A 57671-nucleotide genomic window follows, 5' to 3' on the forward strand; every position below is an offset into this window, starting at 1 on the left:
CAGTCAGGGCCAAACCAGGAGCAAGCGGTTTTCCTCCATTTTGCCAAGACAAAATGGAGTCGCCCGTGGGGCGAAACCCTAGCTCCCAGTCCACGTGCAAACGGATCTGCCCCCGATTCCAGCCACACCTACGAAGCCATCAGTCCCGACACCGCTGTGGCGTTGTGTCACACCGTCCCCTCCGGCTTTGTTGATCTGGATCAACAGTCTCAGAAAGTGCTGTAGGAAAATTTCCACGCACCCCGACGAGTTCTAAACATGCCCGGTCCATTCGATTTCCTCAAACACCCGCTGGCAAAAGAAATCGGCCTGATCCTGCTGATCAAGCTCGTCCTGCTGATGGGCATCCGCAGCGTCTGGTTCGACGCCCCGGTCGACGTCAAGGATGACGGGGTGCAAGCAGGCCTGCATGTATTGGGCGCCCCTCCCGTATCTGATGAGAAGAACCCAAAATGATTTCGGAATCAGTCGTCGATCTCTCCCGGCTGCAGTTCGCGATGACCGCGCTGTACCACTTTCTGTTCGTTCCTTTGACGCTGGGCATGACGTTTTTGCTGGCCATCATGGAATCGGTGTATGTCATGACCGGCAAACAGGTCTACAAGGACATGACCAAGTTCTGGGGCAAGCTGTTCGGCATCAACTTCGCCCTGGGCGTCACCACCGGCCTGACCATGGAGTTTCAGTTCGGCACCAACTGGGCCTATTACAGCCACTATGTCGGCGACATCTTCGGTGCGCCGTTGGCCATCGAAGGGCTCATGGCGTTCTTCCTGGAGTCGACCTTCATTGGCCTGTTCTTTTTCGGTTGGGACCGTCTCAGTCGGGTGCAGCACCTGGCCGTGACCTGGCTGGTAGCGATCGGGTCGAACATGTCGGCACTGTGGATTCTGATCGCCAACGGTTGGATGCAGAACCCGGTCGGCGCCGAGTTCAACTTCACCACCATGCGCATGGAACTGACGAGTTTCAGCGACCTGCTGTTCAACCCGGTGGCGCAGGTCAAGTTCGTGCACACCGTTGCATCGGGTTACGTGACTGGCTCGATCTTCGTGCTGGCGATTTCCAGTTGGTATTTGCTTAAAGGCCGCGACATCGGCTTTGCCCGTCGTTCGTTCGCCATCGCTTCGGCTTTCGGCATGGCCTCGATTCTGTCGGTGATCGTGCTGGGTGACGAGTCTGGGTACGAGATCGGTGACGTGCAGAAGACCAAGCTGGCGGCCATCGAAGCGGAGTGGGAAACCGAACCGGCCCCGGCGGCGTTCACGCTGTTTGGCCTGCCCAACCAGGAAACCCAGCGCACCGATTACGCGGTGAAGATTCCTTACGTGATGGGCATCATCGCCACGCGCTCGGTGGACAAGCAGGTGACCGGTATCAAGGATTTGGTCAGCGAGCACCAAGGGCGTATCCGCAACGGCATGGTCGCCTATGACCTGCTGGGCAAGCTGCGCGCGGGCGACAAGAGCGAGCAGACCCTCAACGCCTTTAATGATGTGAAGAAGGATTTGGGCTACGGCCTGTTGCTGAAGAAGTACACCGACAACGTGGTGGACGCCAACGAGCAGCAGATCAAACAGGCCGCGCTGGATTCGATTCCTCACGTGGCGTCGATTTTCTGGACCTTCCGCCTGATGGTGCTGAGCGGCGTGCTGATGCTGCTGCTGTTCGCCTGCGCCTTCTACGCCTCCGCGCGCAAGAACGAAGCCAGCAAACGCTGGTTGTTGAAGTGGGCACTGTTCAGTCTGCCCTTGCCATGGATCGCCACACAGACCGGCTGGTGGGTGGCCGAGCACGGTCGTCAGCCATGGTCCATCGGTGAAGTGCTGCCGGTCCATCTGTCCGCTTCGACGCTGTCCAGCGGCGACGTCATGGGCTCGATCCTGGCGCTGGTGGGTTTCTACACCTTGCTGTTGATCATTGAGATGTACCTGATGATCAAGTTCGCGCGCCTGGGCCCCAGCAGCCTGCACACCGGTCGCTATCACTTCGAACAACGCGAACACGGCCCGTCCGCCGTCCAACAACCGGCCCTGGCCTGAGGAACCCATGATGTTCGATTACGAGACGCTCAAACTCATCTGGTGGGTCCTGGTAGGGGTCCTGTTGATCGGTTTCGCCCTGACCGACGGTTTTGACCTGGGGGCGGCGATGCTGATGCCGTTCGTGGGCCGCAGCGACAATGAACGCCGCGTGGTGATCAACACCATCGCCCCGCACTGGGATGGCAATCAGGTGTGGCTGATCACCGCTGGCGGTGCGCTGTTCGCGGCCTGGCCGTTGGTTTATTCAGCCGCTTTCTCCGGGCTCTACTGGGCTTTGCTGCTGGTACTGTTTGCCCTGTTCGTGCGGCCGGTCGGTTTCGACTACCGCAGCAAACTGGAAAACACCCGCTGGCGGCAAAGCTGGGACTGGGGCCTGTTCGTCGGCGGCCTGGTGCCTTCGCTGGTGTTCGGGGTGGCGTTCGGCAACCTGTTGCTCGGCGTGCCGTTCCAGTTCGATGACACCCTGCGATCCAGCTACCACGGCAATTTCTTTCAATTGCTCAGCCCTTTTGGCGTGCTGGCAGGCGTCGTGAGCCTGAGCATGTTGGGCCTGCATGGCGGCAGTTGGCTGATGATGCGCACAGAGGGGGCGATCGCCCGTCGCTCGCGGCGTGCTACGCAGTGGCTGTCGCTGGTGTTCCTGGCGTCGTTCATCGGTGCCGGCGCCTGGTTGGTGTGGGGTGAGATTCAAGGGCTGTCGATCACCTCGACCGTCGAGGCAGGCGCGGCACTGAACCCGCTGGCCAAGACAGTCGAAGCCACCAACCCGGGCTGGATGGCCAACTACCATGCGCATCCACTGACCGTGATCGCGCCGCTGCTGGGGATTTTCGGCGGTCTGCTGGCACTGCTCGGTGCCAGCGCCGCGCAGGGCAGAACGGCGTTCCTCGGCAGCAGCCTGGCCATCGTCGGCGCGCTGTGCACCGCGGGCTTCGCGATGTTCCCATTCGTCATGCCCTCGAGCCTGGACCCGGCGTCGAGCCTCACGGTCTGGGACGCCGTTTCCAGCCACAAGACCCTGGTCATCATGACCCTGGCAGCGGCGATTTTCGTGCCGATCATCCTTTGCTACACCCTGTGGTGCTATGCCCGCATGTGGGGCAAGGTCACCACCGCGCACATCGACCAGAACCCCCACGGGCTGTATTGAGCCCGGGACTGAAAAGAGGACGACATCATGTGGTATTTCGCCTGGATACTTGGCGTATTGCTGGCTTGCAGTTTCGGCATCATCAATGCCCTGTGGTTGGAGTCCTCGGACGCCAGCGCCGTGGAGAATGGCCGTGATCGCTGAGGTGCCGAGCACCCCCTACAAGCGTTCGTTGAGCCGGGCACTGTCGCTGCTGATGGCGGTGCCCTTGAGCCTGGTGCTGCTGATTCATCCGGCGTCGATGCTGGACGCCAATGGGCACTATTCCCACCGTATGCTGATGCTGGTCATGTGGGGCGTCGCCGCGGGCTTCGTCCACGGCGTGGGGTTCGAGCCGTATGCAAGGGCCTGGCGGCTGATGTTCCATCCGTTGCTGGCCTGGGGCTTGATGGCGCTGGGTTTTGGCATGTGGGTGATGGCGCGGCAGTGACCCTGGTGCAGGCGTGAACCTCGCCTGCCGGGTGTCCTTGGAACCGCCGGCGAACGCCGCCGACCTTGTCTCGGCGGCGTTTTTGCGTACGCGGTTGTCCGGCGCATAAGTTTCATGTCGGGTGCATCCGATCCTGCCCCCCCTTGTGCGAACCGCACCGCGCCTATGCCTTCGGTGCTGGTCTGCAACACCTCCCACAAGCAGCGCGCCTACCGATCCGCTACTATCCCGGCCACTTCAGTTAGCGCTTCAGTCGAGCCCCGCGATGGACAGATTTCAGGAAATGCAGGTTTTCGTTGCCGTGTGTGAAGAGCGTAGCTTTGCGACGGCGGCCCGCCGCTTGAACATGTCTGCACCCAGCGTCACCCGGGCGGTCGCGGCGCTGGAGAAACGCATCGGTACCTCGTTGTTGTCACGCACCACACGCAGCGTGCACTTGAGTGAGGCCGGGCAGCGGTACTTGACCGATTGCCGACGTATCCTCAGTGAGCTGGAGGAAGCGGAAGATTCGGCGGGCGGCAGCATCGCTTCGCCGGTCGGGCAGTTGACGGTGACGGCCTCCGTACTTTTCGGGGAGCTCTTCGTCATGCCTCTGGTGGTGGGGTACTTGAAGGCGTATCCGGGCGTGAGCGTCAATGCCTTGTTGCTGGACCGGGTCACGCAGATGGTCGAAGAGGGCATCGACGTGGCGGTGCGCATTGGCCATTTGATGGACAGCAGCCAGCATGGCGTCAAGGTGGGTGAAGTTCGCCGTGTGCTGTGCGCATCGCCCGGATACCTGGCGATTCACGGGCGTCCTCGTCATCCCACGGAATTGAAGGAGCACCGGTTGATCGTCTCGTCCGCCAGTGTGCTGGTGCGCCGGTGGGAATTCGTGGAAGAAGGTCGGCCGTTGCACGTGGATCTGCAGTCCCGCTTGACGGTCTCCGCGAACCAGGCGGCGATCACGTCAGCCAGGATGGGATGGGGCATTACCCGCGTGTTGTCCTATCAAGTGGCCAGTCAGGTGGCGAACGGCGAGCTGGAGCTGATTCTGCAGGATTTCGAAGAGCCGCCGCTGCCCATTCATGTCTGTTATCAGGCTGAACGCAAAGTCTCGGCCAAAGTCCGCACCTTCGTCGATTACTGCGTGGAGCACATGCAACAAGACCCTGCCATTCAAGCAGCAGGACGAGGGCACCGCTGATGGACCGTCATCGGCAGATGACGATTTTCGGCTGCGTCGCCCGCGAGCGGGGATTGGCGGCCGCTGCGAGAGCGCTGGGTGTGTCAGAGGCCACGGTCGGCCGCTCGCTGGCGGCACTGGAAAGGCGCCTTGGGACCCTGTTGTTTGAACGCAACACCCGAGGGGTCCAACTGACGGCGGCGGGTCGCCAGTTCGCGCTCGATTGCAGTCGCCTGCTGCAAGCGGCAGACGAGGCCGACGCATCCGCCAGCGGTCTGCACAGTGAACCTCGCGGATCGTTGACGCTGGTGACGCCCTTGCTGTTCGGCGAGCGGCTTTTGATGCCCGTCGCGCTTGATTTCCTCGACGCCTGGCCGGGCATCGAACTGTCGGTTGCCTATCAGGAACGGTTTCCCAATCTGCACGAGGAGGGCGTCGATGTGGCAGTGCTGATCGGCGCCTTGCCCGACGCCTACATGGTCGCGCGCCGGGTAGGGCAAGTGCGGCAGATGTTGTGTGCAAGTCCGAGTTACCTTCGGGATCACCCCGCCCCCGTCAGTCCGGACCACTTGATCAATCATTCGATGGTGGTGTGCGGTCACGACCATCGCGGGCTGGAGGAGTACTTGCAGCGCAGCGGCTCACCGCGCCGTTTGGCACTTCGCCCTGGGTTGCGCTGCACGACGCAGCTAGCGACCCTCAAGGCAGCACTGGGTGGCCTCGGGCTGGTGTCTTGCTTGAGCCATGAGGTACAGGAGCACCTGAGAACGGGGTGTCTGCTCCCGGTGCTTGGGGCGTTCGAGCCCGAGCCGTTGCCCGTGCACCTGGTCTACCGAGAGGGCCGACGGGCCTCGGCCAAGGTGCGCAGCTTCGTCGATTTTGCCGTCAACCGTCTGCGAGAGCACCCGCTGCTGAACATCCCGGGTGCTGATCATCGATCGTGAAGAGGGCTTGCGGAATGACCGGCGCTCCCAGGCAAACAAGGCGGTCCGTCAGGGATGTTCGGAGCGGGCTATCAGCTAAGTCCGAATAGAGGTTATTCAGGTGAGTTTCGAGGTATCGAAAATAAGCCGGACCGAAGATTGGGCCAGTTCCTGCGCCTGAGCGCGGACAGTTTCGAGCTCGGACCTCGCTGTTTCGTCCTGAGTATCATTGGCGCGGGCTTCGATTAATAGCGCCATTTGGTAAAGCGCATCAATCAGGCCATGAAGATTACGGTGCAATTGATGCGTCACATTCTCAAAGTGTTCGTTATGCAGCGGATCAGGTGGGCGAGATGGAGACAAAGTGCTATCACTGTCGCGCGGCCGTACGCCGGTCAACACATAGTTGATATCGACGCCTGCACCCAAGATGCGCAAAAGATAATCGGCTTTGGGCGAACGCACGCCATTTTCATAATTCCCCTGTGCATTGGTTTCAACCCCACCGATGGCGCCCAGTGCACTCTGCGATAACTTCAGGCGAGTACGTTCCTCTCTGAGTCGTGAACCGATCCCTGTCATGTGTGCCTCCCGCTTTTGTTCTCTGTTTTTAGCAATCCGTACCACACGATGACGGCATCAGAAAAACTCCATTGAAATATGAAATTATCGCCGGCCACTGCAAGTTGAGTGCGGTAAGGCAAGACAATACCGAATATCCGAATGGTGTGCGAAGGGATCCAAACGGTTGGGTGAAAATATTATTAAACAACCGTATGACACTCAGGGAATTCCAACATTTTGTCGGAAAGCTTTACTCGAATGAGTGTTGTTTTTTGAGTGATTAAATGAGGCACCCTTATTCGGATGCCTTAGTTCAAGTAATGGTGAGGCTGAAGCCATTATGTCGGGCAGCGCAGATTGGGTTGACGGCTCCAGCCAGTGGCCGTTCTGGCAATTGCATCCGCCAGGGCCGAGACGGCTTTCTGGTGAGCCAGCACCAGGTTTTCCATCCCGCTGGCCGCAGGCTGGCGAATCACGCTGCTGCAGGTCAATGTCTGGCGAGGGGTGCCGGTGCTGCGCAGGCTGAGGTTCCAGACCACATCAATCAGTGCGTAATGATCCAGCACCGATTCGAACCGACGCACGTCGGTGCGGATGGTCAACACTGGCTGGTCGTTTTGCTTGGGCAGGCCCGCCAGATCCCGGCTGCCGAAGCGTCTTTCCAGTTCACCCGTCAATGCGTCATGGAATTCGTCGCCAAGCGGTGCCCCCCAGCGCTCGTTCTCCAGAATCGCCAGGCTGCCGTCTCCCTGGCGCACCACCAAGGGCGGTTGGTCCACTTGGACGGCCATCAGCACCGGTTGCATTTCGAGTTGAAACGGGGCCTGCGCGGCGCTGGGTTGGGACTGACCGGCGGGGGCGATCAAGGTGTAATAGTGCGTCGGTGTGGACGCGCAGGCGCTCAGGCCCAATGCGCAGGCCAGCGTCAGTAAGCGGGAACGCACAATCATGGCGCGGGCTCCGGGGCAATTTCACGGGAAGAAGACGAACCTTTGTACGAACCGGGTGCTGCGTCGCCGCTGCGGCCACGGATCAGCGATTCGGGGTGGCGGCTGAGGAAGTCGGCCAACACCCGCACCGAACGCGCAGTGCGTTGCACTTCTTCCATCGCCTGGCCCAGCTGTTGACGCGCGGGCGAATCATCCGAGAACGTCGCATTGGCGTTACCCAAGGTTTTCTGGGCTTGCTGCAGCGTGCCCGTGACCTGGGGGAGCACCTGGCCGTTGACGTTTTTCATGGTCTTCTGCAGTTCGACCAAGCTGCCATTGAGGTTCGTGGCCAGCTCGTCGATCGGTATCTTGCCCAGCTTGTCCACGAACGCTTGGAGTTGTTCCTGCAACTTGTCGAAACTGCCGGGCACCGTCGGGATCTCCAGCGGGCGGGCCTTGGCGTTGTAAGCCACTTTAGGGGCCTTGGGGTCGAAGTCCATGGCGATGTACAGCTGGCCGGTCAGCAGGTTGCCGGTGCGAACCTGCGCACGCAGCCCGCGCTCGACGAACCGCCCGAGAATGCGCGACGTCTGTTCTTCCTCGTCGCCGCCTCCAGCCTGTTCCTTGAGCTTGTCGTTGGCCGCACCCAGGCGCTGCGGGTAAATCACCGCGCCCACGACGCCGGGAAACGCACCGGTGGCGGGGTCGTAATCGAGGTCCACCGACACCACACGGCCAATGTTCACACCGAGGAAATCCACTGGCGCATTGACCACCAGGCCACGCAATGACTGGTTGAAGCGCATGCGGATGTATTTGGGCTCGCCGTCGGGCGGTGCCAGAGCGGTGGCCTGATCCTCGAACAGCTTGAATTCGGTATTGGCCTCGGCCGGCTTGGCGTCCGGGCTGTACTTAGGCTCCCGGAACGCGATGCCGCCGGAGAGAATCGAGGTAAGCGACTGGGTCGACACCTTGAGGCCTGCGGCGCCGAGGCTGACATCCACGCCGCTGGCGTTCCAGAAGCGCGAGTCAGTCAGCACGAACTGATCATTGGGCGCATTGACGAAGATTTCGATGTCGACCCCTTTGCCATCTTTCGCCAGCTCATAGGCCACTACCTGGCCGACCTGGATCCGGCGGAAATAGACGGGCGAGCCGATGTCCAGCGAGCCGAGGTCATCGTTGTGCAGGATGAAACGTTTGCCCTTGTCGCCGTAGGTGATCGGTGGCGGTGTTTCCAGGCCTTTGAAGTTTTTCTCGGTCTTCTCGGAACTGCCGGGGTCGGCACTGATGAACGCGCCAGACAACAGGGTGTCGACGCCGGAAACGCCATGGGCACCGATACGTGGGCGCACCACCCAGTATTGGGTGTCGGCACGGGTGAACGGGACCGCCGACTGATTGAGGTCGATCGTGGCCAGAACGTGAGTCCGGTCGTCGCTCAACTCGATGTCGGTGACCGTGCCAATGACCACGTTCTTGTACTTGACCTGGGTTTTCTTGGCTTCCAGACCCTCCGCGGTGAGAAAGCTCACCACGACTTTGGGGCCGACGTTGAGAAAATCGTGGATGACCATCGACAGGCCGATCACACCGGCCACGATCGGCACCAGCCAGACCAGTGAAATGCGTGCCTTGCGGGCCTTGATAGTCGGTCGTACCGGCTCGGAGACCGGCGGGGGTGGGGTGCTATCAGACATCTTCAACCTCTGCGTCCCAGATCAACCGGGGATCGAAACTCATGGCGGCGAACATCGTCATCACCACGACCAAACCAAAGAACAGAATGCCCAGCCGCGGCTCGATGGTGCTTAAGCCACGAAACTGTACGAGGGCTGCGACCAGGGCCACCACCAGCACGTCGAGCATGGACCAATAACCGATCAGCTCGATGAAGCGGTACAGCCGGGAGCGTTCGCGCATGGCCCGTTGGCTGCGCCGCTGGCACGTCACCAGCAGCATGCCGAGCACCAGGAACTTGACGCACGGCACCAGCACGCTGGCGATGAAAATCAGGATGGCGATGTCCCACGAGCCGCTTTCCGCGAACTCGATCACCCCGCTCATGATGGTGTTTTCACTGGCGCTGCCCAGCAGCGTGGTGAACATCACCGGCAGGGTATTGGCCGGAATGTAGAAAATCAGCCCGGCGATCAGGAAGGCCCAGGTTCGCGCGAGGCTGTTGGGCTTGCGCCGATGAACCGGTGAGTCGCAACGCGGGCAGTCATGGGCGTCTTCAGGGCAGACATAACTGCAGACATGGCACAGCGTGACCCGATGCTCGCGGGCGAAGGGAATACCGTTCATTCCGGCTCTACCCCCAGCTCGGTCCAGAGGCGGCGAATATCCTTGCCCGCGATCAGCACGATCAGCACCATCAGCATCGCCATGGCCCAAAGCCCTACGCCAGGGTGGACGTCCAGCATGCCGGCCAGTTTGATGATCGCCACCAGAATGCCCAGCAGACAGACTTCCAGCATGCTCCACGGCCGCAAATGTTCAAGGGTGCGCATGCAGGTCTTGAATCCCGGCGCGACCTGATTGCGGTGGGCGTGGACCAGTACCCAGAACAGCAAGGCGATCTGCAGCGCCGGGGCGAGAATGATGGCCAGCCCGGCAACCAGGGCGATCAAAGTGATCTGCCCCTGCGCCAGGGCCTGCACCGAGCCCCACAGCGTGACCTCGTTATGCAGCCCCTGCATGCTGATGCTGATCACGGGAAACACGTTGGCAAAGATGAACAGGATGCCCGCCGCCAGGCTCAGCGCCAGCAACTGCTCGATGGTCAAGCGATGGCCGCGATCGAGCAGGGCGGCGCAGCGCAGGCAATAAGCCGACTCGCTTTTGTGCAAGGGTTGGGCGGGGTACAGCGAGTCGCAATGCTCGCAGATGATCCACTGCTCGGGAGCGGTCTGCGGGCTCGGGCGATCGCTCATCGGCGCCGCGGTCGGGGATGTGGGCGTGTTCACGTTAGTCTGGCTTCAAAGGCGTGCGTGTCAGGACATTGACCACAATGCCAGCATGGCGTTCGGTGCCGGGCAGGGGGTCGTGAAAAACACCTGAATGAAAGCACGTTTGCGGTGGTGTCGGTGGCCGAGATGTTGCGGCATGTGTCGCCGAAAAAGGTGGCAAGTGTACCCTGTAATAACGGGTTAGGGCGTGCGAAAAAGCTGATAAGTCTCCGAAAAAAAGCGGCTCCTGCTGTGGGCGTAATCCAGCCCCGTCGGCGCCTCGCTTCCCCTGTTGGACAGTCTGCGCCCCAAGCGACTAGCATCGAGCCCTTTACCGGGTCGAAGGGGGGGCAGCAATGCCAACGCGACAAACGATCAGCTTGTGGATGGATCAACTCGATGAGCCCCCGTCACCCCGGCCCTCGCTGCAGCACGATCTGGATATCGATGTCGCGATCATCGGTGCGGGTTACACGGGACTCTGGACCGCCTATTACCTCAAGCAGCAGGCCCCCGAACTGAGCGTGGCGATCATCGAAGCGCAAACGGTGGGCTTCGGTGCTTCCGGTCGCAACGGTGGCTGGGTGATGGGTAACTTGCTCGGCGACGAGCGCCTGCTGTCCGGGTTGCCAGAGCCGGAACGGCGTGCCTCTTACCAGCTGTTGTTCGACATACCGGACGAAGTGAAGCGTGTCATCGACCGTGAAGGCATCGCGTGCGATTACCGCAAAGGCGGCGCGCTGTATTGCGCGGCACGCTATCCCGAGCAGGAAAAAAGCCTGCGCGCACACTTGCAAGCCCTTTACGCGGCGGGCTTGACTGAAGCCGATTACCGCTGGCTCGACCCTGCACAGTTGAGCGAGCAACTGCGCATTGCCCGGCCCTTCGGCGCCATCCATTTTTCCCACTTGGCGACGATTCAACCCGCCAGACTTGTGCAAGGCCTCGCCCGGGCGGTGGAGCGTCTGGGGGTGTCGATTCATGAGCGCACCCCGGCCACCGACTGGCGTTCAGGGCATGTCTCGACACCCAACGGGCAGATTCGCTGTCGCTGGGTGGTCCCGGCCGTGGAAGGGTACGCCGCCGCGATGCCCTCGCTGAGCCGTTATCAGTTACCGGTCCAGAGTCTGATGGTGGCCACCGAGCCTCTTTCGGCGCGGGTGTGGGACGATATCGGTCTCAGCGAGGGGCAGGCCTTTGGCGAAAGCAGCCGCCAGGTGACCTACGGCCAGCGATCAGCCGATGACCGGCTGATATTCGGCGCGCGCGGCGGGTATCGTTTCGGCGGTCGCCTGCGAGAGAACTTCGACCTTACCAACAGTGAGATCCAGTTGCGCCGTTACCTGTTCGGCGAACTTTTTCCGCAATTGAAAGAGGTGCGCATCACCCACTCATGGGGCGGCAACCTGGGCATGGCCCGACGCTTTCATCCGCACATGCTGTGCGATCCGGCCCAGGGGATTGCCTTGTCAGGCGGCTACGGCGGGGAGGGCGTCGGCGCGAGCAACCTGGGCGGGCGAACCTTGGCGGATTTGATCCTGCAGCGCGACACACCACTCGTTCGGCAGCCTTGGGTCATCCGCGAAGGTGGCCTGAATCGCTTGCAGGCGTGGGAGCCTGAACCGCTTCGCTGGCTGGGTTACAACGCGATCATTCGCAGTTTCGTCAGCGAAGACCAGACCCTGGCCAATCCTCATGCACCGCTTTGGCGGCGCAAGATGGCCAGCGGCATCGCCGACTTCATGGAGGGGTTCATGAAGTGATCGAGGGCTCGGCGGAACGAGATCGTGCTCGACCTGAGCCTGAGCCTGCGCTCAGGCCAAACGAGCGCAGCAACCGACCATCGTTCATGGCGTACCCTCTGGCAGCGCTCGCCGTTGGCAGTTCGCTCATCTGGAAGACCATCGAACGCTGCCCCGCCAGTTCAGTTCAACCGCCGCTGGCGCCCAGGCTGCGTAATGCGGCAGCGGCCTGTTCGTTGCCTTGTTCGGACACGATGCGCAAGGCCGTCTTGCCTTCGACATCGACGTGGTCGGGATCGGCGCCACGCTGAACCAGCGTGGGCAGGAAATCCAGGCGGCCGAACAGCGCCGCGAAGGACAAGGCCGTCTGGCCGCTGTGGTTGCTTTGGTCGATCGGGCAGCGGTCCAACAGTTGCTCGGCGACCTCCTGTTCGCCTTTGAACAGTGCGCCCATCAGCGCCGTGTTGCCGTTGTTGTCGGGTATGCACGGATCGGCATGGCGGGCGAGCAGCGCGCGCACTTCCGGCAGATGGCCATGGTAAGTCGCCAGCACGAGTGCCGTGTAACCGGATGAATTCACGGCATTGACCGGGTAACCGGCATCCGCCAATGCTTCGGTGATGTCTTGTCTGCCGGCGCGGGCAGCATCGAACCATTCCTGATCGTAAAGGTGAGGATTCACCCGCTCGACCTGGCCTCGCAACGGGATGCCACCCGGTGAAGCGGGCAGCCACAGATTGGGCAGGAACAGATGGCTGGCCACGAGCGCGGCCCAGATGACGAGGACTGCCAGCAGACAGACCACAGCCCAGCGCCATCGACGATCGATAGAGAACATAACGACTCCTGTTGAGAGTCGCTGGCCGGACGCAGGCGGCCAGCGAATCCGAGTGGATGCTGATCAGTCCTGAAGCCGGTCGGCCATGTCCTTGACCCGGCCAGCGTCAGCGTGAAGCGCTTTACTCAGGCGCGTCCCGTAATCGGCATCCGCCTTGTAGAAGTACGAAAGCATTGTGTAGGTGTTCTCCTTGTTATCAACGTGGGCAAGATCGCCGCTGAGCGCTTCGACCAACAGCGTTTTATCCTTCTCACCCAGGCTTCGGTAATATTCGCCCGCCTGGAAGAAGTTTCGCGGCTTACCGGTCATCCGTTGTTGAGTTGTGCCGGTCACTGGCGTCTGGGCGTATTTGTATTTCGGGTCCTGATCCAGTGGTTTTATCCCGGAAGGCTCGTAATTGATTTCTCCCTTCCGGCCGCTTGCATTCATCGCCCCGTCCTGGCTGTTGTTATTGACAGTCGTGCGAGGCGCATTGATGGGAAGTTGTTGATAGTTGGCGCCCAGCCGATACATCTGAGTATCGGCATAAGCGAACAAGCGGCCCTGCAGCATTCGGTCTTCCGACGCTTCAATACCGGGGATCAGGCGAGACGGGGCAAACGCCGACTCTTCCGTCGACTCGAAGTAATTGTCTGGAACACGATTCAAGGTCAGCGTGCCCACTTTGCGTTCGGCGATGCCCGTCCAGACTTTTGTGTCATCCAGCGGATCGAAATCAAACTTGCCCAACTCACCCGGCGTCAATGTCTGGATGTACAAGTCCCATTTCGGAAAGTCGCCTTTTTTAATCGCGCCATACAGATCATTCGTCATCATGTTCCAGTCATTACCCACCGAGCCTGCGATTTGCTTCGGCTCCAGCCCGTGGACGCCTTGGCGACTGCGCCAACTGAACTTCACGTAATGAACAGTGCCTTGGGCATTGACGAACTTGAACGCGTGGACCGCAGAGCCATTCATGTGGCGGTACGAGTCCGGCATGCCCTCTACGGTGTAGAGGTGGGTCAGCATGTTGGTGGCTTCAGGTGTGTGGGCGAAAAAGTCGAACGCCAGATTGGGGTCTTGAACGCCGGTGACGGCGCTGGGTTTGTTGGCGTGTACAAAGTCGGGAAACTTGATGGCATCACGGATAAAAAAGATCGGCCAGTTGATCCCGACCATGTCCCAGTTGCCTTGCTCGGTATAAAACTTCACCGCGAAACCGCGTGGGTCGCGGGCTTGCTCCGGCGAGCCGCGATAGCCCATCACCGTTGAAAAACGCACGAATACCGGCGTCTGGCTGCCGGGTTTGAAGACTTGAGCGGTTGTCAGGTCATGGATATCGCTGCTGGGTTCAAAGACGCCAAACGCCCCCGTGCCTCGCGCATGTACCACACGTTCAGGAATACGTTCACGATCGAAACGCTGCAGCTTCTCGATCAAATGTGCATCTTGAAGTAAGACCGGCCCAGTTTCGCCCGCTGTCTGAGAGTTTTCATTGTCACCGACCGGGCTACCGCTGTCGCGCGTCATGTATTCAGCGTGCACGGTGGTCACACTGGCTGCGGTCAGCATCGCAGCGAACGACAGGCGCCATAAGGAGGATTTATTGATCACTTTTAGATTCTCCGGAGTTTTTATAAAGGCGCTCGGATAATGGGTGGGGAATATTTAGCGAGCTATTTTGTTCTGTGCATGGTGTCGATCGAATTATTTGATCATCCCCACGATTCACTTTTTTTAATGGATTGATTATTCGGATGCGCGCGAATACGCCAAAGTGTGCAATCCATAAAGACTGGCATATTGATGTTGCGGCGCCTGAAGTCGTAGCGTCGGCAAGCGGACCGCTCGTGCACTGGCGGGCGGCTTCGCCGCCATCGCGCTGCCGATTGAATGTTCGACAAAAGCGCTTGCCCTTCCGTGGGAGGACTGTCGCAAGGTATTTCAAGAGGGCAACAGCAGAAACGCACGCGCACCGAAAACGTCGAGTGGATTCGGGGTCATGACCGGCAATCCTGAGTCAAGCTGGCCGAGCGCAGCTGTGAAGGAGGGCGCAAACCCGGACAGCCGGTGAAGGCTGTCAGTGATAAACTCCCGCCACTTCAGACGAGGAGCGACAGACGTGCGCAAGATGGCAATGATGGTGGCGGTGTTGATGCTGGCGGGCTGCGACGGTGGAAAGCCGAGCCCGACTGCCAAGGTGCCGAGCGTTGACTCGGTGGCGGAGGCTCCGACCCCGGCTTCGTCGCAATGGACCATCCGCGTTCATTTGAAAGAAGCGCTGAGCGACATGACCTACTGGCTGGTGGAGCACCATTACCCGTCCTACGTGGTCAAGGTCGATGGCAAGGAAGTGGTGATGATCGGCCCGTTTGAGTCGGAGGAGGCCGCGGGCAAGGCCAAGACCGATATCGACGCGGCGCTGGTGAAAGGTCATCGGTTGTCGCAGTTGGAAGTGATCGCCCCGAAACAGTAACGCGGCCGACGCGCTATAGGCTCAACCGCCCCCCTCAACGAAACGGCCGCCAGCGGTATTGCGACCGCTGGCAGGCCGTATTGCTTGGGGTTGGACCCCGTCCTCGGGCAGGCGCTAACTCAAGAGGCGCGCCTGGCGGTGCCGTGGGCAAATCAACGGCGGCCGAGCAACAATCCCACGACCAGACCGAATCCTGCAGAAATGGCGACGGTCTGCCAAGGATGGCCACCGATGTAAGTTTCCGTGGCCTCTACGGCCGGTTTGGTTTTGTCGCGGACGCGTCCCAGCGAGTCCACAGCCTGTTTCAATTTCAAGCTCAGTTGTGCGCGAACGGTTTCTGCCTCTTCGCCCACCAGCGAAGCGCTGTCCTTGAGCAGTTTATCGGACTCTTCGATGAGGGCCGCCAATTCACTGAATGCCTGATCCTGGATCTGTTCGGCGGTGTTTTGGACAGCGGGTTTACGAGCCATGGCACATTTCCTTCAATTGATGATGGCAGTGAGCAATGGAGTCCTGTGGGGCGAGAAAAGTTGCAGGGGATTGCCCGCCTTGCGCAAAAAGTCGGGCCGATGGGGTCGGGGATCGAGGACCACGGGTGTAAGATGCTGACGCTCCGCCACCGGCCATCGCCCGGGACGGACCGTTTTGTTTTTGCACACAGAGGTAACGTCATGAGTTTCAACCTGGCCAACAAATCCCTTGCCGAGCGCGCTGCGATCGAAGACGAGAAATCCCGCCTGTTCGAACTGTGGCAGAGCAACCTGGGCAAGGCCAAGGGCGAAGCGGCCCGGCTGATGGGCGAGCGGTCCAAGCGCAAGGGCAAGTGGTCGGAATGGGTGCGCGCCGAACTCGATGCCATGTCGCCGCCGGAATACGCCAACATGGTGCGCGCCGAAGTGAATCGCCTGGTCGCTGCGGCGCGCGGCTGAATCAGGCCGCTGAATTCGGCAATGGCCTGCGCCGAGTGGGTCGGGATGTTCGAGGCTGCGTCGGTGCCCCTGAGCACGTGAGGCAGCGCCGCGCAGTGTGTGGTCGATGCGCACACCCTGCGGGTGAGTCCCAAGCTCGACAAACTTCATCCGCCATGCCGATGAAGCCGCCCGACGGCACCAGAATCTGCTCCCGGGCCACGAACTCTTCCAGGCTCAGGACCTGTGGCCCCCGGCGCCAGGCTGGCCGAATCGACCAGACACCGATAGTCGTCCCGGAATGGCCTTGCCAGCCCGTAGTCGACACAGTTGCGACTGCTATGGAAGTTGCGAAGCTTCAGGTTTGCCTGCGCATCTTCGGAGAAGCCTTCCGCGAAAGCCGAGCCGGTGGAGCCGATGCCACTGACGGCCACGGACGACAAAGATAAGCCTCCGTGATTTAGCTGTTCGGCTCCTTATCAATTTGTGTGGGACGATTCAACAATAACGGCGTGGGGGTCAGCCCACTGTTTGAAATCGATTGGCGCAAAACGAATGCACTTCCTCGGCGACCCTTCTCCCTCCGTTTTCGGTTGAGAATATCTCGACTTCTGCTGATCCGACATAGCCTGACGCTTCAATGAGGCGCCGCAACCTCGAAGATCAATGGCCCCATCACCCATCATGCCTCGATCAAGAAGAAGTCCTGGGTGTCGTGAAGCTAGTCGCAGACGTTGGCGTTCCCTGCCGATGCGACACCTTGAGCCCCGTCAAGACGTCAGGCTTGAACGGAAACGTCGCAGCGTCAGGTAGAAAAACATCAGGCCGAGTACTGCAAGCGCCAGCACCTGAGGCCATATCAATATCAAACCGGCATTGCGAAACAAGATCGCGGTGCTGAGGCTGACAAAGTGGGTAGAGGGCGAAAGTTGCATCATCCATTGCAGCCATAGGGGCATGCTTTCAAGCGGAGTGGAGCCTCCCGAGAGCAACAGCATCGGGATGATCACCGGAATCGCCAACAAGCCAAATTGCGGAGTGGAGCGCGCCAATGTCGCGAGGAATATGCCCAGTGAGTTTGTGGCGAACAGGTACATGGCGGTGAGGACTAAAAACAGCGTCTTAGAGCCTGTCAGTGGCACATCAAGGGCGAGCCTCACCACACCTTCCAGTGAGGCCCAACTGCAGGCGACCACGACGATGGCATTGGCACTGATTTTCGACAGCATGACCTCTCTGGGACTCAGAGGAAGCACGAGCAAATGGTCGAGCGTGCCGTGCTCACGCTCCCGAAGCACGGCAGTCCCCGAAAGGATGATCGCCAGTAGGGTGATGTTATTGACGATCTGGATCACGGCCAGAAACCACGCACCTTCAAGATTGGGGTTGAACAGCACTCGAGTCGTCAGTTGTATCGGTGGCGGCGACGCTGATTTGCCCTGGCTGCGGTAGTCTTGCAACACCGTTTGCAAAATCCTTGAGAGGTAACCGGCGCCCATGAATGCCTGACTCATGGCAGTGGCGTCGACATTGACCTGTATGGCGGGACTGCGACCGGCGTTCAGATCGCGTTGAAAATTCGCCGGTATATCGATGATGAAGGTGAAACGGCCGCTGTCCATTGACCGGTCCAACTGATCGTAGGGCAGGAGCACTGCCGTTTGAAACTCGGGAGGCAGCAGCGCCTCTATGATCAAGCGGGAGAGATGGCTGCGATCCTCATCGACGACCGCCACACTGGCGTTGTGCACACCCATCACCGAGCCTGCGGCCGGCATGTAGATGGCGATCGAGAAGGCGTAGGTGAGAAACAACAGCAGAACGAGGTCGTAACGCAGACTGGTCAGCTCTTTCATCGTCAACGACAGCACATTGGCAGCTTTGCTCATCAGTGCTCCTGCTTTTTCAACATCAACAGGCTGACGCCGCTGAAAGTCACAAAGAACCCCAACAGAGCGACACATTCCGGCCACAGATGGCGAAGATCTAAAGCCTTGGTGAATGTTCCCACCGCGATGTCCAGGAAATAGCCAGCGGGGAACAACGCACCCATCACGGCGGACGCGCCCTGCAACGACGACCTGGGCACGATCAGCCCGGAAAACTGGATGGTGGGCAGGCTGGTGATGATCATGGTCCCCAGGATGGCGGCGATCTGGGTGCGGGTGAAAGCGGAAATCAGCAGGCCCAGACTGGTGGTTGCCATCACGTACAAAATGCCGCCCAGCGCGAGGGTCAGCAGGCTTCCCTTGAATGGTACTCCAAACACCCATCGGTTCATGGCCGTGAGCAGGCACAGATTGACCAGACTCACTGCTATGTAAGGCAGCTGTTTACCGAAGAGGAACTCCACTCGCGTCAAAGGGGTGGCGAAGAAGTTGGTGATAGACCCCAACTCCTTTTCTCGGACGATGCCCAGCGCCGTGAGCATGGCCGGAATGAATGCAAGGATCAGCGCCATCACGCCGGGACCTATAGCATTGACGCTGACCACGTCCTGGTTGTATCGAAAGCGCATCTGGAGCTGGGCGTCGGGCGTCGCAGATGCCGGATGGCTGCTCAATCGCGCCATCTGTTGCAGGTTGGCGGCGTGCACGGCTTCAACATAGTTACGACTGGTTTCGGCTCGGAACGGCATGCCGCCCTCCAGCCAAGCCGCCACGGCCGGGTGCCGATTGGCGTACAGGTCGCGACCGAATCCCGGTGGGATCTCCAGCGCCAGTTCGATTTCCGAACTCTGCAAACGTTGATGCAGCTCCGCAGGATTTCGAATGGACGCATGCTCGGAGAAATAGCGTGAACCCCTGAATGCTTCCAGATATGCCCGACTTTCCGCTGTCTGGTCCTGATCGAAGGCAGCAAAAGCCAGGTTCTCGACATCCAGTGATATGCCCAGGCCAAAGATCACCATCATCAAGATGGCGCCCAGCAGGGCAAATGCCAGACGCACCCTGTCACGCAGCAGCTCCCGGCGCTCCTTCCCAGCGACCGCAAGCATGCGGCTGATGGGAGCGTAGCGGTGCGTCATAGGGGCATGGCTTACGGGTGCCGCGAAGGAAAAGTCGGCGATAGGTGCCGGGCTTTGCTCTGCCTGAGCTTGCTCCAGACAATTGATGAAAGCGAGCTCCAGCGTCTGCGATCCATACTGTTCCTGCAACTGCGCGCAGGTGCCACAAGCCAAGACTTTTCCGGCATGCATGAAGGAAATACGATCACACCGCTGCGCTTCATTCATGAAGTGGGTTGAGAGGAAAATCGTCACCCCCTGATGGCGGGACAATTCGGTCAGCGCCTGCCAGAAAGTATCCCGTGCCGCCGGGTCCACGCCGGAGGTTGGCTCATCAAGGATCAGCACCTCGGGCTCATGCAGGATCGCGACGGCCAGCGACAGTCGTTGGCGAATCCCCAGCGGCAAGGAGCCGGAGGGTTGGTCAGCGATGTCGGTCAGATCGAAGCGGTCAAGCAGGCGAGTAATGCGCTGTTCTCGCTCGTCTGCAGGTACATCGTAAAGCCTGGCATGCAGGGCCAGGTTCTGGCGCGCCGTTAGCTCACCGTAAAGCGAGAAGCTTTGGGTCATGAAGCCAATGCGCTGGCGGGTGTGCAGGTCGCTGGCGTCCACGGGTTTGCCCAGCAACGTTGCCGTTCCGGTTGTCGCGGGGATCAGGCCCGTAAGCACCTTCATGGTCGACGTCTTGCCGCAGCCGTTGGAGCCAAGAAATCCGAATATCTCGCCTTTGCCGATAGAGAAGCTGACGTTGTCGACTGCGGTGAAATCGCCGAAGCGTAAGGTCAGCGCACGGGCTTCGATGGCAATTATGTGTTTGTCCGACTGCTGGCTTTCGAGCACTTGGGGTGCTGGGGCAATCCTTGGCGTGCGGCCCTGAAAGTGAGTGAACGCATGGTCCAGCTTGCCACTGGGGGTGCTCGCAGCCAGCGCCGCGCGACTTCCTGCCGCGATCAACCGGCCCTGATCGAGCATCAGGCAGTGCTCGAACTGCTCCGCTTCTTCCATGTAGGCGGTGGCCACCAGAATGGTCAAATGCGGCCGTTGCAGACGCACCTGCTCGATCAGTTCCCAAAAGTGTCGTCGGGAAAGAGGATCGACGCCGGTGGTTGGCTCATCCAGTATCAACAGTTCAGGGTCATGAATGAGGGCGCAACACAACCCCAGTTTCTGTTTCATGCCACCCGACAATTTTCCCGCGCGTCGATCTTGGAATCGCAGCAGATCGGTCGCAAGCAGGAGCGTCTGCACGCGCTCGTGGATCTGGTCGGAACTCAGGCTGAAAAGCGCGGCGAAATAACGCACGTTCTCCTCAACGCTAAGGTCGGGGTAGAGGTTATTGCCCAATCCCTGCGGCATAAACGCAATCCGCGTGTACAGGGTACTGCGATGGGCACGGTCATTGATCTCACCGCCGAGCACTGAAAGCTGCCCGGTTTGTAGCGATCTCACACCCGCGATCAGCGCAAGCAGCGTCGACTTTCCAGCCCCGTCGGGTCCAATCAGGCCACAGCGAGTGCCGACTGGAAGCTCAAGGTTGACGGCGGTCAATGCGGGAACGGAGCCGTAACAATGGCTCAGACCTTGAATAGACAGTGATGGGCCGGTCATGGCAGCACACTCGGCCACGGGACCGGGCGCGTCCTGACATAGCCTGTCCCTGGCATGCCAGGTTTGGCCTGTGGTGTCCGGGCAGGATCGATCAAGTTCACCTTCACCCGAAAGACCAGCTTCTGACGCTCATCCCGTGTTTCCACCTCTTTGGGCGTGAATTGGGCCTTGTCTTCCACGAAGCTGATACGGGCGGGCAGGGGCGTGTCGGCAAGCGAGTCGAGCACGATCCGCGCTTCGTCCCCCAGGGTCAGCTTGCCCACGGTTGCCGTCGGCAAATAGAGGTTCATGTATTGATCCTCGGTATTGATCATGACGAGCACCTGGCTCCCCGCAGCCACCACTTCGCCCGGCTCGGCCACCCGTAGTTGGATGACACCATCCACCGGTGCGCGCAGGCTGTCATCGTCGATCTCGCTTTGAAGGCTCGCGACCTGCGCCAAGGCTGCTCCGATAGTGGCCTGGAGCGCTTCGACTTGAGCTCTGGCAGCGCGCACTGCTGATGTCGCGGTGTCCAGGCGCGACGTCTGCTGATCAAGGGCCTGGGCGCTGTAGTAGCCGCGTTCGTACAGTTGGCGGCCGCGTCTGAGCTCCTGCCGAGCAAGCAACTGTTCGCTCTGACGCAATTGCAGCGTGGCCTGCGCTGCAGCCACGTTTTGCCGGGCGCCAGCCACGCCAGCTTCGGCTTGCCTCAACTGTGCATCGAGCGTGCGGGTGTCCATGCGAGCCAGCAGTTGCCCAGCCGTGACCTGATCGCCCTCGTGCACCAGCACCTGCGCCAGACGTCCCGCGGTCTTGCTGGCGATCTGTACTTCGGTCGCTTCCAGTCGGCCGTTGGACATATCGAAGTCCGGCGACAGTCGAGGCTTGCGCAGTTGCCAGTAACCGAAGACACCGCCGCCCAGTGTCAGAACCAAAATTGCGACTGCCCAGGTGATCCATTTTCGATGCTGTGCTGGCATAAAGCGTCCCCTTGTGTGAGGGGAGTCTGGACCTGTCGAGACCCCGGAGTTTGATCCTTATCAAACACACAGCCTTTTGACACCCACGTCTTGGTCACGCATCGGCAGAGCGATTCTGATCTACATCAAACCCGGCTGCCCCCGGTGCCGGACAATGGCAGCACATCCGCATCGGTTGAACCGCTGCGACCCGATAAACAATGGAGGTGTGAGATGGCCGACATCGAGCGTTTGTTGCTTATTGCCCCACCACTGATGCAGCGTACCCCCGCGTTCGACCGAGCTGCAGCGCTGGCCAAGGTCAAATCCGCAGCGTTGCATATCGTTGCGTTCGATTATGTGGAGGGCATTGCATCCGCGGGCCTGGTCAACGAGACCGCGATAAAGGAGGTGCGTGAAGGTTATCTGCATAGCCACCGACAGTGGTTGGATGAGCAGGCCAAGGGTATCCACCACATGGGTGTTCAGATCACCACGGAGGTGATGTGGGTCAAGCGCCCTCAGGAGGAAATCCTGACCCATGTGCGTGACATGAAGCCAGCGATGGTGATCAAGGATCTTCAGCATGAGTCCTGGCTGACACGGGCGCTTTTCACCACGCTGGACATGCGCCTGCTATACGACTGTGAGGCCCCATTGCATCTGGTAGCCAAGGTGCAACATGGCATTCCGCGCAAAATTGTGGCGGCTGTAGACCCGTTCCGGTTGGATGATCAGTTCGAGCGGCTTAACGACCGGATTATCAGGATGGCCGAGCAACTGGCTTCGCAATGCGACGCGCAACTGGACCTGTTGTACGCCTACGATTTGTCCTACATCTACGCGCTGGACGGCGGATTCGGGTATCAGCCGTCGGTCATGGACGAGCTGTACGACAACGAAATGCAGGTATTTCATCGGTTGGCAGACCGCTTCGGGGTTCCGGCAGACCGCAGGCACATGATCACGGGAAACCCTGCTCGGGTCATTGAGTCGTTTATGACCGATAACGCTGTGGATGTGGTGGTGCTCGGTACGGTTCACCGTGATGCCATGAACAAACTGCTGGGCAGCACGACCGAGCAACTGGCGAATCACTTGCCCAGCAGCCTGCTGACCATCAATCCGCGCAGCGCCGAATGATCCGGCTGGAGATCAGCAGACAGACGTGTGAGCGCCTGTCTGCAAAGCGTCGGCGCAATCCTGGTATCGACCCATGAGCCACTCATCAGGAGGCGAGCGTGCATCCAACGACGGATGTAACGACCGCTACGATGCCTTGCGGCGTCTGGCATTTGATCTGGGCATTCGCTGGTCAGGGGCGAACGAAGACATCTGGATGCGCTTGAATCCTGACGTGTGGCAGATGACCCATAACCCGTGTCTGGTCCTGAACGCTGTATCTCGGGAAAAAATTGACGAACATTTGGCTGACGACACGTTCGCTGTCCAACTGCAACGCATCATCGATCAGCATCAGAAACATTTGGCGGCACCCACATGGTTCACGACGCTGCCCGATGCTTCAGCGATTGGCCAAATCGCCTATTTCTCTATGGAATACATGCTCAGTGAGTCATTGCCGCTTTACTCTGGCGGATTGGGTAACGTGGCAGGCGATCAGCTCAAGGCGGCCAGTGACCTCGGTGTCCCCGTGATTGCGGTCGGCATGCTGTGGCAGCATGGCTATTTCCGTCAGGAGATCGACAGCGCAGGTCGTCAGCACGCGTTGTTTCCTGTCAATGACACTGCGCAGATGCCAATCGAGCCGCTGCTGCGACCGGATGGCAGTCTGTTGAGACTAGCGATCGATCTGCCGGGGCTGACCGTCTGGCTTCGGGGCTGGCAGGTGCGAATCGGGCGCAGCCGGTTATTGCTGCTCGACAGCAACGACCCGATTAACCCTGTGCCCGTGCGCTTAATCACTGAACAACTGTACGGCGGCGACGCTGAAATGCGTCTGCGCCAGGAAATCGTCCTCGGCATCGGAGGCTGGCGGCTGCTGGAAGCCGCCGGCCATCATCCCCGCATATGCCACCTCAATGACGGCCACGCCGCATTCGTGGCCCTAGAGCGGGCTCGCAATTACATGTGCGTACATTCGGTCGATTTTCAGGTGGCGCTGACTGCCACGCGTGCCGGAAACCTATTCACGACGCACACGCCGGTCAGCGAGGGGTTTGACTGTTTCGAGCCCGCCCTGATCGGCAAATATCTACGGCGCTACATCGAGCAAGAGCTTGAGCAGCCGTTGCAGAACATCATTTCGATGGGGCAGGCGCCCGGTGGCGCCCCGGATTCTGCCTTCAACACGGCCTGGTTCGCTCTGCGCTGTTCAGGGGCGGTGAATGCAGTCAGTCAACTGCACGCTCAGACCAGTCGCCGCTTGTTCCAGCCACTGTTCCCAAGGGTGCCCACCGATGAGGTGCCTATAGGGCATATCGTCAACGGAATTCATATTCCGACCTGGATGTCGACTGACGTTCAAGAGCGCTGGCAATCCACCCGCGGGGAGCAACACCCTTGGTCGGTCTCGATACCTGCGGATATCGGGCGGCTCTTGGGTGAAGTTGACGATGGACTGCTCTGGCAGTTGCGTCAGCAGGCGCGAGCAGTATTGGTTGCATTCGTCCGTCAACAATTGGCCAGAAGCGAAGCTGTCCGTGGAGAGTCTCTGTCAGTGATCGAGTGTGCCGGTGCCGGACTTCATCCCGAGGTGTTGACGCTAGGCTTTGCACGACGGTTTGCCCCTTATAAGCGGCCCAATCTCTTGCTCGCAGATCCTGATCGGCTGCTGCGTCTACTCAATCATCCTGCACGGCCGGTGCAATTGCTCATCGCTGGCAAGGCTCACCCTGCCAATCAGGTCGGGCAGGAGATGATTCGGCAGTGGCATCAATTCATTCGCAGGCCTGAAGCCCGAGGACGTGTCGCGTTCATCGAAGACTACGACATGCGTATCGCCCGACATCTGGTTCAGGGAGTGGATGTTTGGATCAACACGCCGCGACGGCCATGGGAAGCCTGTGGCACGAGCGGAATGAAGGTTCTGGCCAACGGCGGGCTGAATCTCTCCCAGCTCGACGGTTGGTGGGCTCAGGCTTATGCCGCCGATCTGGGGTGGGCCTTGGGAGACGCGCAAGAGCACAGTGCTGAGCATGACACTGCCGACGCCGAGCAGCTTTATCTGCTGCTTGAAAAGCAAGTGATACCCGCCTTCTATGATCGTGGCGGCGATGGTCGTCCCGCGGGCTGGATAAAACGAATGCGCGCCAGTATGGGGACCCTTGTCGCTCAGTATTCCGCCGACCGGACCGTACGCGAATACGTGGAGCACTATTACGCACCGATGGCGCGGGCTTACGTTGCACGTTCCGGGCACGACAGTGCGCTGGCGAGGAATCTGGTCGCCAGATATGCCGATCTGGTGAAGCATTGGCCCGGTCTGAGCATCGATGATCCGGTGTTCGCGCAGGGTGAGGCCGGTTATGACATTCGAGTGATGGTGAAGCTCGGAGGAGTGGATGCTTCGCTGATCCAGGTACAGGTCTATCGATCCGCGCAGTCCTCCGAGCCTTGGAAAACCTGGAATCTGACGCCGGTTGCAGGTCCCGGCTCGGCCTCGGCTGTGTGCTATACAGGGGCGATTGCTGAAGCTTATCCCGTCGACTTCTATACCGTGCGGATCGTCCTCAAGTGTGAGGCGGAAATGGACGCGTGCGTGGCGGCGCCGTGGATCCTGTGGCAAAAGTAAGCCCGGTGGCGGCCTGCCACCGGCCGAGGGGTAGACAGTTCAGGCGATCAATATGTAGTTCTCTACGTGGGTTACTCCGGGGATGGACCAAGCGGCATTTTCTGCTGCTTTTCGCTCTAGCCACTGGTGCACGTGACCTTCCAGTTTTACGGTCTTGCCTTCGACCGTCACGCGCAGTTTTCTGCTGTCCAGCGCCGCATTGCGCGCGAACGCTGCCTCTATACGCTCTTTGATGTTTTCGGGCGTTTCTTTGGGCTTGAGTATCAGCATGTTGTTGATTCCGACCACCCCCGCCAGCTTGCGTACAGCGCTTTGCGCGGCTTCTTTCTGATATTGCCAGTCGACTTCACCTTCGAGGGTGACCCAACCATTCTGAACCTTGATCTGCAAGCGCTCGTCGGGGATTGCACTGTTCCAGCGGATCACATCCAGGCATCGGCCAGCGATTGCTTCATCGCTGATATCAAGGTCTTCGTTGGAGACGACCTTGATCTCCTCCGCCACGGCTTTCACCCCCTTGACGCTTTTGACCGCGCGTTCTGCAGCGAACTTCTGGGCGTAGGTCCTGACGTGTCCGGTCAGGCTCACCACCCCGTTTTCGATGGCAACGCCGATGGCGGCTGCATCGATATTGGGCTGAAATTCAAGCTCATCCAGGATCATCCGCCGCAATTCGAGATCGCTCATATTGCCTCCTCATGAAATGACTGGACTCAACGCGTGAGCCCGGTGCCGAACTGTGGGTATTAACCCTCTTGTCGAAGAGGCAGACATTGAGTTTTGTCAGACTTGCTGATGGACGCGCAATCCGCACCGGCCTCCATGGGTTTTCTGATATTCGTCAATAATGCCTCGACGCTTTCCTCGCAGTCTGAATCTGACGCATCCGCGTGTGACCCGCATGGCGCGGCGGACGGTGACAGTGACCCGACAGAGGACAGTGCGATGAAACCTTCCGATCAAAATGTTTATGTGTACGACAGTCATCACGACGCAGAAGAAGCGATCCGCTCGCTCGGCAAGGCGGGTTTCGACGTCAAGCAGCTTTCACTGGTAGGGAAGGGGTATCACACCGAGGAGCATCCGGTGGGTTTTTACTCCACAGGCGACCGAGTCAAATCCTGGGGTGCGACGGGGGCCTTCTGGGGTGGCATCTGGGGCATGCTGATCGCACCAGCGGTATTTCTGTTGCCGGGCGTAGGGGTGCTGGCGATGGCGGGGCCGGTTGTATCGGTACTGGTCGGTGCGCTGGAGGGGGCGATTCTGGTGGGCGGTATTTCCGTGTTGGGTGCCGTGCTCAAAAGTATCGGTGTCGATGATGATGAGGTCGTCAAGTACGAAACCGCGCTGAAAGCCGATAAGTACTTACTGATCGTTCACGGCACGCCGGAAGAGCTGTCAAAAGCCCGAACCGTACTGCATCGCTGACCGTAACTGCCCGGCGCAGCGCCAGGTTCCATCGTTGCCGAGGTCCGGGCTGCGTTGCATTCGTCCACCCATCCTCGTGTCGGAGACCTGCCATGTTCGCCAACCCCCACACTGCCGCCCTTATTGCAGAAATGAACAAAGCAACACCCGGCGAGCACTGGCTGGAAGCCTTGCGCGGGGGAACACATGTGCTGATTCGGCCCGTGTGTGCGCAGGATCATCAGCGTTTGCTCGCATTCTTTCAGCGGCTGTCCCCGTTGTCGTTGAGATTCCGGTTTCTAGGTGCGATCGCCCACGTCGATGACTCTGTTGTCGATGCCTTCATGAGCGTTCCCGACGACTCATGCATGGTGTATGTGGCACTCATTCACAACTTCGGGGAGTTGCAGATCATCGGGATCAGCCGTTACCGACGCCTGGATGACCCGCACGCCTGCGGATGTGCGGTGGCCGTGGCGGACGCCTGGCAGCGAAAAGGCTTGGGCCGGCTATTGCTCACCCACTTGATCACCGCCGCTCGGCGAAATGGTTTCGAGCAAATGACCTCCACCGACCTGTCCACTGACTATCCTGTACATCGTCTGTACAAAAGGCTTGGGTTTACGTCGGCCTACCTCGGGAAAGATTTCGAGCGGATCGTTCATGATTTGCGACTCTGAATGCGCCGACCCAATCCTGCGTCTAGACGGGTTCTCTTTCGTCGCAAAATCTCTGAGTCGCCCCTTGTGCTCTAGCGTTTAGCAGGGCGACTCAACCGTCCAGCCGATCGGGCCGTTGACGTTATTTGCGTGTGGCTTTTTCCAACATCCTGGTGGCGCGCTCGTTGGCCTCGTCCGCGGTTTTCTGGGCTTGCGCCGCAGCGCTTTGTGCCATGTCGGCCTTGTTGTACGCCTCATCGGCTCGCAGCCGTGCAGTGGCAGCAGTGTTCTCAACGGCCTCGAGTCGCATGTCTACTTCCTGGGCATGTTTATGGCTGCAACCCGTTGTCAGGGCCAGGGCTGTGGTCAGCATCGTGATCAACCGTGTGCGTTGCATGGCGAGTATCTCCACTGATGTACAAGTCGGATGTTGCAATGACCTTGAAACGGTAACGGCGGGGGACCTACGGCGCTTGATCAAGGTCAATCTTCGGGGCTGATCAGGCTGGAAACTCACCCTCATTCTCAGCGTTTGGGGAGGCAAAACCGGAAGTTCGGGCCAGTTGATTTTTATCAAGTCCACGAAGAGTCAAAGCGCGACATTAAACGGGCAACGTCCGGGATGCGACGCCACGCCATCCTGTTTTTCCAACCCTTCCCATGAGGATCCTGCCATGGCTCAGTCCTTGAAGAAGCTCCACTCCCGCAATGACGAACAAAATCGCGAGGTCGCTATCGACTCCGGGAGCTGGCATCCCTTTGAGCATGTACGTCGTCAGTTCGAACACCTGTTTCAGGATGTAGCGAACATGCCCTCGCTGTTTTCCAGGCAACCACGGTTCGATCTGGAGCCTTTCTGGAACAGTGATTTCACGATGATCAAATCGCCCGCCGTGGACATCGTGGAAAACGAAAAGGTGTTTGAAATAACGGCGGAAGTGCCAGGCGTCGATGAGAAGAACCTGTCCGTCAAAGTCGTCAACGGCACATTGCTGCTAAAGGGTGAAAAGCGTGAAGAGCGCGATGAAACCTCAAAAAGTTATCACCTGACCGAGCGTCGCTATGGCGCTTTCGAGCGCGTGTTCAATCTGCCGAAGACCGTCGACGCTGATCACATCAAAGCCGCTTTCAAATCCGGTGTGCTCACGGTCACGCTGCCAAAAAAAGCAGAAGCGATGCAGCCGGAAAAAACGGTCGAAATCAACATCAACTGATCATTGATATTCATGCTCTGCCCGCTGAGTCAGGAGTCCGGCGGGCTTTATCTGGAGGTGTCTTGTGGCACAACCCAAACGACTATTGTTAATCGCGCCCGGCAAGATGATCACCACGCTGGCCTTTGAACGTGCCGCTCAACTCGCCCAAGGTTTGGATGGAACATTGCGTATTGTGGCGTTCGTCCCGCCAGACCAAGGGATCGTCTCGGCAGCGCGGTCCGATATCCCTGGCAGCCAGCGTTCCCCGTTGTGGGCATTCCAGCGCTGGCTCAACGCAGAGGCGGGCCTGCTAGGCAAAGGTGGATTGCATGTCTGCGCAGAAGTGCTGTGGTGCCCGCGCACGATCTCCAACCTATGCAGTTATATCAAGGAGGCAGAAGTCGATTACGTTATCAAGGACATGGAAGAGGATCAGTCGGCAAAGGGGCCGACGCTCTCTGCACTCGACTGGCAATTGCTACACGAAAGCCCGGTTCCTGTGCTGTTGGTCAAACCCCATGGAGATAAACCATCGCGCCGGATCATTGCCGCTGTAAATATCCTTCACTGTGAGCCTGAAGTCAGGGAAATGAATCGCTGCCTGATTGAAACAGGTTATCTGCTGGTCAGGTCCTTCGGCGCCAGCCTACACCTGTTGTCCGTTTATGACCGACATGCGTTACCCGTCGCGCAAGTGGATGAGCACCGTCCAGCTTCGATGCTGAGCTATCACCAGGCTCGCCAACGCTTCGATGCCTTGGCGGACCAGTACGCCATCGCCTTGCAAAATCGTCATTTCGTCGTCAGTGAAGCGGCCGGCAATATCGGCCACTACGTCAGCCGAAACGGATTCGATGTGCTGGTGTTCGGCACCAAGGACTACCTGTCCACCGATCTGTTGCTTGGACGCACGGAGCACTGCGTGCTGGGCGATCCACCTTGCAGCGTGCTGGCCTATAAATCCCCCAGCTTTTCGACGAGTAACGTGATCCATGAGGCCAACAACTTCGTGGCGATGCATGCTCCTTGACGCCAGTTTTCATAGTGGCGTCCGACGTCATCCGAATGCCCTGGACGACGCTGGCCGCCTTCACATCGATGCAGGTGCCTTATGACCGTGATCAAGACCGCGAGGAAAAGCGATGCTGCAGGCCACCGATGGCAAACCGCTGTCTCGACGGTCAAAACCCGGCTGGTGTTGAAGATTCGCACATGGCGACATGAACTTCTGGTGCTGGCGCTCATCGTCGCGGTCACGTTCGCAGGCTATGCCTTCATCGTGCATTCGGCAGCGCTGGCGATGGAAAACCTCACGCAGAGCTGTGCGGCCCGGTTCGAGATCGAACTGCAAAGTGAGGACAACCCGCCTCCGCCACCTGTCCTGCTAAACGCGATGTGCCGATGCCTGGCTCAGGCATTGGCCGAGCGCAATAGCGTGTGGCAGCTGGCTTTGGTCCAGCAAGGCTGGCGGGATCTGCGAGCCCTTGAGCCGGTGACCGAGGATGATGAAATGATGTGTGTCGATGCGATCATCGAACCGGAAGTGGAACTGGCAAAACGTTAGAGCGTCTGAGTGCCGCACGGCGACCTCGCTCTCAATGTAGCTCACAGGTGGTAACGGGATCGGACAAGGCGTGCGATCTGTCCTAGGGCGCTCTCGCTGGCCATCTTGCTGTCGGATTCGATCAGGTAAGTTTGATTGGCCAGCATGTCGTCGTGAATCACCTCACGGAACCAGTGTGAGAAGTCGTGAGCGGCCAGGTGTGAGCCAAGCACTGAATCCTGAAGTTGCGATGACAGCGTCAGAAAGTCCGTGAGATTGACTGCGTGGCGGTCCAGTGCAGGAAAGTAAAAGGCATGCCAAGGGCCAACATCGCCAGCAACATATTTGCCGCTGTGTCGGTGATGTCTCTGCTGAGGCCGAACCAGGTCCAGGACCTTAACCTCCCTTTCGTCATGAAGGTCCCATAGGCACGCGTATTCGAGGTTCTGGGCGCGCTCCGGGAACGCCGGGCAATTGCGCTGTCTCAGTTGAGCGAACCGCACAATCAGCTCCCTGTTGGTACTGCCGAGCGCCACCAGTGTGTCGACGCTCTCCAAGACAGCTGGGCAGACTTGCTCGAAATCCAGGGCCACGATGATAGCGCCCATGTTGCCGAGAAACCCGGACGGCCACACCGCGCAGTGGGGGAGCATGTAATGAGCCTCATCAAGGATGAGCCAATAGGGGCGACCGGAGGTTTTGCGAAGCGCTTGCAAAAATGGCAATAGATCACCAAACAACTGCACGCGCTCTTGAGCGCTGAGAGCCAGCGCGCTGACCACAACATTGAGTTCGGCCTGCAACAGATGATGGACTGACTCTTCGGTGGTCGGCGGAGCGGTTAACCCCCCAATCGTGACGGCGTTATCCAGGCTCAGGTAATCACCCTCGGGATCGACAATGCAAAACCCCTGGTGTGCTTGAACCATGCGCTCGGTCAACCAGGTGACGTAACTGGATTTGCCAGCGCCGGAATTACCGACGATGAGCAAGATCGATTCCGGAGGCAACCAGACATCCTTCGCATCGCCGGCTTGACCCAAATGTATTCCGATGCGGTCGACCGGTACCAGCGCGGCATCCTTGAGCAACAGCTGATCGATCAGTTCACAGACGCCTTGACCGTGATCACGCTCCAGACGTATGTCGGCGCAGGACTTGATCGAGGCGATGGCGTTGCTGACGGCGGCGGAACAGCCACAGATCGACAGAAAGGAATGGTCATTTTCGGCATCCCCAACGCCAACCACGTTCTGCTCGCAGATGCCCAAGTTTCGCAACGCGGCGCGCAAGCCGAAAGCCTTGTTGACGCCGGGCGGCAGCACCATGATCGCATCCTTGTTGAAGGTCATCTGCAGTTCCAGGCCCAGATCCCGAATACTGTTGATCACAGCTTCCTCGAACGGGTGCCAGGTGGCGATGACCGAACGCCCGACCGACAGCGGCGCAACTCTTTTTTCGCGCAAACTGCGGACCAACTCGGTCGAGGCACCGTCCGTCAGGAGTTCATCTCTATCGGTCGCTGGGTCATAAAGCACGGCGCCGTTTTCTGCGATCACGCGGTCGAACAGTGCCAGTTGCGGAAAGTGATGCTTGAGGGCTTGCAGTTCCCGACCCGTCACCAGCAGCAATTTGCGTCCGCTGTTCTTGAGCTGGAGCAACGCTGCCTGGACTTGCGGTGACACGTTGCCGTTCTGGGCAATGGTCCCGTCATAGTCCACTGCCAGGGCCAGGAAATGCATGCGCTCATCCTTCAGGGCTGATGCTCGAGGGGACAGGATCACTGCCTGCTACGGATTTGATGACTGACGTGGCCAGGACCTACGCCACCACCAAGTGGTTTTCCACTTTTCTCACGCCAGGCACCGACCAGGCCGTGCGCTCTATCGCGTCGCGCTCATGCAGGATATTGATTCGCCCCTCCAGCGTAACTACGTCGTCCTTGACGCTGACCTGGATCTGCTGGGCGTCGACCTCGGCACTGCGTTGAAGCGCGTCATCGATCCGCTGTTTTATGTCTGATGCAACGGGGTGCCTGCGAAGTCTGATGAGGTTGGTCACGGCAACCACGCCGCTTAACATGCGCACAGCGCGCACGATGGCGTCACGCTGATATTGCCATTCCACTTCACCGTCCAACTCGACCCAGCCGTCCTGGACCTTGATCTTTATCGTTCCTTCCGGCAGATGAGCCGTCCAGTTGATGATGTCGGCGGCGCGGGTCGCGATCTGATCATCGGCAACCTGTTTACCCACGGCGGGACGGACTTTTATTTCTTCGGCAATCGCGCGAACGCCCTTCATGCCTTTGACAATCTTCTCGATTGCGGCTTTCTGGCTGTAGGCGCACACATGGCCTGAGAGCGTCACCACCCCGTGTTCAACGGTAACTCCGATCTGGGCGGGATCGATATCTCCTAATAACTCAAGCTCATCAATGATGTTATCGCGCAGGTTATGGTCGTTCATGGGGGCTCTCCGGTGTATGTACAGGGTCACACGCCCTGATGGTGGAGCCTGTAGTTCAACGCCGGCGCGTGGTTCCGGTATTGAGTTTTATCAACTCTCTTTCTCTACCGATCCGACGTCATCATCGATGCGCGGCAGCCATGGCCACAACGGTATCGAAGTGCGTAAACCTTGATGCAGGTCAAGCGCGCTCAAGGCGCAGTGGTCACGCTCACACTCAATACTGGCGGGAGGGCCGCACATGGTCACGCGCGTTGTTTTCAAAGCGCCAATGCCGATGCTATTGCGTGCGTGCTGGCAGGTGTCGGGGTTGTGCAGCGCCGCCATTCTCCTGAGCTGTACACCTGCCGAACAACCGCCAATATCGCCTCCTGGTGCCCTTGTGGCCGATGAAGTCTGCTCGTTCTGCCATGGGGTGACAGGCCAGTCCATCGCCCAAGAGGTTCCGAAGCTGGCCGGACAACAGAAGGCATACCTGACCAAGCAGTTGACCCGTTTCAGGGGGCATGAGCATCTGGGCGAGTTCAGTGCCCGGTATATGCGCCAGTTCGCGCAACTCACCGATGGCCAGATTGATGAGTTGAGCGAGTATTTCTCTGAGCAGCCGCCCATGACTGCCCAAGGTGACGGCGAGCATACCGTCGGCGAAGCAATTTACCGCAGCGGGTTGCCAAACATGAGCGTACCTGGCTGCGCTTCCTGTCACGGTGCGCAAGCGCAGGGGAGCGGCAGTATCCCTCGTCTTGCCGGGCAACATGCTCGGTACCTGAGTCAACGGCTTGAAGTGCTTGCCGCTGCGCAAGGCAGCGTTTCATCCAGCCATTTGCTGCCGCCTGCCGCGGCTGAAATGGTCGCCCTTTACCTGGCGAGCCTGGGGGCGAACAAATGAATAATTGCATGCGCCCCTTTGGTCGTCACAAGCCCCGCGAGAACCTGAGCCATGAACACCGCCGATCGTCTTGTTTTCCGTATTCTGAGTTTGCAGGTCAGGCTCTATCACGACTTCGTGCGCGTGAAAGAGTCAACCGATTCGGAAGCGCTACATGATTTGCGTATCGATGTCAGACGCCTCAGGAGTGTGTTGCGCCCGTTGCGTGCGTCTTCTGAAATTGCATCGCTCGACCAGGCTGCCGCTGCGGTTGCCAACCTGACGACCCGTGCGCGCGACCTGGAAGTGCTCATCGCGGAACTCAAACGCCACGGGCAGGCACGACAAGCGATCACGCGACAGGCTGCCTTGCACGCGCTTTACTCCCGGGTAAAGCGCAGCTCGGTGATCCCGACGTTGTTAACTGCGCTGGATGATTGCCCTGAGGCAGTGCGTGCCGTTGAAAACGAGCGGGGCAGCCACCGTTTGAAGATCAGGATTCAGCGCGCTGTTTGCAAGCAACTGAAACGTCTAGAACATGCCATTGAAACGCCGGGCTTCGATCGGCACCGCTTGAGGTCGACACTCAAGCGGGTGCGTTATCTGATCGAAGCATTCCCGTCCATTTCCCCCATTTCTCGTGAGGCAGTGCAGGCAATGGCGGCCACCCAGACGGCACTGGGCAAGTGGCATGATCTCGACCTGTGGTGCCAATTGTCGTTCAAGGAAGACGACCTGCAACGCCTGCGCCATGACTGGAGCCAACGGACGGAGGCGGCACTCGATAACGCCGAGGTGCATCTGAGGTCACTGGCACATCGTCTCCCCAAAACCAAAGTGTCACGTGTCGCCGTTCGCGGGCTCCCCGCCGCTCACACAGCCGATAATCCGTTTGAAGGCGTGATCGATGTCGAGACCGGGCTGCCTGTTTGAGTGTCCAGCGACTCAGGCGGGCTAAACAATCAGCGCTGATCGAGGCTTTGGTAAAGCTCTTCTTCCTGGGCAAAGTGCAATGCGACGAGGGTGTCCAGGCGAATCAGCGTGTCGTGCACTTCGTCGACCCCAAAAACGTTGGGGTCCTTGACAAGGTCGGCGCTCATGCGTGATAGCAACCTGACCAGACGGAAAATCTCTCGATGGGAATGGCTGAGCGGGGCCAAAGGGTCGTGCCCGCGTAAATAGGCGATCAGGAAAGGGTGCAGCTTGCTTTCATCGTCGCGTTCATGGGGCACGAGTTGCCGCTCCAGCAAGTCGGTCAGCTCGCCCAGTTCCGATCTGGCCGTTTCGGGTGTCAACCGCCGGAAGTTATGACTCAACTGATCAAGCTTCTCCAGGACCTGCTTCAGATCAGTGTGGTCACTGGCCATCTGCTGCAGCCGCAAAGCGTCCAGCGCCGGTGTCGGTAGCCACCCCGGAGCACCGAGCGCACGCAGTGCGTTGAGGATCACACCGACGTCGATGATCTCCTGCAGGATCGCGCCCGCCAGAGGGGGCAGATAGCCGACTGCGGCCACCAGCATCGCGACGGCAGAAAGGCCCATCCCGACCAGCATGCTCTGGCGGGCGATACGACAGGAGCGTCCGGCAATTTTCAAGGCCTCCGCCACCCGATCCAGACGGTCGAGTAACACCACCACACCGGCAGCTTGTGACGCCGCGCCGGCGCCATTGGCCCCCATGGCCACCCCGACGTCTGCCGCTGCAAGTGCGGGAGCGTCGTTAATGCCGTCGCCGATCATCAACGTGATGCCTTGGGTTCGGCTTTTCTGCACAGCCTTGACTTTGTCCTCAGGACTCATGTCTGCCTGGACCTCGTCCACACCGGCAGCGATGGCGACCGATTGGGCAGTGGCCAGCCGATCCCCCGTGATCATGGTGACGCTTTGCGCGCCGAAGTGCCTGAAATTGCGTACGGCGGTGGCGGATTCTCGGCGTAATGGATCCGCGAAAAGAATGGCGCCTTGTAACGCATCATCCACCGTGATGAAGCTCGCGCCCAGGCCCTGATAATCCAGACGCATCAGCAGCGTCGATGACCAGGCGTTGCCGTCGCCGCTGACAAAGGCCAGCGTCCCCAATTTGATCCGGTGGCCGTCCAGGTACCCACTGATGCCAGCGCCGGGGGTCTCTTCTCGCATGGACGGCGTGCCCAACGGTTGTCCGGCACGCTCGGCAGCAGTGCTGATCGCAGATGAAACAGGATGGGAGGAGCCTTGGGCGAGCGACGCGGCCAGGCGCAGCAGGTCGTCGCGGCTGATGTCTCCCGATGTTTCGACGCTGTGTACCGACACATGGCCAGTGGTCAGGGTGCCGGTTTTGTCCAGCAGGATATGACGGGTCTGCGCGAGCGTTTCGAGTGTGGCGCCATCCTTGACCAGAATGCCCCGTCGCGCACAGCGCGAAATGCCTGACAGCAGGGCAATTGGAGCGGCCAGAATCAAAGGGCAGGGCGTTGAGACAACAATGACGGCCAGCGCGCGAAGCGGGTCTTTGGAAATTAGCCAGGCGCCACTGGCAAGTATCAGCGTGAGGGGAACCCACAGCAGCGCATAGCGATCCGCAGCGCGCATGAAGGGGGCGCGTGAGCGTTTGGCGCTTTCGGCCATACGCACGATGCCGGCGTACGTACTGTCTTTCGCGCTACGGGTAACTCGCAGGGCGAAGGACTCGCCAGCGTTGACGCACCCGCTGTTGAGCATCTCTTCGCTATGATGCACCACGGGAACGGGCTCGCCCGTCAGCGCTGACTCATCGATTGTGGCCGTGAGCGCCAGCAGTTGGCCGTCGAGAGGGATGACATCCCCCATGCGGACCATGATGGTGTCGGCAGGCATGATGCTTTCGACCGAAACACGCCGGAGCGTGTCGCCGTCCTTTTTCAAGGCGAAGGCGGGGGCACGATCAATCAGGCGTTTAAGCTCACGCTCGGCGCGCTGTGAACTGAGGTACTCCAACGTACGTCCCGAAGCCAGCATGACGGCAATAACGGCAGCGACCAGATACTGAAGGAAGTACAACGCACCGGCGATCGACAGCAGTGCGGTCAGGTCAACGCCAATCTGTCCTTTGAGCAGATCGGCGATGACCTCCACCGCGAGTACCACGCCCATCAGGATGGACGCCGACGCCCAGATCCAGTGGCACAGCACCACGTCGCCGCTCGCATTGATCATGGCCCCGACAGCGAGGGCGGCGGACGATATCAGCAACAGTGCGGGATCGAAAATACTTCTGTTCATGCTCGACTCGCGCTGACGAGAAGTTGACCGCCAACCGTAGGGGGACAAACACGGGCGGGGATGCATGCAATGGAAAAAATCCCCCGTGGCCTTTCGCACGCGGGGGTAACTCCATGCCCTTTGCTCGGGCGTTTTTTCAGCCCTTTGTAGACGGCCTTCTGGGGTGGACGTTTCGAGCGCAGGCAACTCGGCAGTCCTTTGCCGTGTTTCGTAGATCCGGATCAAGCGACCTTCAAGTGATCTTCGATTTTGCGAACCCCGGGGACTGCCCAGACGGCGCGCTCGACCACGTCACGCTCATGCAGCATATGCACCTGACCTTCGAGCGTGACGACATCGCCTGTGACCTGAACCCGGATTTGCTGGGCATCCACCTCGGCACGGCGTTCGAGCGCTTGCTCAATGCGATGCTTGATATCCGTGACGCTCAGACGCGGCCGCAGGGTCAGCATGTTGGTGACACCCACGACACCTTCTATTTTGTGCACTGCACGCAGAATCGAGTCTCTCTCGAACTGCCAGTCAACCTTGCCTTCAAGGTCGACCCATCCGGCCTGGACTTTGATCTTGATCGCGCCCTCCGGCAGGTTGGTGGTCCAACTGATGATATGCGCGGCGCGCGCTGCAATCATGTCGTCCGTCGGCCTCATTGTCCCCTCGGGGCGAACCTCGATTTCTTCGGCGATGCCCCGTACTCCTTTCATGGTTTTCACGGCGCGCTCAGTCGCGATTTTTTGGGCGTACGTTGTCACATGGCCAGAGAGGGTCACGATGCCATTCTCGACGGTCACGCCGATGTGGGCGGGATTAATGTCGGGGCGAAATTCAAGCTCGTCCAGAATGTTTTTGCGAAGGCTCAAGTCACTCATGGCAGTGTCTCCTTGGCAGGAAGATGGGCGTATTTCCCTTCACGGGTGCCTGTTTTTGTACGCGCCTGCACCTCGGCCGTATTGAGTTTTATCAATTCTTGGTCAACAAGACCGAACGTGCCGGGTAGTACACCGGCCAGAGACCCTCACGTTTTCTGATGTGCATCAAGCGCGCACGCTCGCCATTGCCGATGATTCTGGCTTTACGGTGTCCATTGGGAGGCCTGCATGGCTGCTGATACTGTCAGTCCAGAGATTCCTGGTACCGACCGGCTGGAAGAACCGCCGTTTAGCCGGTCCGCCCTTTGGATCACCTGGTTGCTGGGTGCGGCCACGCTGGCCGCAGTCATCGCAATGGCCTTGCACTTGAGCGACGTTGAATCGTTTATGACCCTCTTCATGAACGCCCAACCGCTCTGGCTCATTGCCGCAGTACTGGCGCAAAGCCTGACATACGTCGCCCAAGGGCAAATCTTTCGCACCGTGCTCGCACAGGGAGGCCAGGCGCTTACCCGCTGGCCGGCGATCCGACTCAGCCTGGTGAAATTGTTTGTCGATCAGGCTTTGCCCTCGTCAGGCATCAGCGGGGCGTTCGCCGTCGTAGCATTCTTCATCAGGCTCGGCCTGCCCAGGCCGGTGGTATTGGCATGCCTGGCGCTGGACCTGGCTGGCTACTTTCTCGCTTACGTGGCGTCGGTCGGGGTGGCCGTTCTGATCCTGATGGTGCAAGGCCATGCTTCTGCGCCCCTGGTTGCGGCCTGTCTGGCTTTCATCTGCGTTGGGTTGATTCTGGCGCTATCCGGACCGAGACTCGCGGGTAACCGATCATTGGCAAGGCGGATTCCAGGACAGCGTTTTGCCTTGGTGAGCAAGGCGCTGGCCTTATTGACAGGCGCCGATGTGCGGCTGGCCCGGAGTCGGCTGTTGTTGCTCCGCGTCACGCTCCTTGAGCTGGCGATCATCGTGCTGGACAGCGCCACGCTGTGGCTGCTGGTCTTGGCGCTGGGGGTATCCGCTCCCGCATTGGGGCTGTTCGCCGGGTTCATGGTCGCCAGTGTCGTACGCAGTGTAGGCATCATGCCGGGAGGGCTTGGCGCCTTCGAAGGCGTTCTGGTCGTCACGTTGCATTGGGCAGGCGTGGATCTGGCCGTGGCCTTGTCCGCGACTCTGCTGTTCAGAGGATTGACGTTCTGGCTCCCTATGGTACCGGGCCTCTGGATGGCACGTCGCGAATGGCTGCACGATGCGTCGCCAACGCGCACTCAACCTCAAGCCGACTACTGGAGCGGTCCGATCGAGCAGTTGTTCATCGACTGCAACAGCGCCCCCTCAGGTTTGAGCGACGAACAGGCCCGCGCGCGCCGACAGCCGTCAAACCACCCATTCAAGCAACGACCGCAAGGCTTCATGTCGCTGGCGCTCAAGCAACTCATGACGCCGCTGGTCTTGATCCTGATGACCGGGGCGATTATTGCGCTGGTCATCGGCGACTGGCTGGACGCCGCCATTGTCTGGTGCATCGTGGCGCTGAGCGCGGTGCTCAGCGCCTGGTACGAAAACCGCGCCAGCACGGCCGTCGAGCAATTGCGCAATAAAGTGGCGGCCCGTGCGACGGTAGTAAGAGACGGCAAATCGCGTGATGTGCCTGCCAGTGAAGTGGTGCCCGGCGATGTCATGCTGCTGAGTGCTGGCAGCCTGATCGCAGCGGATGGCCGTATCATCGAGGCAACGGACTGTTTCGTCAGCGAAAGTCTGCTCACCGGTGAGACCTTTCCGGTTGAAAAAATGCCCGGGCAAAGCGCACCGGATTCCAGCCTGGTCGATCGTCGTAACTGTGTGTTCATGGGGACTTCAGTGCGTAGCGGAACGGCTCGGCTGTTGGTAACGCGCCATGCAGAGGACAGCGAGATGGGGGCTATTGCCCATGCGCTGTCATCAAGACCCCCAGAAACCGAATTCGAACGCGGTCTTCGCCATTTCGGCGGTCTGCTGCTGCGCATCATGCTGGTGATCACGATTGTCGTGATGGGCACCAACATCCTCCTGCAGCGCCCGCCACTGGATACTTTGCTGTTCGCCATCGCATTGTCGATCGGCATGTCGCCAGAGCTGCTCCCGGCAATTTTGAGCATCACGCTGGCCAAGGGTGCCCAGCGCATGGCCGCCAAAGGGGTGATCGTGCGTCACCTCAATTCAATCGAGAACCTGGGTTCGATGGATGTACTGTGCACTGACAAGACTGGCACTCTGACCCGTGCTTTGGTGGTGCTTGACCGGGCCGTCGACGTCTGGGGTGTCGCAGACGCTCACGTGTTATTGCTGGCCACCCTCAATGCAACGCTACAAACCGGCATGCGCAATGCCATAGATGACGCCATCGCTCTGGCGGGCAAAGACGTCGACGTATGGCCTGGCATCGTCAAGCGCGACGAAATTCCCTATGACTTCGTGCGCAAGCGGTTGAGCATCATCGTGGGTAACGTGCCGCACACGGGATGCCTGATGATCACCAAGGGCGCGGTCGAGACGGTGCTGCAAGTGTGCACGCACGCCCAGTTCCGGGGGCAGACCTGTGCGTTGGGGGCCGCCGAGCTCGCGGCCATCGGAGAACGGTTCGCGCAATGGAGCGAGCAGGGTTATCGCGTATTGGGTATCGCCAGCCGCGCGATGCCGGAGCAGCCGCACTACGGCAAGCAGGATGAGACAGGCCTGACTTTCCTCGGTTTTCTGCTGTTCTTCGATCCGCCGGAGCCCGAGATCAACGACACCCTGACCGCGCTGGAACGCCTGGGCGTGCAGGTGAAGATCATTAGCGGCGACAGCCACCTGGTCACACGTCATGTGGCCCAAGCGGTGGGGCTGCCGGATTTGCAAATGCTCACCGGCGCACAATTGATGCAGATGAAGGACGAGGCACTGATGAGGCTTGCGCCGACAACGACCTTGTTCGCTGAAGTCGATCCCAATCAGAAGGAGCGGATCATCCGAGCGCTCCAGAAAACCGGGCACGTCGTAGGTTATCTGGGGGACGGGATCAACGACGCGCCGGCTCTACAGACGGCGGATATCGGCATTTCCGTGGACCACGCGGCGGACGTCGCGAAACAGGCGGCGGACTTCGTCCTTTTGGAACATGACCTGAACATCGTTCGGGAGGGCATCGAAGAGGGACGTCACACGTTTGCCAATACGCTCAAATACCTCTCGATTGTTTCCAGTGCCAACTTCGGCAACATGGTGAGCATGGCGCTGGCTTCGCTCGTTCTGCCGTTCTTGCCGTTGCTGGCCAAGCAGATTCTGCTGAACAACTTTCTGGCTGACATTCCCTCCATGAGCATTGCCAGCGACAACGTCGATCGCGAGTGGGAGCGAACTCCGCATCGCTGGAACATGATTGATATCCGAAACTTCATGGTGGTCTTCGGGCTGGTCAGTTCGGTGTTCGATATGGCGACCTTCGGAGTGCTGTACTTGATGGTCGGAGTCGCGCCTGAACTGTTTCGCAGCGGCTGGTTCGTCGAGTCGCTGCTGACCCAATTGCTGACGATCTTCATCGTTCGAACTTACAAACCCTTTTACCGCAGCAGACCCGCACGGTTGCTGCTGGTCAGTGCAGTGACCATTGCCGCCGCAACGGTCGCCTTGCCTTATAGCGTCGTCGGCCAGTGGTTTGGTCTGATTCCGCTCCCTGCGCAGTTGCTGCTGGCGGTATGGGCCGTCAGCCTGTTTTATGCAGCAGCGGCTGAGCTCACCAAGCGGGTGTTCTACCACCGCTCAGTCGCTGCGCTTACGCTGACGTCTGGACATACTTCCTCGAGCGGTGCTTGAACCAAGGACAGTTCCTCAATCGTCACGTCGCCACGTGATGCTCAGGAAGAACGTGTCATCGTTATAGTGATAATGCGCCTCTCCCTTGAATGCATCCCTCAGGGCGTGGGCAATACGGCCCGCCAAATGCAGGCCTGTGGTACTGACGACCAGCTCACCGTTTTTCTCTTCGACGCTCATTAATCGTTCTAGGGCGTGCTCGGATTTTTCCAGCTTTTCAGCGTGGTAGACCAAATTGCTGATGGCGTCGCGGTGGACCGCCCAGAACTTACCCGAAAGGGTCACGACACCCGCGGGCATGTGCTCGGCGATGCGCCTGCAGGCGGGGCAGGTGACTTGGCGCGGTGCCTGCGTCAATGCTTCCGGCCGTCGCCATTTCCAATTGCCTGAGTAGTAGAACGCCTCGCATCCAGGGCATATCGCGCTGCCAGTGAAACGTTGTGAGGCGAAGGGGTCATGGAATCTGGTTTTGAACAGCTTGTTTTTCTGGCTGTGCTGATATTTGGTCACAACATCCTCCCAGCCTGCGACGCGCATCTGCCCAGGCTAACAGTTCATTGACCTGAAACGACCGGATTCAGGGAGCGCTCCATTGAAGCACCACAGCCTGCCGGCAGTTTGATTAATGTCAGCTGATGGTGTGAACCATGGGCGGACGCTGGCACCCGCCCGCGAGAAGGTGTTGTCGGGTGCGACTCAGTTGGCCAATGCGGTCAGGGTGACACTGGGGCCAGAATCCAAATCGATTCTCATGCAAAACAAATGGGGCGGTCCGACTGTATGCAATGACGGCGTCATCATCGCTAACAGGATTGATCTGCCTGATCCTGAAGAGAATCTGGGCGCCCAGATTCTGCGCGAGGCCGCTTGGCGCCGGGTGATGCCGTCGGCAACGGCACGAGTACGGCAACAGTGCTGGCTCCTGCGATGCTTGCCGATGCGCTGGAAAAGTCGGCGTCGACGGTGTCGTGAGCATTGAGGAGTCGAAAACCATCGAGACTGTGGTTGAGATCATGGAGGGGATGCGTCTGGATCGCGGCTCTGTCTCCCCCTATTTCGTCACCGATCTGGAAAAAATGCAGGTTGAGCTCGACGAGCCTGATCTGCTGCTTTGCGACCCTAAGGTCGGCATTCTGAAAGACTTGCTAGGTTACTGGACATGACCGCCAAGAGCGGCAGACCGCTGGTGCTCATCGCCGAAGACATAGAAGGCGAAGCATTGAGCACGTTGGTCATCAATCACATTCGCGGGGTTTTGAAAGCGGTGGCGATCAAAGCCCCCGGTTTTGGCGACAGGCGCAGGGAGACGTTGCAGGACATCGCCGTACTGACAGGCGCGACCGTCGCGGCGGATGAGCTGGGTATCAGCCTTGAACAGTTTTCCCTGGACCAGTTGGGTCGGGCTCATCGAGTGATGGTGCAAAAGGACAGTGCATCGCTGATCGGTGGTGCGGGAAGCGATGAGGCGATCAACACCCGCAAGCAACAGATTCGCGCTCAGATCGACAAGACCAGCAGCGAATATGATCGTGAAAAACTACAGGAAAGGCTGGCCAGGCTGGCCGGAGGTGTCGCGGTAATACGCGTCGGTGCGCCCACTGAAGCAGAGATGAAAATCCGCAAGGACGCGTTGGATGATGCGATTTCAGCCACGCGGGCAGCGATTGCCGAAGGCATTGTCGCCGGAGGCGGATTGGCGTTGCTTAAAGCCACGTCGGCAGTCCGGGCGGAACTTGCCGGGCACGAAGGTGATGTGCGCACCGGTCTGCAGATTGTATTGCGAGCACTGGAAACGCCTGCGCGGGTGATTGCAGAAAACTCAGCGGTAGATGGCGGTGTCGTGGTCGCCCGGATGCAGGACGAGCCCGGTAACCAAGGTTTCGATGCAGCGACAAACCAGTACGTCGACATGTTCAAGGCCGGGATCGTGGATCCGGTCAAAGTGGTGCGCATTGCACTTGAAAACGCGGTCTCGGTCGCCAGCGTCGTGCTGCTGACCGAAGGCATCATGACCGAGATTCCCGAACCGGCATCAGAGCCCGCTGAGAACGCGCCCTTCGCGTCATGACGTATTAACGGCGATTGATGCCATGGGGCTTGGGCGAGCTTGATAAGTATCAAATTCAGGTCGCAGCGCATATGGCATGTTGTAATTGTCCTGTGCAGCCCGGGGTTTGGTCTCGGTCAGGATGAGCCGCCATCACTGATCCCGTACCGTCATTGCCAGATTGCGCGAGGTGTCCAATGACCATGTCTGCTTCAAATGAAACGCTCTATGCTGACCGCATTGTTGCAGGTCAAAGCTTGGTCACACTGCTATTGCATTACGCTCATCAACCATCGGTTGTCGTATTGGCACTCCCGCGTGGGGGTGTCCCCGTGGCGTATGAAGTGGCCACTGCGCTGAACGTTCGACTCGACGTGATGCTGGTTCGCAAACTGGGTGTGCCGTCACATGAGGAGTACGCAATGGGCGCGATTGCCAGTGGCGGAGTGAAAATCCTTAATGAAGGTGCGCTGCATGCCTATGAGGTTGGTGCCAGTCAGCTTCAAGAGGTGTTGGACCGTGAGGCTGGGGAGTTGCAGCGCCGTGAGCAGGTCTATCGAGTGGGACGGGCGCCGTTGCAGCTCAAGGACCAGACCGTGATCCTGATCGATGACGGAATGGCCACCGGTGCCACCATGATGGCCGCCGTTCATGCGGTACGGACTTATTCACCTGCGCGCATCGTCGTAGCAGTGCCTGTGGCTGCACTCGAACCTCTTGAGGTGCTCCGCGGGGAGGTCAACGAAGTCATCTGTCCGATGGTGCCGCAATGGCTGATATCCGTGGGTTACTGGTACCAGAATTTCCCTCAAGTCTCCGATCAGGATGTCATTGCGCTGCTCAAGCGCGCATGGATGAGAGAGGCCCAGGCAACTCTTTGAAGGTGTCCATCCGACCGGCTCTCGACTTCGATATCATCGTGCACAGCCTCTTGGCAAAGAGGCTTGCCCGCATGTTCATACGCCAAACGGGTAAAGCTCATTTTCTGGCTCCATATGCTGGGATTCAGGAAGGGGCAGGGCGGTTACCGACCGCGTCTGTTCAAACCAGATCATTGCGTCGAACTGATCCGCCAACACCGACTCAAAGTAGTGGCTCATGCGTTCGGTGTCGGGGCGGTAGATGACCCCGATGGCGCGGGCGAGCAGCGGGATGCAAAGGCTCTCACGCAGCGCGTTTCGGCCCGGGTTGCGCCAGTCGGTAAGAGATGCGGCGACGCCGGCTTTGAGAAATTGGTGTTCCCAGCTGTCTGGTCGGGACGCAAGAACGTCTTTGATCTGCATTTCGCCATCCCAGTCATCGGCGGCGGCGACTTGACCGCGGTCTGTCGCCATGCCAATGAGCACGACATCCCTGCCAAAGGCTTGGCGGGCCAGTTGACCTATATTGAACTGCCCCTTCCATCCCATCTCGGTTGCACCCGCGTTGCCGATATGGGAATTGTGAGCCCAGACCACAGCCCTGGCGTCGGATCCGCGGTGTTCCAATAGTGCACGCAGTGTGTCGAACATGTGCCTGTCACGCAGATTCCACGAGGTCGTGGACCCTCGGTAGATCGCTCGGTAGTACTGCTCAGCGGCCATCACCACCCGCGCATTTTGCGTCGCATTGAAGAGCACTTCGTCGTTCTGAACGAGTCCCGTCAGTTGCTCTGCCAGCATGACATTGAGCTGCTCGACGACGCCTTCTTCACAGGGCATTACCCCGTCACGCTCGACGAAATGGCCATACAGCGAAGGGTCATCCTGCCACGGTGTCAGACAGCCATAGCGGCGTCTCGCTTCGCCGGCCTGCTTCGCGTCGACACGATCAAGATAGCTCAGCACCTCATGTATGGAATTGCGTAAGCTGTAGACATCCAACCCGCGGAATTCGACGCGAAGGCTGGGCTGCAGTGAGTGATTGTAGTCATGCAGCCAGTGGGTAAATGCCTTCACTTCACTGTTACGCCACATCCAGGTCGGGAACCGGCTGAAGATGTGGCGCTTCCAAGCCGAGTGCGCTAGATCTCGGACGTATTGATCGACGTGGCCGGCGTCCGGCCAGTCCGCCTCTGCAGCGACGATATTGAACCCGTGCCGTTCAATCAGCCGTCGCGTGATCGCAGCGCGGGCGAGATAGAAATCGCGAGTGCCGTGGGTCGCCTCGCCAATCATTACAACCCGCGAGTCGGCATAGCGGTCGAACAACTGGCCGAATTCAGGTGTGTCTATCTCCGGCAGCGGTTCAGCGTATTGGCGTAGCAAAGGTGGCAGATGAGCTACGTCGATGGACGGTTGCTTGCCATGGAGTGTTTCCAGCCATTGATGGGAGGTCATGTTCATGAACGTTATCCCCTTGAGGTGGGTCGTTCTCAGCAGCGTTACGCGCTATGCCGGGTGCTCCGGCACGGGGCCGATCGGTTCGCGGCACATTGATTGACCCCATGCCTCATGGGGACTGCTGACTTATTCCACTGCGACTTCGTGGGTGATTGGTTGAGGTTTGTCAATAAACCAGACCATTCAGGGGTAGAGGATTCTTCAGGCTTATCGAGAAGAGCTCATCCATGGCGCAGCTACACGGTGTTTTATACCCAAAGTATTCTGGCAACGATGTCATTGCGGTTCACTTCGACGAGATGGCTGACCTGCTGGCGCTTCAGGGTGCCAATCCCTTCAGAATTCGCGCGTATCGTAATGCAGCAAGTACCGTGCGAAGGACGAACATCGATTTGGCGCAGGTTATCGCCTGCGGAAAACCGCTGCCCAAATTGCAGGGTGTTGGTGATGATCTGGCCAGCAAGATCAGGGAAATCGTCACCACCGGAGACTGCGCTCTCCGTCAACGCTTGCGTGCCACGGTGCCGTCGGGGATGGTCGAATTGTTATCCATCGCAGGTCTTGGCCCTAAGCGAGTCGGCCGCCTTTATCAGGAACTGGGCGTCGAGAACATTCAGCAGTTGTGCCAAGCCGCTCAACAGGGCCGCATTCGCCAGTTGACCGGTTTTGGCCGGAAGATAGAGGCACAATTGTTGAATTCAGCGCTGAGGGGACTCAATAAGCATCGGCGCTTTCCGCTGGCTGACGTCGCTCCGCTGGCTCAGGGGTTGATTCGAGAAATTGCCCGCATTCCGGGCGTCGAGCAAGCCACTGTCGCAGGAAGTCTGCGACGCATGCGCGACACGGTTGGCGACATCGATATCCTGGTGGCTGCTGGGCCGGAGGTAGGTGTCATCGCACGGTTCATTCAGCTTGAGACGGTATCCACTGTACTGACGAAGGGGCATACCCGGGCAAGTGTTTTGCTCAGATCGGGCTTGCAGGTTGATCTGCGCGTCATCAACCCGGACGTTTACGGGGCCGCGCTCGTGTATTTCACCGGCAGCAAGTTGCACAATATTGCGCTCAGGAAAATGGCGCACAAAGCCGGTCTTAAACTCAGTGAGTACGGCCTGTTCGGGGCCCACGAAACCTTCACGTGCCGTGGCGAAGCCGACGTTTATCGAGCGCTGAAGTTGCCCTGGATTGCGCCCGAATTACGAGAGGACCGGGGTGAAATACAGGCCGCGCTGGCTGGCCAATTACCCAGGCTGGTCGAACGGGGTGACCTCAAAGGTGACCTGCACGTCCATACGCTGGACTCGGATGGTCTTAACAGTATCGAAGAAATGGCGTTGGCCGCGCGAAAATCGGGGTTGGAGTATCTTGCGATCACGGACCATTTCCATTCGCTTCAGATGGCCCACGGTCTGAGCCGTGAGCGTCTGCTCCAACAGATCGATCAGATAGATGCCCTTAACGCGCGTATGGGCGGAGTCACACTGCTCAAAGGCATTGAGGTCGATATTCTCGAGGACGGTAGTCTGGGCCTGCCTGATGATGTCCTGAGTCGCCTGGATGTGGTGATAGGAGCCGTTCACACCCATTTCAACCTGTCACGGAGCAAACAGACGGCGCGCTATTTGAAGGCTATTGAACATCCTTATTTCTCTATCCTTGCACACCCGCTTTGCCGGCTCATCAACAAGCGCGAGCCGGTAGACCTGGATCTGGACGCAGTTATCAGGGCCGCTGCTGCTCGTGGCTGTAGTCTTGAACTCAATGCACAACCTGAGCGGATGGATCTTTTTGATATCCATTGCCAGCACGCAAAAAGTGAAGGTGTACTCATCAGCGTCAGCTCCGATGCACGTGGTGTGGCTGATTTCTCCAATTTGTACTTTGGAGTGGCCCAAGCCCGAAGGGGCTGGCTGCGAGGCCAGGACGTACTCAACACACGTCCCGTCTGCGCCATCAAGTCTCTTCAGTGCGGAGTATGACCAATATCAAGTTTTGAGCTGCACATCAGCGCAAACTGATCATTCCCAAGCAGAGAATGCGAAGGCAAGGAGGTCAGTATGAGCCTGATGAAGGCCGCTGTGTTCGTTGAAAAAAATCGCATTGTCCTAGAAGACAAACCCATTCCTGACGTCGGACCGCTCGACGCCCTTGTACGCATTACCACGACAACACTGTGCGGCACCGATCTGCATATCCTCAAGGGCGAGTACCCGGTCGTGCCTGGGCTGATCGTCGGTCATGAACCTGTCGGGGTGATCGAGCGTCTGGGCAGTCAGGTCAAAGGCTTCGCAGAAGGGCAACGTGTGATCGCAGGGGCCATTACACCCAGCGGACACAGTTACGCCTGTCTCTGCGGTTGCGGGGCGCAGGATGGTCCAGCAACGCGACACGGCTTCAAGGCGGCGGGGGGCTGGAAGCTCGGCAACACGATCGATGGATGCCAGGCCGAATACGTGCGGATTCCAGATGCCATGGCCAATCTTTGTGCCATACCGGACACGTTGAGCGATGAGCAAGTGCTGATGTGTCCGGACATCATGTCTACGGGTTTTTCCGGTGCCGAGCGCGGTGAAATTGCCATTGGCGATACGGTGGCGGTCTTCGCCTTAGGTCCTATCGGGCTATGTGCAGTCGCGGGTGCGCGGTTGAGAGGGGCGTCGCGCATCATCGGCATCGACACCGTCACCGAGCGTCTCAAAGTGGCGCGAAAAATGGGCGCGACCGATGTGATCGATTTCAAGACCGCAGATGTGGTCGAGCAGGTGTTGGCACTGACCGATGGTCGGGGCGTCGATGTGTCGATTGAAGCGTTGGGTACGCAGACCACGTTCCAGTGGGCGCTGCAGACACTGCGGCCAGGCGGACGGCTGTCTAGCCTGGGCGTATATTCCCAGGATCTGAATATTCCCCTCGGCGGGTTTGCTGCGGGGCTGGGGGATTACAGCATCGTCAGCACCCTCTGCCCCGGTGGCAAGGAGCGTATGCGCCGTCTGATGACTGTTGTCGCAGCGGGCTCCGTCGACCTGGCCCCTCTGGTTACCCACCGTTTCAAACTCGATCAGATCGAAGCAGCGTATGAGCTCTTCGCCCACCAGCGGGACGGGGTGATCAAGGTGGCTATTTCGCCTTGAACGATCAGGCGCCCGTCCTGCGGATAAGGGCAGGGCTGACGCCATTCGCGTTCACAGGCTTTGGTTTCGATGAGTTTCCACTGCTGTCTCGTGAAGGGCGACTTGGCCCGCTTTGTGAGAAGGCTTATGGCGCTCCAGCGTTCAATCTGCACAAGCGGTTCACTGAGCAACGTGGCTCAAGCGTGTTGTATCAGTTCCCCCAATACCGCAAGACAGTGCAGGCATTGGAGAAACGGACATCGATCAGACAGACCTGCGAACCAGCGAGATCCTGACTTCACCAAGGAGCATGATCATGAGCCAGTATCAACGATTGTTGTTGGTCATTAACCCAGATTTGCGCCATTCCCCGGCGATCCTACATGCTGCGGCGCTGGCCAGGGTATGCGCTGCAACTCTGCACATCACAGCCTTTGCATTACGCTCGAGCATGCTGGCGTTGCTTGAAAAGGAGGAGCGGGAAAAACTCCTCAAGACCTATCTTGAGGACCATCAGCGCTGGCTCGACATCCAGGTGAAGCGCCTGCTTGATCGTGGTCTATCGGTCACCGCTGAGCTCATCTGTGCCGAAGACCTGCCGCACGATTTGCTTGATTACGTGAAAGAGCAAAATCCCGATCTCCTGATCAAGGACGTCGAGTATGAATCCATGCTCAAGCGGGCCTTTTTCACCCCGCTGGATTGGCGTCTGCTGCGCCACAGTTCCGTCCCTGTGTATCTGCTGGGTGGCTGGGAACATGCTTTGCCGCGCAAAATCGTGGCTGCGGTAGATATTTCCAGTGCCACCTCAACCGATGAGGAGCTGAATGATCGCATCATTCGACACGCCTTGAGCCTGGCGGTGCAATGCGCCGCCGATTTGCACCTGTTGTATGCATGCGAGCGCTTCGTGGGGTATCTGGCTGATGTCTATGCCTTAGGTTTTGGTGATCTGATGGGGGCGTTGCACAGGGCTGAGGAACGAGCGCTCCGCGATCTGGGCGACCGCCATGGCATCGCTGCGGATCATGTGCATTTTGTGGCCGGCCCCGCTGTTTCCGTATTGAGCCAGTTCGCCGTACAGCGTGAGGTCGACATGGTCGTGATGGGGCGCGTCCGGCCCAAGGGACTTGAAAAGTGGCTGGGCAGCACGACCGAGCATGTCTTGTACCAAGTGTCCTGTGACGTGGTCGCGGTTTGACAGTACGCCTTTTGGGACAGTCGATATTCGCGGGTGAATCGGTAGGTCCCATCGTGCCGGAGATCTGCTGATCTGCCGCATTGGCTGGGGACTGTGCAGGTCGAGCGCTGCCTGTATTCTGCGGTGAACCTCGCGCTGACGTTATTCTCTGATCCATATCAAGCGTGCCAAGTCGAGCTTGGAAACAATATATCCAGTGCCTCGGCGCGGCGAGTGCTGAGGATCATCCCGTCAGGAGGTGCGAGATGGCCGAGATCGAACGCTTGTTACTCATTGCTCCACCACGGATGAACCGCACGCCAGCCTTCGACCGCGCAGCTGCGTTGGCAAAAGTCAAATCGGCTTCTCTTCATATAGTGGCGTTCGACTACGTCGAAGGCGTCGCTAAAGCTGCGCTCGCCAACGATGAGGCGATCCATGTCATGCGCGAGGGTTACATGGACAGGCATCGTCACTGGCTGGAGATGCAAGCCGATGGCATCAGACACCTGGGGGTGCAAGTCACGACAGAAGTGGTCTGGGTGGCTAAGCCATTCGACGAGATACTCGCGCATGTCCGAGGTATCAATCCGACCTTGGTGATCAAAGATCTGCACCACGAGTCGTGGCTGTCACGCGCCTTCTTTACCTCGTTGGACAGACGATTGCTGCATGATTGCCCGGTCGCGGTGCATTTGGTCGCCAGCGTGCGGCATGGCATTCCACGCAAGATTCTGGCCGCCGTGGACCTGTTTCGGGTCGACGATCATTTCGCACACCTGAACGATCAGATCATCATCACAGCTCTGCGCCTTGCCGAGCAGTGCGATGCTCAGTTGCACCTGCTGCATGCCTACGATTTGTCCTATATCCACTCCCTCGATGGAGGTTCCGGATATCGGAACGCGGTCATGGATGAGTTATATGAGAACCAGCAACGGGCGTTTAGCTTTTTCGCCGACCTTTTCGGCGTACCGGCAGAGTGCAGGCACCTTGTCACCGGAAATCCTGTGCAGGTGATCGAGTCGTTCATGAACGACCACGACATCGACGTCGTCGTTATGGGCACCGCACACCGTGATTGGATGAACCGATTACTGGGCAGTACCACTGCACACCTGGTCAACCATTTACCCAGCAGCCTGCTCACCGTTATCCCGCGAGCTGACGAAACGCCACGCGCGCAGGTATGAGCCGGCTGGAGCCGAACATCGAGCAGAAACATTCGGAGGCTTCGTATGTACGCCATGTTGCTGCGCGCCCCTGGGACCCCGCTGGTGTACACCCGATTGCCTGACCGGCTGCCCGGCAATGATCAGGTTTTGATCGAAGTGGGTGCTTGCGGCGTTTGCCGAACGGATTTGCACGTCGTTGATGGCGAACTTGCGCATCCCCATCTGCCGCTGATTCCAGGGCATGAAATTGTTGGGCGCATCACAGCGCTGGGTAGAGGCGCCAATGGGTTGGCTCTCGGCCAGCGCGTCGGCGTGCCCTGGCTGGGACTGACATGTGGCGCGTGTGCCTATTGTCTGAGCGGGCACGAGAATCTGTGCGACCGTCCGGGCTTCACCGGTTACACCCTCGATGGGGGATTTGCCACGGCGGTCGTTGCCCATCAGCGCTATGTCTTCCCTCTCGGAGAGCGCGGCTCGGACGAGTCCCTTGCGCCACTGCTGTGCGCGGGGCTGATCGGCTGGCGAGCGCTGAGCATGGCAGGCCACGGCAGACGCCTGGGGTTGTATGGCTTCGGCGCCGCGGCTCACATCATCATTCAAGTGGCGATCGCGCAGGGAAGGGAGGTCTTCGCCTTTACCCGCCCAGGTGACGTGGCGGCGTGCACGTTCGCCCGACAATTGGGGGCGATCTGGGCAGGCGGTTCGGATGAACACGGGCCGGAGCCGCTGGATGCGGCGATCATCTTCGCGCCTGTCGGCGCATTGGTTCCCGTGGCGCTGAGGGCTGTGCGCAAAGGTGGGCGGGTGGTATGCGCAGGCATACACATGAGCGACATTCCAGCCTTTGCCTATCGCTTGCTGTGGGAGGAGCGTTCGCTGCTGTCGGTCGCGAATCTCACCCGAGAAGACGGCGTGACGTTCTTGCAGTATGCCGCATCGATGGACATTGCCACTCACACCCGACCCTATCCCTTGCAGCAGGCTAACCAGGCCCTCGACGATCTACGCAATGGCAATCTGCAGGGCGCTGCGGTGCTGATTCCTTAACCGGAGGAACACCTGTGAGTCGTGCCGGCAACATGCACAGTAGGTCATTTCTTCCAATACTTCTGCATTTCGATGAAAAGGAAGGAGGCCGTCCAAGTGATCAGCACGAGGCCGGTCAAGGCTTCCAGTCCCGTCAAAAACTTCAGCGGGCCGATGGGAGTTATGTCGCCAAAACCGATGGTCGTGAAGGTGGTGAAAGAAAAGTACACCGAGTCCAGAAAGCTGCCGTCATGGTTGCCCGTCAGCTTGCCCATGCTGTCGGAAGCGTTCATCAGGTAATAGCCCAATGCGAATATCCACACTTCGATGGCATGGGCCACCAGGGCGCCCAATACACCGAACACCACTCTGAATCGGTGCCAGATGTTTAGCGCCGGCATCAACAGGTTCAATCGCAGCAGGCACTCGTAGTGAACGAAGACGGCGCTGGTGATGATCAAAAAGTTGATGAAGGTGGCGAAGATCATGACATGTTCTCCCGGACCTCATCAGTCTGCGATGGGGCGAGGCCACAAACGTTGACGCAGATCATCCGGCCGACTGCCTGCCTTGCATGGGGAAATTATGATCTGCATCAATTCCACGCCCGAGCCAATCTCCACACTGATCATGAATGCGCCGCCGACGGCTTTGCACGGCGGTGTCAGGTTCTAACCTACGTCTGAGGTTGCCATGAACGAGTCGCCCCGTTTGTTGCTAATCGCGTCATCCCGCATGGAGCGCACTGCTGCCTTCGAACGGGCAGTCGCGTTGGCTCGCGCTGGTGGCATGAGCCTGCAGATCGTTGCGCTGGACTACATACGGCTGCTGGAGCTGTTGGGACTGTTTAGCCAGGACACCGTCCCCACCTTGCGTGACGGTTATCTGCAGACCCATCGGCGCTGGCTGGAGCAAGAGGCAGCCTTCGAGCGCGAGCAGGGCCTGGACTGCAGCGTGGAAGTGATCTGGAGTCATCCCACCTATCAGGAAATCATTGACTGCGTCAGGAGACTGCAGCCGGCCATGCTGATCAAGGATGTGCACCATGAGTCGACGTTGAAACGGCTGTTCTCAACGCCCCTGGACTGGCACCTGATCCGCGATTGCAAGTGTCCGCTGCAGTTCGTGAGCCCTGGCCCGCATCGCTTGCCTCTGAAAATCCTTGCCGCGGTCAACCTGTATCGCAGCGAGGACATTGATTTGCGTCTGAACGATCAGATCTTGAGCGCCGCGAGTTCCCTTGCTGCGATGTGCCAGGCCAGTCTGCACGTGATTTATGTCTATGACTGGGCGACCATTTACGCTGCGGGCATGCCTTGGCTGGGCTCGATGCCGATCGAAACCGGTTTTCGCGAAGCGCTGGCGGACGCCCACGAGGAATCGTTCAATCTGCTGTGCGACGGCCATGGGATAGACAGCCGCCACCGGCATTTCATCTCTGGCACGCCATTGAGTGTGGTGGACGGCTTCGCCCGCCAGGACGGTTTCGATTTGTTGGTCATGGGTACTCTCGGCCGCCACGACCGCGTGCGCAGCATGGGCGACACCGCTGAGGTGCTGCTGGGACATGCACCCTGCAGCATGTTGATTGTCAAGTCTCCGGAAAGTCCTGCCAGCATCAACCTCGTTTAGCGTCCCGCGCACACCCGTTGACCATAGCACGCAGTTTCTCAATATCGAGGATCTCTACCGCTCTGCCGGAAACTCTGACAACGCCCTTGTCGCGCAAATAGGCGATGGCTCTGCAGATAGTCTCCAGACGTAAACCAAGATAGGAGCCGATGTCCTCGCGGGTCATGCGTAGTACAAAGGCCGTCGGAGAATAACCACGCGTAAACATGCGCGTGGAGAGATTAAGCAAGAACGCAGCAAGTCGCTCCTCGGCGTTGAGATTGCCCATGAGCAACAACATTTCATGGTCGCGAACAATCTCGCGGCTCAGGATACGGTTAAGGTTATGTTGTAAAGAAGGAAGTTCGCGGGCGAGCTTCTCAAGTTGATTGAATTGAATCGGACATACTTCGCTGTCCTCCAGTGCGATTGCATCGCACACATGCACGTTGTCACTGATACCGTCGACACCCAACAACTCTCCGCCCATATAAAAGCCGGTGAGCTGTTCACGACCGTCTTCCGACGAAAGCGTGGTTTTAAAGAAGCCGAAACGCACGGCGTACAAGGCGCGCAGGGGGTCTCCAGCATGAAACAACGCCGCCCCCTTTCGGACGCGAACTCGCTGCGGAACGATTTTGGACAAGCGTTCGCTGTCTTCGCTGGTCATGCCCACTGATAAGCAAAGCTCTCGGACGCCACAACTCGAGCAGGTGGTTTTCGATAGGGGTCGTAGAGCAGACATCACTCGTCCTCCTGGGTATTGGATCAGAAATCCAGCATAGGACCGGTCCTTCTTACCGTAAAGATAAGGTGCAGTTTTTACGGATAGGTGGTGGCTGCAGCAAGTGAAAAGGGAGGATACGGCGCGGAACTGTATACCACGTCATCAACTTAGATCCGTTTGAAGTGCGGTGTACGCACGTTTGGATATCTAGGCTGCTCGCTTCGTTCGGTCAACTGCGCTGATTATTCTCCGCAGTCGGATGTTCCCCACCTGAAAAGCCAAATTGTTAATTCAGTGTTACACCGTCACGGTTTGATTTAAGTCAAACAGCCTGCTCGGGCTCGGATAATAGTATGGCCTGCCTTGAAAAATCGCCGGGACGATAACAGTCCAGGCTTAACCCGAGTGGGGAGGTACTTCCATGTCCGCTGCTGAACGTCTCATGCTGATTGCTCCGTCATCCAGTCGTAAAACGTCTGCATTCGACCGTGCCGCTGCCTTGGCGCAGGCGATGGATGTGCCACTGCACATCGTCGCATTTGGTCAGTCCGATGGACTGGCCACTGCCAGTCTGGTCAACGAAAGCGTGCTCGCTCTGTTGCGGCAAGCTTGGCTGGACCGACAACATCAATGGCTTGAAAACGAGGCGAGATCGATTCGTGCTTCGGGTGTCACCGTCACAACGGAGTTCGTCTGGGCCAACCAACTCCTGAACGAAATCCTCACCCATATCCGCGAGTTGAACCCTTCCATGGTAATAAAAGACCTGGAGCATCAGTCCTGGCTCACGCGCGCAATATTCACGTCGCTCGACCTCCGGTTGCTTGCCGATTGTCCGACACCGTTGCACCTCGTGGCGGAAGTGACCCATCCGAAACCGCAAAAAATTCTGGCAGCGGTCGATCCATTTCGTCCCCATGAACAATTCGATGACATCAATGGCGCGATCATCCGTGCTGCTGAACAACTGGCGGCCCAGTGCGAGGCCGAATTACACATGCTCTATGCCTACGATCTCTCGTACGCATTCGCCTCTCAAGGTTACAAAGGGTTTTCGTCGAGCCTGGCCGAGACGTTGTACGCGGAACAAGAACAGGCAATGGAACAACTGGCGCAACGATTCGGCGTGCCTTGGGAGCGCAGGCACCTCATGACGGGCCGCCCGGCGCGCTGCATAGAAGACTTCGCCCAGGCCGAAGGTATTGATGTCGTTGTGATGGGGACCGTGCATCGCGATGACGTCACCCGATTGCTCGGCAGCACGACCGAGCAAGTGGCGGCGCACATGCGCTGCAGCGTGCTGACGGTCAATCCTCGCCAGCAGGGCGCCTGACCAACACAGATATTACGCGCTGCCTACAGGAGGCGGCGCGTAGGGTCCGGGCCTCAGTGCAGTTTCAGGCGGTAAACCACCTGGGTCGCGTCAAGGGGGTCCTTGTGGCATTCGAATCCCAGACAGTCGGCCAGCCGACGCATGTGTGCATTGGCAGCTGAATCTATCGAGATCATGCACTCGAAGCCATTGGCTTTGGCCGCGTCGATCAAGTGGTCCATCAAGCGTTTCCCGAGTCCTTTGTTTTGCCAACGGTCTGCGACCACCACTGCCGATTCACAAGTGCGGTCACCGGGTGCGGCGGCATAACGGGCCACGCCGATCTCCTGTAACTGACCGCCTTCCATGAACAGCGCGATGTACGCCATACGTTGGTGATAATCGACGTCCATCAATTGATTCAACATCGAATCGCTGGGCTCTTTGATCGTGCCCAGAAACCGGAAATGCCGAGATTCGGGAGACAGGCCCTTGATGAAGGCGAACTCTCGGTCCCGATCTTTCGCCTCAAGCGGCCTGATCAACACGTGACTGCCGTCGTTCAACGGGTCGATCCAATGCCGACTGTTGATGTCGGTTGTGCCAACTTGCTCGGCGGCGGATTTGGCGGACGTTGCGCTCATGATGAAGCCCTCACGGTCGGGAGAAACACAGACTCGCTGATTGTCTGTTTACCCCTTCCCCGAGGGCGATTTCTGATCCAGATCAATACCTTCACGGTTTCGCACTGCAGACTGACCACTGGTTGGCTCGTCTGCACAAGCGTGATCGATCCGGGCCGCTCAGGAGCCGGACATTAGAGCGGGAGCGTGGAATGTCGCAAACGTCGAGGCGTGCACTGCTGGTCTTGAATGCCGGATCCTCGGGGTTCAAGTTTTCGCTATACCCCATCACGGTCAGTCGCTGGTCCGGTCCTCAGTGTTTGGGAAACGGCACCTTCACGCGCAAACGGGACCACGATCATCTGACCTTCGGCGCTCCAGACAGTGAGCTGCGGCAAGTAGCGGTATGGCCTGTCGATGATGCGTCATCGTCCCACGCCGACCTGTCGCGGCTCATGTCATGGATCGAGGCTCAACATGGCTGGGACATAGTGGCTGCGGTCCATCGAGTCGTGCACGGCGGCGACCGCCAGGACACTGCATTGCGTATCGATCCCGAAGTCATGGCGGATCTGCGAGCACTGACGCCGCTCGCACCCTTGCATCAAGCGCAATGCCTGGCGCCGGTTGCCTGGTTGAGCGAAAGGCATCCGGACCTAGCGCAATACGCCTGTTTCGATACGGCTTTTCATCACACCCTAGACCCTCTGGAGAGATCGTTCGGGCTGCCGCAGTCGTTCACCAACCAGGGTTTGCGTCGCTACGGATTTCACGGTCTGTCCTACGAATACATTGCCAGTGTGTTGCCGCAATACGACCCTCGGGCTGCCGCTGGGCGCACGATCGTTGCGCATCTAGGCAGCGGCGCCAGTCTGTGCGGCATGATCAACCGAGTCAGCCGGGCCACGACCATGGGCTTCTCGACCCTCGACGGCGCGCTGATGGCGACGCGTCCTGGTCGCATTGATCCCGGAATCTTGCTGTATCTGATGCGCGAAAAAGGTATGAGCGTCGCCGCGCTCGAACGACTGCTCTATGACCGGTGCGG

The 57671-nt window shown here is 59.0% G+C and carries 52 protein-coding genes and 2 pseudogenes (1 of these 54 running past the window's edge); 31 read left to right on the forward strand and 23 right to left on the reverse strand.

All coding sequences use genetic code 11. From position 1 onward, the window contains the following. From DBP26_RS27135 to DBP26_RS21850, 8 genes are all read left to right on the forward strand, one after another. Positions 1-225 (forward strand): hypothetical protein (locus DBP26_RS27135; RefSeq protein ID WP_218565857.1); only part of this gene is annotated, 225 nt, incomplete at its 5' end. Positions 226-258: 33 nt separating this feature from the next. Beyond that, the gene (gene cydP, locus DBP26_RS21820) at positions 259-456 is read left to right on the forward strand and encodes a cytochrome oxidase putative small subunit CydP (RefSeq protein WP_108239605.1); all 198 of its coding nucleotides are present in this window, start codon (positions 259-261) and stop codon (positions 454-456) included. Beyond that, complete coding sequence (locus DBP26_RS21825; RefSeq protein ID WP_108239606.1) at positions 453-2042, forward strand: cytochrome ubiquinol oxidase subunit I; 1590 nt, start codon at positions 453-455, stop codon at positions 2040-2042. Before cydP ends, DBP26_RS21825 begins: the two co-directional genes overlap by 4 nt. 10 nt (positions 2043-2052) lie before the next feature. Further along, entirely contained in the window at positions 2053-3195 is a 1143-nt protein-coding gene (cydB, locus tag DBP26_RS21830; RefSeq protein ID WP_108239676.1) for a cytochrome d ubiquinol oxidase subunit II, read from the forward strand. A gap of 27 nt (positions 3196-3222) precedes the next feature. Then, complete coding sequence (cydX, locus tag DBP26_RS21835) at positions 3223-3339, forward strand: cytochrome bd-I oxidase subunit CydX (RefSeq protein ID WP_108239677.1); 117 nt, start codon at positions 3223-3225, stop codon at positions 3337-3339. Then, complete coding sequence (locus tag DBP26_RS21840; protein ID WP_108239607.1) at positions 3323-3625, forward strand: cyd operon YbgE family protein; 303 nt, start codon at positions 3323-3325, stop codon at positions 3623-3625. The genes cydX and DBP26_RS21840 overlap by 17 nt, the downstream gene beginning before the upstream one ends. A 265-nt stretch (positions 3626-3890) precedes the next feature. Then, a complete protein-coding gene (locus DBP26_RS21845) occupies positions 3891-4811 on the forward strand; it encodes a LysR family transcriptional regulator (protein WP_108239608.1) in 921 nt (306 codons plus the stop codon). After that, positions 4811-5734 carry a LysR family transcriptional regulator gene (locus DBP26_RS21850; RefSeq protein ID WP_108239609.1) on the forward strand — a complete coding sequence of 308 codons (924 nt, stop codon included), beginning with the start codon at positions 4811-4813 and terminating at the stop codon, positions 5732-5734. The genes DBP26_RS21845 and DBP26_RS21850 overlap by 1 nt, the downstream gene beginning before the upstream one ends. Before the next feature lie 96 nt (positions 5735-5830). Here DBP26_RS21850 and DBP26_RS21855 read toward each other — a convergent pair whose 3' ends face one another. The 5 genes from DBP26_RS21855 to DBP26_RS21875 form a co-directional block, all read right to left on the reverse strand. Further along, entirely contained in the window at positions 5831-6295 is a 465-nt protein-coding gene (locus DBP26_RS21855) for a helix-turn-helix transcriptional regulator (protein WP_108239610.1), read from the reverse strand. 320 nt (positions 6296-6615) lie between these two features. Continuing rightward, a complete protein-coding gene (locus tag DBP26_RS21860) occupies positions 6616-7227 on the reverse strand; it encodes a PqiC family protein (protein WP_108239611.1) in 612 nt (203 codons plus the stop codon). Next, positions 7224-8906: an MlaD family protein gene (locus DBP26_RS21865; protein ID WP_108239612.1), complete on the reverse strand. Its 1683-nt coding sequence runs from the start codon at positions 8904-8906 to the stop codon at positions 7224-7226. Before DBP26_RS21865 ends, DBP26_RS21860 begins: the two co-directional genes overlap by 4 nt. After that, the gene (locus DBP26_RS21870; protein ID WP_108239613.1) at positions 8899-9513 is read right to left on the reverse strand and encodes a paraquat-inducible protein A; all 615 of its coding nucleotides are present in this window, start codon (positions 9511-9513) and stop codon (positions 8899-8901) included. Before DBP26_RS21870 ends, DBP26_RS21865 begins: the two co-directional genes overlap by 8 nt. Further along, positions 9510-10142: a paraquat-inducible protein A gene (locus DBP26_RS21875; RefSeq protein WP_108239614.1), complete on the reverse strand. Its 633-nt coding sequence runs from the start codon at positions 10140-10142 to the stop codon at positions 9510-9512. The genes DBP26_RS21870 and DBP26_RS21875 overlap by 4 nt, the downstream gene beginning before the upstream one ends. Before the next feature lie 371 nt (positions 10143-10513). On the opposite strand from DBP26_RS21875, the gene DBP26_RS21880 reads away from it, so the two are divergent. Beyond that, positions 10514-11920, forward strand: a complete 1407-nt coding sequence (locus tag DBP26_RS21880; RefSeq protein WP_108239615.1) for an FAD-dependent oxidoreductase — start codon at positions 10514-10516, stop codon at positions 11918-11920. 166 nt (positions 11921-12086) lie between these two features. On the opposite strand, the gene DBP26_RS21885 is transcribed toward DBP26_RS21880, so the two are convergent. Continuing rightward, a complete protein-coding gene (locus tag DBP26_RS21885) occupies positions 12087-12737 on the reverse strand; it encodes an ankyrin repeat domain-containing protein (protein ID WP_108239616.1) in 651 nt (216 codons plus the stop codon). 63 nt (positions 12738-12800) lie between these two features. Then, positions 12801-14291: a catalase gene (locus tag DBP26_RS21890; RefSeq protein WP_108239678.1), complete on the reverse strand. Its 1491-nt coding sequence runs from the start codon at positions 14289-14291 to the stop codon at positions 12801-12803. 550 nt (positions 14292-14841) lie between these two features. Between DBP26_RS21890 and DBP26_RS21895 the strand changes: the two genes are divergently transcribed. Next, positions 14842-15195 carry a hypothetical protein gene (locus DBP26_RS21895; RefSeq protein WP_108239617.1) on the forward strand — a complete coding sequence of 118 codons (354 nt, stop codon included), beginning with the start codon at positions 14842-14844 and terminating at the stop codon, positions 15193-15195. A gap of 152 nt (positions 15196-15347) precedes the next feature. On the opposite strand, the gene DBP26_RS21900 is transcribed toward DBP26_RS21895, so the two are convergent. After that, positions 15348-15665, reverse strand: coding sequence for a DUF883 family protein (locus DBP26_RS21900; RefSeq protein ID WP_108239618.1), 318 nt, complete (start codon positions 15663-15665; stop codon positions 15348-15350). A gap of 201 nt (positions 15666-15866) precedes the next feature. Between DBP26_RS21900 and DBP26_RS21905 the strand changes: the two genes are divergently transcribed. Beyond that, entirely contained in the window at positions 15867-16124 is a 258-nt protein-coding gene (locus DBP26_RS21905; protein WP_108239619.1) for a hypothetical protein, read from the forward strand. A gap of 2 nt (positions 16125-16126) precedes the next feature. Here the strand turns inward: DBP26_RS21905 and DBP26_RS27400 are convergent. The 4 genes and pseudogenes from DBP26_RS27400 to DBP26_RS21920 all read right to left on the reverse strand — a co-directional run. Then, positions 16127-16393, reverse strand: a pseudogene (locus DBP26_RS27400) (LysR family transcriptional regulator); the annotation flags it as partial. A gap of 480 nt (positions 16394-16873) precedes the next feature. Next, positions 16874-17992, reverse strand: a complete 1119-nt coding sequence (locus tag DBP26_RS21910) for an ABC transporter permease (protein WP_108239620.1) — start codon at positions 17990-17992, stop codon at positions 16874-16876. Beyond that, positions 17992-20718: a ribosome-associated ATPase/putative transporter RbbA gene (rbbA, locus tag DBP26_RS21915; protein WP_108239621.1), complete on the reverse strand. Its 2727-nt coding sequence runs from the start codon at positions 20716-20718 to the stop codon at positions 17992-17994. Before rbbA ends, DBP26_RS21910 begins: the two co-directional genes overlap by 1 nt. Further along, complete coding sequence (locus tag DBP26_RS21920) at positions 20715-21680, reverse strand: biotin/lipoyl-binding protein (RefSeq protein ID WP_108239622.1); 966 nt, start codon at positions 21678-21680, stop codon at positions 20715-20717. Before DBP26_RS21920 ends, rbbA begins: the two co-directional genes overlap by 4 nt. A gap of 213 nt (positions 21681-21893) precedes the next feature. Between DBP26_RS21920 and DBP26_RS21925 the strand changes: the two genes are divergently transcribed. After that, positions 21894-22802, forward strand: a complete 909-nt coding sequence (locus DBP26_RS21925) for a universal stress protein (RefSeq protein ID WP_177411113.1) — start codon at positions 21894-21896, stop codon at positions 22800-22802. Positions 22803-22875: 73 nt separating this feature from the next. Then, on the forward strand, positions 22876-25413 hold the full coding sequence (gene glgP, locus DBP26_RS21930) for an alpha-glucan family phosphorylase (protein WP_108239623.1): 2538 nt from the start codon (positions 22876-22878) through the stop codon (positions 25411-25413). Positions 25414-25452: 39 nt separating this feature from the next. Here glgP and DBP26_RS21935 read toward each other — a convergent pair whose 3' ends face one another. Next, entirely contained in the window at positions 25453-26100 is a 648-nt protein-coding gene (locus tag DBP26_RS21935) for a BON domain-containing protein (RefSeq protein ID WP_108239624.1), read from the reverse strand. Positions 26101-26208: 108 nt separating this feature from the next. Here DBP26_RS21935 and DBP26_RS21940 point away from each other — a divergent pair, with 108 nt between their 5' ends. Together DBP26_RS21940 and DBP26_RS21945 are read left to right on the forward strand one after the other, a co-directional pair. After that, positions 26209-26841: a hypothetical protein gene (locus tag DBP26_RS21940; protein ID WP_218565102.1), complete on the forward strand. Its 633-nt coding sequence runs from the start codon at positions 26209-26211 to the stop codon at positions 26839-26841. 92 nt (positions 26842-26933) lie between these two features. Continuing rightward, positions 26934-27500 carry a GNAT family N-acetyltransferase gene (locus DBP26_RS21945; RefSeq protein ID WP_108239625.1) on the forward strand — a complete coding sequence of 189 codons (567 nt, stop codon included), beginning with the start codon at positions 26934-26936 and terminating at the stop codon, positions 27498-27500. Positions 27501-27621: 121 nt separating this feature from the next. On the opposite strand, the gene DBP26_RS21950 is transcribed toward DBP26_RS21945, so the two are convergent. Further along, entirely contained in the window at positions 27622-27876 is a 255-nt protein-coding gene (locus tag DBP26_RS21950; protein WP_108239626.1) for an Lpp/OprI family alanine-zipper lipoprotein, read from the reverse strand. Between the two features lie 277 nt (positions 27877-28153). Here DBP26_RS21950 and DBP26_RS21955 point away from each other — a divergent pair, with 277 nt between their 5' ends. The 3 genes from DBP26_RS21955 (at position 28154) to DBP26_RS21965 (ending at position 30239) form a co-directional block, all read left to right on the forward strand. After that, the gene (locus DBP26_RS21955; protein ID WP_108239627.1) at positions 28154-28693 is read left to right on the forward strand and encodes an Hsp20/alpha crystallin family protein; all 540 of its coding nucleotides are present in this window, start codon (positions 28154-28156) and stop codon (positions 28691-28693) included. Positions 28694-28757: 64 nt separating this feature from the next. Continuing rightward, on the forward strand, positions 28758-29705 hold the full coding sequence (locus DBP26_RS21960; protein ID WP_108239628.1) for a hypothetical protein: 948 nt from the start codon (positions 28758-28760) through the stop codon (positions 29703-29705). A gap of 81 nt (positions 29706-29786) precedes the next feature. Next, positions 29787-30239 (forward strand): hypothetical protein, encoded by a 453-nt coding sequence (locus DBP26_RS21965; protein WP_108239629.1) that lies wholly within the window; start codon positions 29787-29789, stop codon positions 30237-30239. A 41-nt stretch (positions 30240-30280) separates the two neighbouring features. Here the strand turns inward: DBP26_RS21965 and DBP26_RS21970 are convergent, their stop codons facing one another. Beyond that, on the reverse strand, positions 30281-31960 hold the full coding sequence (locus tag DBP26_RS21970) for an HAD-IIB family hydrolase (RefSeq protein ID WP_108239630.1): 1680 nt from the start codon (positions 31958-31960) through the stop codon (positions 30281-30283). A gap of 79 nt (positions 31961-32039) precedes the next feature. Further along, a complete protein-coding gene (locus tag DBP26_RS21975; RefSeq protein ID WP_108239631.1) occupies positions 32040-32687 on the reverse strand; it encodes a BON domain-containing protein in 648 nt (215 codons plus the stop codon). Between the two features lie 241 nt (positions 32688-32928). On the opposite strand from DBP26_RS21975, the gene DBP26_RS21980 reads away from it, so the two are divergent. Both DBP26_RS21980 and DBP26_RS21985 read left to right on the forward strand, forming a co-directional pair. Next, entirely contained in the window at positions 32929-33576 is a 648-nt protein-coding gene (locus tag DBP26_RS21980; protein ID WP_108576112.1) for a c-type cytochrome, read from the forward strand. A 51-nt stretch (positions 33577-33627) separates the two neighbouring features. Then, complete coding sequence (locus DBP26_RS21985) at positions 33628-34488, forward strand: CHAD domain-containing protein (RefSeq protein WP_108239633.1); 861 nt, start codon at positions 33628-33630, stop codon at positions 34486-34488. A gap of 29 nt (positions 34489-34517) precedes the next feature. Here the strand turns inward: DBP26_RS21985 and DBP26_RS21990 are convergent, their stop codons facing one another. Further along, complete coding sequence (locus tag DBP26_RS21990) at positions 34518-36794, reverse strand: heavy metal translocating P-type ATPase (RefSeq protein ID WP_108239634.1); 2277 nt, start codon at positions 36792-36794, stop codon at positions 34518-34520. A 221-nt stretch (positions 36795-37015) separates the two neighbouring features. After that, positions 37016-37663, reverse strand: a complete 648-nt coding sequence (locus DBP26_RS21995; protein ID WP_108239635.1) for a BON domain-containing protein — start codon at positions 37661-37663, stop codon at positions 37016-37018. A 228-nt stretch (positions 37664-37891) separates the two neighbouring features. Between DBP26_RS21995 and mgtA the strand changes: the two genes are divergently transcribed. Then, a complete protein-coding gene (mgtA, locus tag DBP26_RS22000) occupies positions 37892-41491 on the forward strand; it encodes a magnesium-translocating P-type ATPase (RefSeq protein WP_108239636.1) in 3600 nt (1199 codons plus the stop codon). Positions 41492-41506: 15 nt separating this feature from the next. Here mgtA and DBP26_RS22005 read toward each other — a convergent pair whose 3' ends face one another. Then, positions 41507-42028, reverse strand: coding sequence for a BCAM0308 family protein (locus DBP26_RS22005; RefSeq protein ID WP_256600851.1), 522 nt, complete (start codon positions 42026-42028; stop codon positions 41507-41509). Between the two features lie 88 nt (positions 42029-42116). Here DBP26_RS22005 and DBP26_RS22010 point away from each other — a divergent pair. Both DBP26_RS22010 and DBP26_RS22015 read left to right on the forward strand, forming a co-directional pair. Next, positions 42117-43559 (forward strand): annotated as a pseudogene (locus DBP26_RS22010) (molecular chaperone GroEL). A 176-nt stretch (positions 43560-43735) separates the two neighbouring features. Continuing rightward, positions 43736-44419, forward strand: a complete 684-nt coding sequence (locus DBP26_RS22015; RefSeq protein WP_108239637.1) for a phosphoribosyltransferase family protein — start codon at positions 43736-43738, stop codon at positions 44417-44419. A 75-nt stretch (positions 44420-44494) separates the two neighbouring features. Here DBP26_RS22015 and DBP26_RS22020 read toward each other — a convergent pair whose 3' ends face one another. Then, complete coding sequence (locus DBP26_RS22020) at positions 44495-45862, reverse strand: erythromycin esterase family protein (protein WP_108239638.1); 1368 nt, start codon at positions 45860-45862, stop codon at positions 44495-44497. A gap of 224 nt (positions 45863-46086) precedes the next feature. On the opposite strand from DBP26_RS22020, the gene polX reads away from it, so the two are divergent. The 5 genes from polX (at position 46087) to DBP26_RS22045 (ending at position 52371) form a co-directional block, all read left to right on the forward strand. Then, positions 46087-47838: a DNA polymerase/3'-5' exonuclease PolX gene (polX, locus tag DBP26_RS22025; RefSeq protein ID WP_108239639.1), complete on the forward strand. Its 1752-nt coding sequence runs from the start codon at positions 46087-46089 to the stop codon at positions 47836-47838. 78 nt (positions 47839-47916) lie between these two features. After that, entirely contained in the window at positions 47917-48990 is a 1074-nt protein-coding gene (locus DBP26_RS22030; RefSeq protein ID WP_108239640.1) for an NAD(P)-dependent alcohol dehydrogenase, read from the forward strand. 295 nt (positions 48991-49285) lie between these two features. Beyond that, positions 49286-50170 (forward strand): universal stress protein, encoded by an 885-nt coding sequence (locus DBP26_RS22035; protein WP_108239641.1) that lies wholly within the window; start codon positions 49286-49288, stop codon positions 50168-50170. Between the two features lie 245 nt (positions 50171-50415). Beyond that, complete coding sequence (locus DBP26_RS22040) at positions 50416-51342, forward strand: universal stress protein (protein ID WP_108239642.1); 927 nt, start codon at positions 50416-50418, stop codon at positions 51340-51342. Positions 51343-51387: 45 nt separating this feature from the next. Then, positions 51388-52371 carry a zinc-dependent alcohol dehydrogenase family protein gene (locus DBP26_RS22045; RefSeq protein ID WP_108239643.1) on the forward strand — a complete coding sequence of 328 codons (984 nt, stop codon included), beginning with the start codon at positions 51388-51390 and terminating at the stop codon, positions 52369-52371. Between the two features lie 44 nt (positions 52372-52415). Here DBP26_RS22045 and DBP26_RS22050 read toward each other — a convergent pair whose 3' ends face one another. Next, positions 52416-52838: a potassium channel family protein gene (locus tag DBP26_RS22050; protein ID WP_108239644.1), complete on the reverse strand. Its 423-nt coding sequence runs from the start codon at positions 52836-52838 to the stop codon at positions 52416-52418. Between the two features lie 205 nt (positions 52839-53043). Between DBP26_RS22050 and DBP26_RS22055 the strand changes: the two genes are divergently transcribed. After that, positions 53044-53982, forward strand: coding sequence for a universal stress protein (locus DBP26_RS22055; protein WP_108239645.1), 939 nt, complete (start codon positions 53044-53046; stop codon positions 53980-53982). On the opposite strand, the gene DBP26_RS22060 is transcribed toward DBP26_RS22055, so the two are convergent. Continuing rightward, positions 53969-54706 (reverse strand): helix-turn-helix domain-containing protein, encoded by a 738-nt coding sequence (locus DBP26_RS22060; RefSeq protein WP_108239646.1) that lies wholly within the window; start codon positions 54704-54706, stop codon positions 53969-53971. The genes DBP26_RS22055 and DBP26_RS22060 overlap by 14 nt on opposite strands. A gap of 403 nt (positions 54707-55109) precedes the next feature. Between DBP26_RS22060 and DBP26_RS22065 the strand changes: the two genes are divergently transcribed. Continuing rightward, positions 55110-56021: a universal stress protein gene (locus tag DBP26_RS22065; RefSeq protein ID WP_256600847.1), complete on the forward strand. Its 912-nt coding sequence runs from the start codon at positions 55110-55112 to the stop codon at positions 56019-56021. 53 nt (positions 56022-56074) lie between these two features. Here the strand turns inward: DBP26_RS22065 and DBP26_RS22070 are convergent, their stop codons facing one another. Further along, entirely contained in the window at positions 56075-56644 is a 570-nt protein-coding gene (locus DBP26_RS22070; RefSeq protein WP_108239647.1) for a GNAT family N-acetyltransferase, read from the reverse strand. Positions 56645-56835: 191 nt separating this feature from the next. Here DBP26_RS22070 and DBP26_RS22075 point away from each other — a divergent pair, with 191 nt between their 5' ends. Beyond that, a protein-coding gene (locus DBP26_RS22075) for a propionate kinase (RefSeq protein WP_108239648.1) crosses the window boundary here: on the forward strand, positions 56836-57671 show its 5' portion. Its footprint extends 370 nt past the window's final position; the window shows 836 of its 1206 coding nt (coding positions 1-836); the start codon lies at positions 56836-56838; its stop codon lies off the right edge, out of view.

Source organism: Pseudomonas sp. RIT409, from assembly GCF_003052515.2.
GTDB lineage: Bacteria > Pseudomonadota > Gammaproteobacteria > Pseudomonadales > Pseudomonadaceae > Aquipseudomonas.

Coding starts and splice junctions, on each gene's coding strand:
- DBP26_RS22040 (WP_108239642.1), top strand. CDS start 50,416: ATGGCCGAGATCGAACGCTTGTTACTCATTGCTCCACCACGGATGAAC.
- rbbA (WP_108239621.1), bottom strand. CDS start 20,718: ATGACCGGCCCATCACTGTCTATTCAAGGTCTGAGCCATTGTTACGGC.
- DBP26_RS22060 (WP_108239646.1), bottom strand. CDS start 54,706: ATGTCTGCTCTACGACCCCTATCGAAAACCACCTGCTCGAGTTGTGGC.
- DBP26_RS22045 (WP_108239643.1), top strand. CDS start 51,388: ATGTACGCCATGTTGCTGCGCGCCCCTGGGACCCCGCTGGTGTACACC.
- DBP26_RS21890 (WP_108239678.1), bottom strand. CDS start 14,291: ATGCTGACCGCAGCCAGTGTGACCACCGTGCACGCTGAATACATGACG.
- DBP26_RS21965 (WP_108239629.1), top strand. CDS start 29,787: ATGACCGTGATCAAGACCGCGAGGAAAAGCGATGCTGCAGGCCACCGA.
- DBP26_RS22005 (WP_256600851.1), bottom strand. CDS start 42,028: ATGCGCGTCGCAGGCTGGGAGGATGTTGTGACCAAATATCAGCACAGC.
- DBP26_RS21865 (WP_108239612.1), bottom strand. CDS start 8,906: ATGTCTGATAGCACCCCACCCCCGCCGGTCTCCGAGCCGGTACGACCG.
- DBP26_RS21935 (WP_108239624.1), bottom strand. CDS start 26,100: ATGAGCGATCTCGAATTGCGGCGGATGATCCTGGATGAGCTTGAATTT.
- polX (WP_108239639.1), top strand. CDS start 46,087: ATGGCGCAGCTACACGGTGTTTTATACCCAAAGTATTCTGGCAACGAT.
- DBP26_RS21845 (WP_108239608.1), top strand. CDS start 3,891: ATGGACAGATTTCAGGAAATGCAGGTTTTCGTTGCCGTGTGTGAAGAG.
- DBP26_RS21925 (WP_177411113.1), top strand. CDS start 21,894: ATGGCCGACATCGAGCGTTTGTTGCTTATTGCCCCACCACTGATGCAG.
- DBP26_RS21880 (WP_108239615.1), top strand. CDS start 10,514: ATGCCAACGCGACAAACGATCAGCTTGTGGATGGATCAACTCGATGAG.
- DBP26_RS21985 (WP_108239633.1), top strand. CDS start 33,628: ATGAACACCGCCGATCGTCTTGTTTTCCGTATTCTGAGTTTGCAGGTC.
- DBP26_RS21860 (WP_108239611.1), bottom strand. CDS start 7,227: ATGATTGTGCGTTCCCGCTTACTGACGCTGGCCTGCGCATTGGGCCTG.
- DBP26_RS21875 (WP_108239614.1), bottom strand. CDS start 10,142: ATGAGCGATCGCCCGAGCCCGCAGACCGCTCCCGAGCAGTGGATCATC.
- DBP26_RS21975 (WP_108239631.1), bottom strand. CDS start 32,687: ATGAACGACCATAACCTGCGCGATAACATCATTGATGAGCTTGAGTTA.
- DBP26_RS22070 (WP_108239647.1), bottom strand. CDS start 56,644: ATGAGCGCAACGTCCGCCAAATCCGCCGCCGAGCAAGTTGGCACAACC.
- DBP26_RS21995 (WP_108239635.1), bottom strand. CDS start 37,663: ATGAGTGACTTGAGCCTTCGCAAAAACATTCTGGACGAGCTTGAATTT.
- DBP26_RS22050 (WP_108239644.1), bottom strand. CDS start 52,838: ATGATCTTCGCCACCTTCATCAACTTTTTGATCATCACCAGCGCCGTC.
- DBP26_RS22035 (WP_108239641.1), top strand. CDS start 49,286: ATGAGCCAGTATCAACGATTGTTGTTGGTCATTAACCCAGATTTGCGC.
- cydX (WP_108239677.1), top strand. CDS start 3,223: ATGTGGTATTTCGCCTGGATACTTGGCGTATTGCTGGCTTGCAGTTTC.
- DBP26_RS21980 (WP_108576112.1), top strand. CDS start 32,929: ATGGTCACGCGCGTTGTTTTCAAAGCGCCAATGCCGATGCTATTGCGT.
- DBP26_RS22065 (WP_256600847.1), top strand. CDS start 55,110: ATGTCCGCTGCTGAACGTCTCATGCTGATTGCTCCGTCATCCAGTCGT.
- DBP26_RS21870 (WP_108239613.1), bottom strand. CDS start 9,513: ATGAACGGTATTCCCTTCGCCCGCGAGCATCGGGTCACGCTGTGCCAT.
- DBP26_RS21940 (WP_218565102.1), top strand. CDS start 26,209: ATGGACGCGCAATCCGCACCGGCCTCCATGGGTTTTCTGATATTCGTC.
- cydB (WP_108239676.1), top strand. CDS start 2,053: ATGTTCGATTACGAGACGCTCAAACTCATCTGGTGGGTCCTGGTAGGG.
- DBP26_RS21900 (WP_108239618.1), bottom strand. CDS start 15,665: ATGGCTCGTAAACCCGCTGTCCAAAACACCGCCGAACAGATCCAGGAT.
- DBP26_RS21920 (WP_108239622.1), bottom strand. CDS start 21,680: ATGCCAGCACAGCATCGAAAATGGATCACCTGGGCAGTCGCAATTTTG.
- DBP26_RS21990 (WP_108239634.1), bottom strand. CDS start 36,794: ATGAACAGAAGTATTTTCGATCCCGCACTGTTGCTGATATCGTCCGCC.
- DBP26_RS22015 (WP_108239637.1), top strand. CDS start 43,736: ATGACCATGTCTGCTTCAAATGAAACGCTCTATGCTGACCGCATTGTT.
- cydP (WP_108239605.1), top strand. CDS start 259: ATGCCCGGTCCATTCGATTTCCTCAAACACCCGCTGGCAAAAGAAATC.
- DBP26_RS22020 (WP_108239638.1), bottom strand. CDS start 45,862: ATGAACATGACCTCCCATCAATGGCTGGAAACACTCCATGGCAAGCAA.
- DBP26_RS21885 (WP_108239616.1), bottom strand. CDS start 12,737: ATGTTCTCTATCGATCGTCGATGGCGCTGGGCTGTGGTCTGTCTGCTG.
- DBP26_RS21840 (WP_108239607.1), top strand. CDS start 3,323: ATGGCCGTGATCGCTGAGGTGCCGAGCACCCCCTACAAGCGTTCGTTG.
- DBP26_RS21850 (WP_108239609.1), top strand. CDS start 4,811: ATGGACCGTCATCGGCAGATGACGATTTTCGGCTGCGTCGCCCGCGAG.
- DBP26_RS21970 (WP_108239630.1), bottom strand. CDS start 31,960: ATGCATTTCCTGGCCCTGGCAGTGGACTATGACGGGACCATTGCCCAG.
- DBP26_RS22055 (WP_108239645.1), top strand. CDS start 53,044: ATGAACGAGTCGCCCCGTTTGTTGCTAATCGCGTCATCCCGCATGGAG.
- glgP (WP_108239623.1), top strand. CDS start 22,876: ATGAGCCACTCATCAGGAGGCGAGCGTGCATCCAACGACGGATGTAAC.
- DBP26_RS21905 (WP_108239619.1), top strand. CDS start 15,867: ATGAGTTTCAACCTGGCCAACAAATCCCTTGCCGAGCGCGCTGCGATC.
- DBP26_RS21955 (WP_108239627.1), top strand. CDS start 28,154: ATGGCTCAGTCCTTGAAGAAGCTCCACTCCCGCAATGACGAACAAAAT.
- DBP26_RS21950 (WP_108239626.1), bottom strand. CDS start 27,876: ATGCAACGCACACGGTTGATCACGATGCTGACCACAGCCCTGGCCCTG.
- mgtA (WP_108239636.1), top strand. CDS start 37,892: ATGGCTGCTGATACTGTCAGTCCAGAGATTCCTGGTACCGACCGGCTG.
- DBP26_RS21910 (WP_108239620.1), bottom strand. CDS start 17,992: ATGAGCAAAGCTGCCAATGTGCTGTCGTTGACGATGAAAGAGCTGACC.
- DBP26_RS21945 (WP_108239625.1), top strand. CDS start 26,934: ATGTTCGCCAACCCCCACACTGCCGCCCTTATTGCAGAAATGAACAAA.
- DBP26_RS21855 (WP_108239610.1), bottom strand. CDS start 6,295: ATGACAGGGATCGGTTCACGACTCAGAGAGGAACGTACTCGCCTGAAG.
- DBP26_RS21825 (WP_108239606.1), top strand. CDS start 453: ATGATTTCGGAATCAGTCGTCGATCTCTCCCGGCTGCAGTTCGCGATG.
- DBP26_RS22030 (WP_108239640.1), top strand. CDS start 47,917: ATGAGCCTGATGAAGGCCGCTGTGTTCGTTGAAAAAAATCGCATTGTC.